This window comes from Streptomyces sp. NPDC001415, assembly GCF_053597395.1.
Genome location: NZ_JBSFIE010000012.1, coordinates 171,728 through 212,549 on the forward strand (window position 1 = coordinate 171,728; position 40,822 = coordinate 212,549).

A 40,822-nucleotide genomic window follows, 5' to 3' on the forward strand; every position below is an offset into this window, starting at 1 on the left:
AGTGTTCACTCCGAGACCGGCGGCGATCGACTTGATCGTCCCTCCCGGCCTCGACCGGCACAACGCGCCCCCGTCCGTCTTGAAGTCGGCGGGGCAATGCTTCATCCCCACTGGGACTCCGCGCTCCTGGACGATCAAGTTCCAAGTCTCTCTGGTGTCCGAACTCCAGGGTCAAGGCCCATCGGCCGACTGCACCGCAGCGCAGGACACGACCCGCTGCCCGGCCTCATCGAGCTCCCCTCCCCTGGCTGAAACACCTCGGCCTGTACGCCAACAGCCGACCTCTCACGTTCGGAACTTGACGAATACTGCACATCTATTGACGTGAATCGTTCAGGAAATTTATGGTCCCAGGACCCTCGCAGGCGAACCAGAGTGACGGAGAACAATGACGTCGTACTCCCTCGGTGTGCGGCCGCGCGCCGCCCGGCTGACCGCGGTGCTGCTGGCCGGAGCGCTTCTCGCCTCCGTGCCGCCGGCGGCTTCGCAGCCAGTGCCGAACACCGCCGCCACGACCGCAAACTGCCCCGACAGCAACGGCTGGACGCTTGACACCACCCGCATCGACGCGGCGAACACCCACCATGCCTTCGTCGGCAACGGCTACCTCGGACAGCGCGTGCCGCCGAACGGTGCCGGATACGCCGACAGCACGGCCAAGACCGGCTGGCCGCTGTTCACCCCGAGCTACGACGGCTCCTTCGTGTCCGGGCTCTACGCGCACAACAAACAGACCGCCGGGGACCGGCAAGCCGTCGCGGCGCTGCCCACCTGGACCGCGCTCACCGTCAGTACCGGTGGGGCACAAGGCGATACCTTCAACTCTTCGACGCCGTCTGGCCGGATCTCCCACTACCGTCAGTCGCTCCTCCTTCACTGCGGCGTGGTGCGCACGTCACTGACCTGGACGGGCACCGACGGCCGCCGAACCGACCTCGTGTACGAGGTGCTCGCCGACCGCGTCAACCCGCACGTGGGCGCCGTACGCGTGAGCATGACGCCGCACTGGAGCGGCGAGGCGACCGTGACCGACACGCTGGACGGGCGCGGCGCGCGGCGCATGAGTCAGACCGGCGGCGGTGACCGGACCGGCGGGCAGCGCGGCGACGGGACCGCACCGACCATGGATGTGGATTTCCGTACGGACGGCACGAACGTGGATGGAGCGGTCGCCTCCACCCTGCGTGCCGGACGTGGAGCGCACGACACCAAAGTCCAACAGGCCCTGCAGGCAAAGGGCATGACGGCTCATCAGGCTCTTACTCTTCCGGTCCGGAGTGGGCAGTCGTACGACTTCACCAAGTACGTCGGCGTCGACACCTCTCTGACCTCGCGCGCACCGCGCCGCGACGCCACCGTCGCCTCACAGCGTGCCGCCGAGGGTGGCTGGGATGCCCTGCTGCGCTCCCACAGCGCCGCCTGGTCGCGGCTGTGGCGCAGCGACATCGAGGTGCCCGGACAACCCGAGATGCAGTCGTGGGTGCGGTCCGCGCAGTACGGGTTGCTCTCCAACACCCGCGAGGGCGCGGCCAACAGCATCGCTCCGGCGGGCCTGACGAGCGACAACTATGCGGGCCTCGTCTTTTGGGACGCCGAGACGTGGATGTACCCCGGCCTGCTCGCCACCCGGCCCGAACTCGCGAAGACCGTGGTCGACTATCGCTACCGGACCCTCGCGGGGGCTCGCGACAATGCGCGCAAGCTCGGCTACCCAGGGCTCTTCTACCCCTGGAACAGCGGGAGTTCGGGCAACCTGGCCCAGGAGTGCCACAGCGTCGACCCGCCGCACTGCCGCACCCAGATCCACCTCCAGTCCGACATTTCCCTGGCCACCTGGCAGTACTACCTGGCCACCAAGGACGCGAAGTGGCTGCGCGAGCGCGGCTGGCCGGTACTGAAGGGCATCGCCGAATTCTGGGCGGGACGTGTCAGCCACAACACGGACGGCAGCTACTCGATCAAGAACACGGCCGGCCCCGACGAATACAGCAACGGCGTCGACGACGCGGTCTTCACCAACGCCGGCGCCGCCACCGCCCTGCGGCACGCCACCCGCGCCGCCGAACTGCTCGGCCAACAGGCCCCGACCGCGTGGAAGACGATCGCCGACCACATCCGGATCCCGTACGACGCACGCAGCAAGGTCTTCCAGCAGTACGGCGGTTACAACGGCAGCACCATCAAACAGGCCGACACGGTCCTGCTGATGTATCCGCTGGAGTGGCCGATGCCCCAGGGCGCCGACGCCGCCACCCTCGACTACTACGCGCAGCGCACCGACCCGGACGGCCCAGCCATGACGGACTCGGTGCACGCCATCGACGCCGCCGGACTCGGCGAGCCGGGCTGCTCCACGTACACCTATCTCGAACGTTCCATCAAGCCGTTCGTCCGCGGGCCCTTCGGCCAGTTCTCGGAGGCTCGCGGCGACAAGGCGGGCGCCCAGGACCCGCTGGCGGGCTCGCCCGCCCACGACTTCCTGACCGGCAAGGGCGGCTTCCTCCAGGTCTTCACCAACGGCCTGACGGGCATGCGGATGCGCGAGGACCGCCTCCACCTCGATCCGATGCTGCCCCCGCAGCTCGACCGCGGCGTCACCCTGCGCGGCCTGGCCTGGCAGGGGCGCACCTACGACATCGAACTCGGCGCCCACAGCACCACCGTGCGCCTCACCGACGGCGCCCCGATGACGCTGGACACCCCCCAGGGCGAGAAGATCGTCAGCAAGGGCTCCCCTGCCGTCCTCAAGACTCGCCGCCCCGACCTCATCCCCACCACCAACGCGGCCCGCTGCACGACCGCCACGGCCTCGTCCGAACAGCCCGGCATGTACGCGGGGGCCGCGCTCGATGGCAACGGGGCCACGGCCTGGGTTCCGGACGGTGCGAGTGGCCGGCTGACGGCGGACCTCGCCAGGCCCGTCCGCGTCACGAAGGTCACCCCCACCTGGAACGGCACCAAACCCACCGCCTACAGCATCGAACTCTCCCTCGACGGACGCCACTGGCAGCCTGAGGTGGCGGGTGATGCACAACTCGCCCGGTACGTACGGGTGACGGTGCGAGGCGACGCCGAGGCCAAGCAGCACCCGGGCATCGCGGAGCTGACCGTGAACTAGGAGTTTTCTGAAGGCCTTGTGTTGGGGGTCGTTGGGCGGTGGCCTGGCGACCCCCGTTGCTGGGTGGTGGCGGGTGCCGGGACGGCCCAGGTGCCGTTGTGGTGTTCGAGTCCGCCCGACCCTGCTGCGAGGGCGCGTGCGTGCACCCGCGTCCGACGCCCCTGGTGCCAGTGCCGCGAGCGGCACACGGAGTACCTGGCCAGGGCTCGGCGCCCAGGGGGCCGCATGCCCGTCGAGCCGAGGCCACCGCACCGGTGTGACGCCGACAGCGCGATGCAGGGGGCTGTGATACGCCGTTCATCGCCGCATCCCAGGCCAAGTACCGTGTGCGCTCAAACGGCGGTGGCGGGACGTGAGGGGGAGGCCGGGAGGTCTCGGTCCGTTTCGGACTCTTGGAATTCCACCACGGCCGCGCCGTGCTCGTGAGCCCACTCGGTCAGCACGGCGATCGGCTTCACCAGCGTACGGCCCAAGTCGGTCAGCACGTACCCGACCTTCCCGGCCTCGGCGTGGCGGTCGACCAGCCCGTACCCCTGCAACCGCCGCAGCGTCTGGGTCAGCACTTTCCGCGAGATTCCGCCGATCAGGTCGACCAACTCGCCGTGCCTGCACGGTTCGCGGCTCAACGCGAACAGCACGACCACCGCCCACTTGTCGGCGATGATCTCGATCGCCAGCCGAGCCGGGCAGTCGGCGAGGAAGACGCTGCCGGGGTACTCACGCATGCCCCGACGGTAGCCCACTGTCAGGAACCTGGAGGTACCTACCGCCTGACTAGCGTCCACGGCGGAAGCTGCCGAGCAGGGGAACCGAATGAGAGCAGAGACCGAATGGCCGGGCGGGCGGAAGGTCGTCGCGCTGGTCACCGTCGCGCTGGAACTGTGGTCACCAGGGCACTGGCCCGCCTACGCGCCGATGGCCGCGGCGTGGCCGCTGTCCGGCATCGACGACACACACAGCACCTCCTGGGCGGACTACGGCGTCACCACCGGCATCTGGCGGCTGCTCGATGTCCTCGGTGACCTGACCGCCACCGTCGGCGTCAGTGGACTGATGGCCGAGCGGCACCCCGAGACCGTCATGGCCGTGCACGCCACCGAACTCGCCGCCACCGCGCCCGACCGCGTGCGACTGGTCCGCTCCGACCCCGCGGCCTTCGAGGTCCTGATCGGGCAGGCCGACCGCGTGTTCGCCAACACCGACTTCTTCGCGACGGGCAGCGCCGTGGGCGAGTACCGGCAAGGGCTGCACTTGCTGGCCGCCGCGGAGCGGGCCGGCGTGGAGCGGGCCGGCGTGGAGCGTTTCATCTGGTCCTCGTTGGACAGCGCGGTGTCCCTGACCGGCCACCCCGTCCCGCACTTCGACAGCAAAGCTGCCGTCGCCGCCCACATCGACCTGATGCGGTCGGAGGAAATGCTCCGCAAGGAGACCGACGGCTGGTACACGGACCACGTCTCGGTACTGACCACGGCGCCGTACTTCGAGAACCTGCGGGACCGACTCACCCCCCGACCGGACGGCCGGGGCGGTCTGACCTTCAGGCTCCCCCTCAGCGTCGCCCACTACCCGCTCGTCGCCCTCGACGACATCGCCTGGTTCGCCTGCCACATGTTCGACAACTGGCAGTCCTGGGGCGCCCGCGACCTCGCGGTGATCGGCGACAGCCTCACCGGCGACGAGATCGCCGCCACCTTCGCTCGGGTCACGGGCACCCCCAGCACCTACATCCCGATGCCTCATGACGAACTGCGCGCCGCCGTCCCCGACTTCGGCCACGACTACGCCGCGATGTTCCAGTTCTTCGCCGACCGTGATCTCTACGCCCGAGACCGGGACATCCACCTCCTGCGCCGCCTGCACCCCGGCCTGATGACCCTCAAGGACTGGCTGCACCACACCGGCTGGACGGCATGACCACCCACCGCGTCAACTCCCAGCGCAGGGCCGCAGAACAGGGCCGTCGCTCCGGAGCGGGACCGACGCCGGCCTGAGACTGACAACCCGCCGTAACACCCACCAAGAGCCAGCCGAGGAAGATGCACTTCACGGCCGTGCTGTCGCTGGAGCACGCCGCGCGCACGTTGGTGTTCAGCCAGCACGGGTCCCGATCCAACAGTCGCTGGTTTCGCCTTGAGGCCAACGAATCCGGCCATCGAACCGCTGTTGTCCTGCCTGGACGGACGCGGCAGGCAAGGGCTCACTCGCCGCCCTCGTGACGATCGCCGGAGGACCCGCCCACGTGGTGACCATCACGGACTTCGACATCGACCGGCACGGAGTGCGGTTCTCCCGCGCCCAGCCCGGCGACTCCCCCTCGGAGCATTCAGCACACTGCGTTGGGACACGCTCCTGACGTACCTTCATGAACCTCTGGAAGCATGGCCTCGCCTCCACCTCCTCTGTCGGCCCGTCGAGTTGGCCTCGGGTGTGCCCGACGCGCTTGAGAGAGAGCTACGACGCATGGGACTGAGTAGAAGTACTCAGGTGGTTGGGGCGGTAGATGCGTAACGTGGCGTTCATGACAAAGTGCGGGGCGGGAGTAGGCGAGGACAAGACCTGCGTTGATCCGCAGCTCGCCAACCACGCTCCCTGCTCGCCCTGATACCGGGGCCGGCCCCCGTCCCCCCGACCGAGGAACGCATACCGTGACCACCCCGCCCCCGCAGGGCTTCCCGTCCTACCCTGTCCCCCACCCGATGGCGCCCCAGCCCACCCATCCGCACCCCGCGGCGCCGCCCACCGGCTCCTTCGGGCCGCCCGTGCCCGGCGCCACTCCCGTCCTGCCCACGCTGGTGGCGCCGCCTCTGACCTGCCGAATCTGCGGTGCACTTCCGGCTGCTTTCGCGACGTTCCGCCAGCACCAGGGCATATTGATGTGGATGCGGTTTTCGAGTGTCAACGGACCCTTCTGCCGGCCGTGCGGCACCGCGATCTACCGTGAGATGACCGGCAGGACGATGTGGCAGGGCTGGTGGTCGCCTTTTTCCCTCCTTGTATTCACCCCCGGCACTCTGATCATCAACCGCATTACACTCGCGCACATCAACAAGCTGCCTGCACCCATTCCCGGACAGCCCGGCCCACAGCTGACCCCCGGAACTCCGGTGCTACGACGCGCCAGTTCCCTGGCCGCTGCGCTCCCCATGATGTGGGGGATGTGGGTCGCCGCCCTCATCATCGGCGACATGATGCCCTGAACCCCTGTCGCCGAGAGCGACACCGGCCCCCTCAGGCCGGTGTCTTCCCGTGCGTTCGTGCGGCGGTGGAGTCGAGGGCAGCCGGCGAGCCAAGAAACGGTCCGCTCGACGACCCGCCGGTGGCGGCCGAGGCGATGCGATGGCTCCACGCCCGGTCGGATTCGGTCCGATCAATGGCCCAATGGCCCCCTTTTTACCGCTCGAAGGCTGACCGAATCGATCGCGCAGCGCGACCAATCGAGTCCCCCGAATCCGCCTAGTTCGTCCAGGACGACGCGGTGAAGTCGGGCTCCTACGCGTGCCCGGCTCCACTGGGCGAAACGTCGGTAGACCGTCTGCCTGCCTGGCCCGAAAACTGGCGGGAGCTGCCGCCGGGTGCAACCCGACGTCGCTACGAAGATGATCGCGCCCGGCACCTCGCAGTCGTCAGCCCGGCGTCGGCCCCACTCCGCGGACGCTTCACCTCTGTGGGAGGTACCACCCGCCGAAATAACACCCAAAGGTCTTCAGGCGCCTGCCGTCCCATCAGATCTGTCACGCCCTACCGAACGAACGACGCGACCATCAGAGACGACGTCCTATCGCGATCACGCGGCGCCAGCAGCCCCGTCAGAGCCCGCCACCGAGGCCTTCAACACCGCCACGACCATTGCCCTGGCTCGCGTCGAAGACGGCACGTGGCTCTTCGTCGCTGTCTGCCGAGGCCAGCCGCCCTCCGGTCGCACGTGGGCCCCGCACTCTCAGCTGACATCGAGCGGGCCGGCCCGGTCGGCCGTCCAGCACTGTGTTCTGTCGTCGTCGGTGCCACCGGACGGCCAGTTGCCTCACGGCCTCCGCCTGCGGTCCAGCCTGGGCAACGCTCACCGTCGTAGCGCGGCGGGCGACGCGGTGAAAGCCCTGCACACGTCTCGCCGCCGTCGGGCCGCGGATCAAGCCTCCGGGAACACGGTGTCGGTCTGCAGCGGGCCTGCAGTGATGCGCAGCGTCCGGATGCGGACCGGATCTTCCTGGTCGAGGTAGAAGATGTGCATGAACGGGGCCCGCACCACTTGCTCCGGTTCGCTCTTCCTGGCCATGGTTGCTTCGCCGCGCAGCAGACGGACCCCGTTGTCCGCGGTCCAGAACTCAAGAACCTCATGGGTGATGTTCAGCGGCGAGTCAATCTTCACGAAGAACGCCTTGATGGCTTCGATACCGTGCACATGCGCGGTGCCGAAGAACATGTCGGTGTCCTCGGTCAGTGGCGCGAAGCCCTCATCGAACTCCAGGGTGTCAATGGCGTCCATGAATTTCAGGACCCAACCGGCCACGGCCGTCGTTTGTGCGGTGTCTGTCATGGTGATGGTCTCCTGCTCATGCGGCGGACAGACAGGGCGGCGCGGAAAGCGCCGCTCTCGACACTGACGCCTCCGAGATGGGGCGCAGCACGGCATCGTCAGTCGCGGGGGCGCTCGAACATGGGGGTGTCTTCCGCGTCGTACGGCAGGGTGGAGACGGCGGTGGCGTAGCCCTGGTCCAGGGTCTGCCGTTGGCGAGCAGTGTGCGGGCCCTTGGGGAGCGCGGCCAGGCGCGCCAACCGTTCCTCGTACGCCCCAGCAACAAGCTCCGCGGTCGCCTGCCAGTCAGGTTCGTCCGGTACGCGGACCAGTTCCACACAGGCCGGCTGCGTCCCCTCGGCCAGTGCGGCCGCAGCCCGATCGTGGCCGTCGAGAATGAGCCAGCCATCCAGAAAGGACACCCACCACAACAGGACGGGGGCGAGGGTGCCCTCGCGGACGTGTTTGCGGTACGCCTTCACACGCGGGGCATCCGGGGCCGGAAATGGACGCAGCGGCAGGACACCCTGCCAGCCGCCCCCGCAGAGCATGTCGAGGGTGGCGTCCGGCCAGTCCTGGACGAGGTCGCAACTCCAGATGCCCGGAGCGAAAGTGGTGCGCGGGGTCAGGCGCCATCGCCCGTGGTGCAACGGACCGTGCCCCGTCTCCTCCAGCCACCGGGCATACCGGTGCGACCACTCGGCGCCGGCCCGCATCGCCGCGGCGGTCAGAGGTGGCAGTGGAGAGCGGTAGCCGGGAAGGCGGCGCAGGTGAAGGTCGCGGCAGCAGCCCTCGCCCTCAGACCGGGCCTCGATCAGCAGTTGATCGCCCTGCCAGAGGTACCACTGCCTGTCCATGCCCCGCTCAAAACGCAGCGGAGGCGGCCCCGGCCACCCGTCCTGCACGCCCAGAACGACCGCGCCCGCCGGTAGAAGCTCCCTCGCCGCCCTGATCATGCAAACAGTGTCAACACGAAGGCCCCCCTCCCTGCAAGGGATTTGAGCACCCGCGCGTCGGCTCCTCCACGACGTGGGCGCCGGCGACTCCGCGCGCGGCTTCGCCGGAGGCATGCGCAAGGACCTCGGCCATGACCGCGAGTGCCGCCGACTACGTGTGGATCAACGAGCGCTTTCCCGACCTCGCAGAAGCGCCCGTCGGCTACCTCGGCGTCACCAAGGAGCGAGCCCTGCCCGCATCTGCGGCAACGCGATGGGTCTCTCACTTCATCAATATGAACGGGCTCGCCTCGTTCCTCTGGGCCGAAGTCACCACCGAGCGAGTGACGTTCGAGCCCGCGGTGTCCGACCGCCGCTGGGGAACGGCACCTGACGAACTCCTGGAGGCCAGCATCACTGCGGCTTCCCATTCTGGGACGAGACCTCCCACACCGCAGAACACCTGGCCGCAGAGGCAGCATTCGTCCTCGCCGAGCACCTGACCGGTGTCCGCATCACACCAGGACTCATCCAGGACACCACCTTCATCTGCGGCAGCACAGACATCGGATGAGCCAGCGCTGGGGTGATGCATACGCCAAAGCGCAGATGCCCACACCCAATCGGGGCGGCTCGGAGAGCCCGTCCCACGCAACTCCAGGCACCGCACGTAAAGGCCTCGCCCTGCGCACACTTGCCTGGGACAGGACAGTTGGCCGGCCCCCTCGACCGGGCGGTCATGGCGTGTGAGCCGGGACACGAGAGGTGGAACCTGGCCCGGCATGCTGGAACTACTGGAGACGTGTCGCAGTGCGGACAAGGTCGGCGACGGCTCTGGACCGGCTGTGCGGGGGCCAGGCGATGACGGTGGTGACTGCCGGCGCGTCCAGCACGGGCACGGCAGCGAGGTCACCGGGCAGCTGGGCTCGGCACGACTCCGGTACGAGTGCGCACGCGCGGCCGAGCGCGACGAGCTGCAGCAGCTGCGCCTGGTCGCGGACTTGTGGGCCGAGGCCGGGCGGGTAGGTGCCGTCGGAGCCGGGCCAGCGTGGCAGGGGCAGGCCCGGCAGGGCGGTGATGTCGGCCATGTGCACATGGGCGCGGACGGTGAGCGGATGCCCGGCCGGCAGGACCACAACCTGGCCCTCCGTGCTGAGTTCTTCGGTGTGGAACCCGGCTGTCGAGTCGAACGGCCGGTGCAGCAGCGCCACATCGGCCCGGCCCTCGCGCAGGAGTCGTTGCTGCTCGGCTGGGCCGCACAGGATGACGTCGACGGGGACCGCGCCGGGTTCGGCAGCGTACGCGTCGAGCAGTTCGGCCAGCAGTTCTCTGGACGCGCTGGCTTTCGCGACCAGCGCCAGGCCAGGACGGCCGGTCGCGGAAAGGCCTGCGCGGCGGGCCCGGCGCTCGGCGGCGTCGACCGCGTCGAGGGCCGCCCGGCCTTCGTCCAACAGCACCGAGCCGGCCGCGGTCAGCGTGACCGTGCGGCTGGTCCGATCCAACAGCGCCGCCCCGAGCCGGCGTTCGAGCTGCTGGATCGCCCGCGACAGAGGCGGCTGCGCGATCCCGAGCCGCTGCGCGGCCCGCCCGAAGTGCAACTCCTCAGCGACAGCGACGAAATAGCGCAGTTCCCGAGTCTCCATACAGGCACGCTACCCGGATCAATACCTGGACGGTATCGCTGCCCACCCGATCGGTCTTGGACCCCCGCCGGGGTCCAAGAGCAGCATGGTCCCCATGAACGGACGAACGACTGCGCTGGTCACCGGCGCGAACAAGGGAATCGGCTACGAGATCGCCAGGGGCCTGGGCGCCCTCGGCTGGAGTATCGGCGTAGGCGCCCGCGACGATCAGCGCCGCGAAGCGGCGGTGGGGCAGTTGCGCGCGGCCGGCGTCGACGCGTTCGGTGTGCCACTGGACGTGACCGACGACGCGAGCACCACCGCCGCCGCGCAGCTGATCGGGGAACAGACCGGGCGCCTCGACGTGCTCGTCAACAACGCCGCCATCACCGGCGGCATGCCACAGGAGCCCACCCGGGTCGATCCCGCCACCATCCGGACGGTCGTGGAGACCAACGTGATCGGCGTCATCCGCGTCACCAACGCGATGATGCCGCTGCTGCGCCGCTCCGCCTCGCCGCGCATCGTGAACATGTCCAGCAGCGTCGGCTCCCTCACCCGCCAATCAGGACCCGCCGCAGACCAAACGGCAGGTCCGGTGGCCGTGGCGTACGCGCCGTCGAAGACGTTCCTGAACGCCGTCACCCTCCAGTACGCCCGCGAGCTGAGCGGCACGAACATCCTGATCAACGTCGGCTGCCCCGGCTACGTCGCGACCGACCTCAACGGCTTCCGCGGCGTGCGCACCCCCGAACAGGGCGCGGCGATCGCCATCAAACTCGCGACCCTGCCCGACGACGGCCCGACCGGCGCGTTCTTCAACGACGCGGGCGTCGTCCCCTGGTGACGTGTACCGCCGCCTTCACCCGCCGGGTGAAGCAGCTGCACCGCTGAGAGCCTGTGTCGGGTCCTGACATGACAAGTTGAGTGGGCCTTCTGTGCAGTTCAGGTGACGGTGTTTGGTCGGTTCGCGTGTCCTGCGACGCTCCGCCCTGAGCGCGTTCCACGGCGGTGGCTAGACTCCCCGCCATGGTCGACATGGGGGAACAGGTACGGGCACAGCCGGAGAATCGGGCTGCCGCGATCAGCTTGGGCGCCGCTTTGACGGCGGTCATTGTGGCGAGCGGCAGCATGTGGATGTCGGCGGCGAGTTTCTACATGCCGGCGACGGGCGGCTGGTTCGTGTTGGTGGAGTTGACCGCGCTGACCGCGGTCGTCTCGGGCCATGTGGCTCGCCGACGGGCCAAGCGCCAGGGGCTGCCGGGCCGGTGGTGGGCGCTCGCCTCGATCGTGACAGGGTGGGTGTGCGCGCTGTACGCGGGCCTTGTCATGGTGGTGGCTGTCGGGGTGTTCGCTGGATTCGCCGTGCTCTTCGGAGTTGTGCACTGAGGACTCCGCCAGTGTGGGATCGGGGAGGAAACCCGGAGTGTTCGGCAAGAAGAAGGTGGACCCGCCGGTCGTCCCGGTGCGCTGGGACACCGAGGGCGGTTTCGTGGTCAGCGAGGTGGTGCGCCCGTCCGCCTTCCGGAAGAAGGGGCTGGTCGGGCGGCACGCGGTGCGTATGCCGGTGACCCTGGACGGGGAGCGCTACTTCGCCGCCGCGGCGTTCGTTGAGCAGCGGGATCCGGAGGTTCGGTCGTACGAGCTGCACGACGCCACGGAGGCCGGAGGGCTGCTGTGCACGGTCGAGCCCACAAGCGGCGGCAGAGGCGGCGAGCGCTATCAGGTACGGGACCAGGCCGGGCAGGAACTGGGCGTGGTGTTCCGCACCCCGGCCGCCAAGCGTGCGGTGCAGCACGGCTGGTGGCTGCGGCAGCCGGGGCATCCCGACGTCGTGGCCCGCTACCACTGGGCCAAGGGCAGTGCGCGGGAGATCGCGGGCCGCGGTGCGGACGCCGCCGTGAGAGGTGCGGGCTCCCTTGTCGGCAGTGTCGTCGACTCCGTCCTCTACGGAGAGCAGGCCGCGAGCGACAACCACAGCTCCGCACGCCCGACGAAGCCCGTCACCTGGCGCGCGGACGACGAGGTCGCTTTGACAGCCGGGCACACGCAGGGCATCAAGTTGTACGTACCGCAGGCGAGTTGGCTGGAGCGCCGACTGGCGTTCGCCCTGGCAATCCTGCGGCAGGAATAGCACCAACTCGCCCTGCGGTGGGGTGGGCTGGCGCCAGCGTCATGCGTACGGTGCCGGTATGAGCAGGGGCCGGGGGTGCGGCTGCGGCTGGTCGTCGCCGTGGACGACGACGGTGGCCCGCGGCTGTGCCGTGGGTGCGGTGAGCCGTTGATGCCGAAGGCGAAGGCGACAGCGGTGTTCTGCTCATCGGCATGCCGCTCGCGGTGCTGGCGCCAGGGCCGGTGGACACGGGGGAGGACCGAGGCGGTGAAGGCCGGCCGGAGGGCCGTGTGCCCGCAGTGCTGACAGTCGTGGACGGTCGGCGTCGAACATCCGGCCTCGGCAAGGTACTGCTCTCCCCGCTGCCGCAAACGGTTCTGGCATCGGCGGCGCACGCAATCCGGCGGGGCGTGAGGCCGCGCGCTTCTTGGACGGCGGGCCGCTTCACGCGCCGCGGGTACGCGCCCTGGCAGTGGGTCCGAGGCAGCCGGATGGTGCCAAGTAGCAGATGTTCGGGGCGAGTTGACGGTGCGGAAGGGTGCCGCTCCCGGATCCGTGGGGGTGGGTGCGGATGGCTCCGATGGTGGGGAGTGTGACCCGGGACCGCTTCGACGAACTGGTGAAGCTGGGGCGGGACTGGGTGGCCACGATGAGCGCGGCTCAGTGGCGGATCGGGGACGCGGCGATCGAGATCGAGCCGATGCGCCCCCATGGGGGTGCGAAGGACCTTTTCACCGCCGGCGAGGCCCTGCGGGGTTCGCGGAGGAGCTCGGCCTGGCTTACACGACTGTCCGCGACTACCGGTGGGTGTCCTCACGCTGGCCCAGGGAGCGTCGGCGGGCGGATGTGTCGCACACGATCCACAAGATCCTGGCCGGCATCCCCGATGAGCGGGAGCGGTTCGAGGCGGTGCACAACCCCCCGTCCGGCGGTCGCGGAGGCGAGCCGCGCTGGACGATGCGGGCGAGGCGCAACGCGAGGGACTACGAACGCCTCATGTCCCACGCCGAAGCCCACATCCAATGGGCGTTCATCACCCTCATGTCCCGCCGACTGGCCCGGAAACAGCGGCGGACCGAGGCGGCCACCACCCTCGCGGCAGCCGCCTGAAGATCCGGAGGTTTCCGAGCCTCTCGTCCGAGCCGTCTCAGGCTGCCATTCAGATCAGCAGTTCCAGCAGACGGTCGGCCTGCCGGTCTGCGGCGCCGGGCGGGTTCCTGGGGTTGTCCGGATCGTCGAACGACAGCAGGAACAGCCAGACGAGGGCGAGGAGCCGCCGACACTCCTGAAGCCGGGAGGCTTCAGCTGCGGTCAGGTCGAAGTGGCTCAGGAACAAGGGGACATCAAGGGGGAGCTCCACCCAACCCGACACATGCTCGGTGATCTCCGCTAGCTCGAAGGCGCGATCACTGCGACCGGAGACTTCGAAGTCGACGACCTGGACCCTGGACCCGTCCCAGAGATAGTTGGCGAGATTGCCGTCTCCAGGACCGAATACCGCTGGGACCGCTGGTTTGCTCGACGGCCTCCAGACTCGACCGGGCCAGCCATTCCAGGCCTGCGTCCCTGCCTCGCGACACGTCGCTGCCGACGGGAGCGCAGGCGTTGGAGGACCAGGTGCGGATATGCGCGATGAGTTCGCCCTGACGCCCCGGCCGAGAGGGAAGCCCGGCAAGTACGGTCGGCTGGGGACATCATGGCCGGCGAACGAATCCCGGACCACCTCCCAGGCAGCCACCAGATCCTCCCGCCGGGCCGACGCCACGAGAACCCTGGCGCCGCCTTCCTATTGTCTACGGCAGATGGCGGACGGGGCTTGTGGAGGCCGGCCTCGGTCAGCACGCTTGGCTCCATGACCCCACCCGACCCCGCTCCGGTCCGGTCTCCCGGCGCAGCCCGGCCGCCCGGACCCCACCGGGCACTGCTGGCGGGATCCGTCGGCAACTTCATCGAGTGGTACGAGTTCGGCGTATACGGCTATCTCGCCACCGTCATCGCCGCACGGTTCTTCACGCCGGAGGGAGGCAGTGAGACCGAAGGGCTCGTCAGGACGTACGCGTCCTTCGCGCTCGCGTTCTTCTTCCGGCCCGTCGGGGCCGCCGTGTTCGGAAGGCTCGGCGACCGAGTCGGCCGCCGGCCCGTGCTCGTCCTGGTCGTCTGCCTGATGACCGGCGCCACGACCCTCATCGGCACGCTGCCGACGTACGCGTCCGTCGGCGCCGCCGCACCCTGGCTGCTCACGGTGCTGCGCATCGTCCAAGGGCTGTCGGCAGGTGGGGAGTTCGGGGGCGCCGTGGCGGTCATGACGGAGTTCGCGCCGCCGGGACACCGGGGACGCTACGGGGCGTGGCAGTCATTCACCGTATCGATCGGTCTGCTCGCGGGCGCCGGCACCACGGCGCTCCTGGCGACGGTGCTGACTACCGCGCAACTGGACGGATGGGGATGGCGACTGCCGTTCCTGCTCACGCTGCCACTGGGACTCGGCGCCCTGTGGCTGCGTCTCCACCTGGACGAAACGCCCGTCTTCGCCGCCTCGGCCGTGACGACGGAGAGCGAAACTCCGAAGCATCCACCCACCCATCCACCCACCGGAGAAACGGTCAAAGCGATCGCGCAGGGTGTCGGACGGCTGATGGGTTGGTCGGCCGCCGGATACACCTTCCTGGTGGTCCTGCCCTCCTACCTTCAGCACACCGCGAACGTCTCGTTCCAGCAGGCGCTGCTCGCCACCGTGCTGGCGAACGTCGGCTTCGCGGCCACGATCCTGCCCTCGGGCGAGCTGAGCGACCGGATCGGACGACGACCGGTGATGCTGGCGGGCGCGCTGCTGGTCGCCGTGTTCGCGCTGCCGCTGCTCAACCTGGTGCAGAACCCCGACACACCCTCGTACGTGAAGGGGGCCCTGCTCCTGGTCGCGGGGGCCGCGGTCGGCCTGATGGCCGGGCCCGGGCCGGCGATGCTGGCCGAGATGTTCCCAACCACCGTGCGCTACACGGGACTCGGGCTGGCCTACGCCCTCTCCAACGCCGTGTTCTCCGGATGCGCCGGCCTGATCATCACCGAGGCCATCGAGTGGACCGGGGACGCGGACATCCCCGCGTACTACGCCACGGCCGCCTGCACCGTCAGCCTCGCCGCGCTGCTCACACTGAGCGGAGACGCTCACCAAAGGAGCCTGAGGTGAACGCCCGGCGCGACAAAGGCCCCTCGCCCAAGGCCCCGCATACAGCCGACTCGCACCCGGACAGACCCCGAACGAACGCCCTGCGGGTGATCGGCTTGATGTCCGGAACCTCCTACGACGCCATCGACGCCGCCGCAGCCGACGTGGCGCTGGAAGGCAACACACTGGTTCTCACCCCGCTGGGCACGATCAGCACACCGTACGGGGACGAACTCCGCGCGGAAGTGGCCCGGTCACTCCCACCCGCCGGCACCGACCTGGCCACGGTGTGCAGGCTCGATACGCGCATCGGGCAGGAGTTCGCCGCGCTGGCCGTCCGGGCCGACGCCGAACTGTGCGACGGACGGGCCGACTTGGTCGCCTCGCACGGGCAGACCGTCTACCACTGGGCCGATGCCGGCCGGGTGCACGGAACCCTCCAGATCGGCGAACCGGCCTGGATCGCCGAGGCGACGGGCCGTCCTGTCGTAGCCGGCTTCCGGACCCGCGACGTGGCCGCCGGAGGTCAGGGCGCGCCTCTGGTGAGCATCGTCGACGCCCTGTGGCTGCGCGGCCGTCCGGGCGTGCCCGCGGCGCTCAACCTCGGTGGTATCGCAAACGTGACGGTGGTACCGCGGGGAGCGGCCGACTCGCCGATCGCCTTCGACACCGGCCCCGCCAACGCGCTCATCGACGCGGCCACAAGAGAGCTGGCGCGACCCGACGCCTCAGGCCCGGCCCCCTCCATGGACACCGACGGCGCGCTCGCCGCACGGGGCAGCGTCCACCAGCCACTGCTTCAACGGCTGCTGGACGAGCCGTACTACGCGCTGCCGGCCCCCAAGACGACGGGCAAGGAATTGTTCCACTGGCCCTATCTGCGCACCGCACTGGCTGCGTGCGAGCCGATGCCCGTCGAGGATGTCCTCGCCACGGTGACCCGGCTCACCGCACGGACCGTCGCCGACGCCCTCCGGCCCTTCGGCACCACGGAGGTGATCTCTTCGGGCGGCGGAACCCGCAACCCGGTGCTGATGCGGTGGCTGGCGGAGGAACTGTCCCGGCATCACAACGCCGGCCCCACCGTGCTGCGGACCTCGGACGAGCTCGGACTGCCGTCGGGCGCGAAGGAAGCCTACGCCTTCGCGGTGCTCGGCTGGCTCACCGCTCACAGCCTGCCGGGAACGATCCCCACCTGCACCGGCGCGCGCCACTCCAGCATCCTCGGCTCGATCACCCCCGGCAGGCCAGGTCGCGGACTACCTCGGCCGCCGACGTCACCACCCACCGAGCTGGTTGTCCGCCCCTAGACGCGGCCCGAGCCCGCTGGGGCCATGTGCGCCTCCTCTGGCCCCCAGCGCCATCACAACAACTCCCAGGAATGAGCGGGAGTTCGACAGGCCCGGGCCCTGCCCAGCCCACCCACAGTACGGGTCCGTCCGCCGAAGCGGACGCCTCTCTCCCTACGAATGCGGGCGCGTTCGCGTCGTTGAGCTGCGAGGACGTCGGGCTGGCGGGCGGTCGGATGCCAAGCGGGCCGAACTCGTCGAGGGCGAAGGTTCGGTGGGGGTCCGGGAAAGCATTTCCAACCAGCACCACGAACAACCCGGCGAACGCTCCCGGTCACGGCGCCAGGCAGAAGGTGGTGACGGGGCCGGGCTAGCAAGCCTCTACCGGGCCCTGTTTCCCCGGCGCCGGTTGGGCCGTAACCACCCCCGCGCAGACCGGGAGGTTCATACCGTTGAGTCTCCAGTGCTGGATGCTTCAAGGCCGACCCCGTCACCAGAAACCCTAACCGGCACCACTGACACCTCGCCCGCCCCTGTGACGTGGAGCGGGCGGGGTGCGGGGGTTAGGCCTTGGTGCGCTCGAAGGTGAGAGTCCAGCGCTGGCGCGGAGTAGCCGGGTTCTCATGACGCTCGGTCAGTTTCCATCCCTCGGACTCAATCGCCGTGATGTACCGCTGATGTATCTGGTCCGCGGAAGCCGCCAAGGTGTGCACATAGGTGGCATCGCCTCGCTCCCGTGCGGCGATCGCACCCTTCCGCACCTGATTGTGCCCCCAGTTCTTGAGCCATCCCATGGCTGAACCCCTCCCCTTGACAGGCCAGACCCTGACGGCCGGCACCGCTCAGGACAATAGCGGCACCGGTGAATGCTGAAGGTCTCGGAACGGGATCAAGAACATGCCAGAGGGACGTCCCGACTCACGCATGCGCCCACCGCATCATCGACCGTGTCTGTCCAGCCGCGCCAACAGGCGTCCGAGGGAGGAGGCGTTCGGGGTGGCCCGGGCGAGCCCCAGCTGCTCGTGCACCTCAGGCGCCGCGTCGGCCGCGAAACGGGCGATCTGAGTCAGCGACCGCGCGCCCCCGAGCACCGCGACCAGGCGCAGCCCCAGCAGTGAGCCGAGTCGATAGCGGCGTCCTCGTACTCGGCGTGGATCGGGGAGACGGTCGAACACCTCGGCCGGCGTGGACAGTTCAGCGGAGTCCATAGGTGGACATGACGCGACTGTGTCCTCGAAGTGGAGTGTGAGGGCGCTGATCAGGGAAGGTTGCACGCGGCCGCCGCTCCAGGTCGATCTTCGGTCTCAGCAACCTTGATCATCTGGCGTCGGGTCCGTCGTATCCACTCGGATATGCCACCCACTGGCCGAGGGGCCTGTGTTGCCATGTGACCCGTGGAGCAGTCCCGTGGGCGTGTGTCCGCACCGGAAGAGCGGGGGAGGTCAGCTCTGGGCGGTGGGCCGTACGACGATCTCGTTCACGTCTACCGCGGCAGGCTGATCGATCGCGAAAGCGATGGCCCGGGCGATTGCGTCGGGCGGGATTGCAATGTGGTCCCGCATCCTCATGATCTCTGCTCTGACTTGGCTGTTGGTTGACGCCTCGGCGAAATCGGTCACCGTCGCACCGGGTGAGACGGTGGTCACCCGTAGGGAGTCGCCGGCTTCCTGGCGCAGCCCTTCGCAGATGGCCCGGACCGCGAACTTGGTGCCGGCGTAGACCGCCATGGTCGGCACGATGCGAAACGCGGCCGTGGAGGCGGTGGTGATGAAATGCCCGGCGCCCTGTGCCCGGAAGACCGGCAACGCGGCGCCGATTCCGTGCAGCACACCCTTCACGTTGACGTCGACCATGTGGTCCCACTCTTCGACGCACAGATCGTCGAGAGGCGAGATCGTGCCGACTCCGGCGTTGCTGACGAGTACGTCGAGCCGGCCGAATCGCTCACCGGCCAGCGCGACCAGAGCGTGCAGGTCATCCCGCCGGGTCACGTCGGTGCGGATCTGTACGGCCGCACCACCCGCCTTCTCGATCCGGGCCACCAGTTCCGCCAGGCGCTCGGACCGGCGCGCGCCGAGCACGACTCTCGCACCGCGTTCGGCGAGCAGTAGCGCGGTCGCCTCGCCAATGCCGCTGCTGGCTCCCGTGATCGCCACCACTTTGCCCTTGATCCCGGACATGAAGTCATCCTCTCCAACCTTGGCACCGGGGCCGGGGGGTACTGAGCGGCAGCAGCTCCTGGTGGAGCGTCGGAAGCTGTTGCGCACTGGACGGCCGGGTACCGGTGAGACCGTCGGCTAGCGCCGTGGCCTTGTGCTCGCACACCAGTCTTCAGGAGCTTTAGCCTGGTATCCAGACCGTACTTATTCTGGAACTGAAGGTGCCCGTCATGCCTACGCAGCCGGACCAACGCGACCAACGCCGTCAGCTCAGTGCGTTTCTGCGCAGCCGGAGAGAGCGCCTGACCCCTGACGAGGTGGGCCTGCCCCAGACCGGCCGCCGCCGGACTCCGGGACTTCGCCGAGAGGAACTGGCACTGCTGGCCGGGATCAGCGCCACTTGGTACACGTACCTGGAACAGGGGCGGGAGATCCGCGCCTCCGAACAAGTGCTGAACGCCCTCGCCGCGGCGCTGCGGCTCGACCGTCACGAGCGCGATCATCTCCTCCAGCTTGCCGGTCACGCACCTGCGGCCGAAGCCGGGGAACGCGAGCCACTAACGGCCGAGGCGGGGGCCGTCCCCCTGTTGCTCCAGCCGCACCCGGCGTACATCATCGGCGGCAACTACGACGTCCTCAGGCACAACCAGGCAGCGGACGAACTGTTTCCGAAGCTCATCACCGAGACGGACCGGCCGGCCAACTTCGTCCGCTGGGTGTTCCTCGAACCGGTGGCCCGGGACGTTCTGCTCGACTGGGAAGCCGAGGCACGCGGCCTGCTCGCCCGACTTCGGGCGCTGGCCGCGCGCCATTCCGGCGACCCGCGGTACGCCCGACTGATCGAGGAGCTGAACGAGGGCAGCCCGGAGGTGCGGGACTGGTGGCCCCGGTACGAGGTGCAGGCCCGGCAGAGCGGCCGGAAACGGCTACAGCATCCGCAACGGGGAGCGATCGACTATGTGTACACCGCTTTTCACTTGGCCGAACAGCCGGAGCAGACGTTGGTGGTCTATTTCGACAGCAGTGAACTGCCCGACGGGGCGTAGCTGTGCCCCGCCCCATTTCGTCCCGACCGGGGTGCTCAGCTTGACCCCCGTCCCACCGAACCTGGCGAAACCCTTCATCTCGCCACCTGAGAACGCATCAGCCCTGCTGCTTTCGCGGGTGTCCAAGGGGCATTCCCCAGCGTCCAGTTCGCCGGCCTACGGTTGACAATCCGCGTCACGAGCAGCGGCCGCACCAAGTCAGAGGCAGACGTGGCGCTTTCGGGCCGGGGCGGCTCCACCGGCTTCTTGGGCGAAGGCAGGTCTTCGGCGGGTGGTCGGGGCGATGGCAGTCCTCGCCATCGGCATCCAGCGACACTGCCACAACTGCCTCCCCACAAGCGGGAGTTCAAGGCCTCGGGACCAGGTTGCCCATCGCAGAACCCTGCCTCGGGCCGGATGAACAAGACAACCGCATGGGTGCGGGGCACGCACATCCGGGCCTCGGGGCCTCCCCCTGTTTGGTGGACACGCTGATACTGGATCTTGATGGATCCGGAGGAAGCGAGTAGACCGCCGATGGCGCTGAAGGATTACTCGGACGAGTTCAGGGCCGATGCCGTGGCCCTGTACGAGTCCACGCCCGGTGCGACGTACAAGAGCATCGCCGCCGACCTGGGCGTCAACCGGGCCACCTTGCGCGAGTGGGTGCTACGGGACCGCGAACGGCGTGGTGCTGGCGCGCTGCCCGCAAGGACTCCGGTCCGGGCGGCCGATGCGGCGCCGGTGGCCGATTCTGACGAGCGGATCCGGCAGTTGGAGGCCCGGGTGGCCGAGCTGGAGGCGAGCGAACGGAAACTGGCCACCGAGCGGGACATCCTCCGCAAGGCGGCCAAGTATTTCGCCGGCGAGACGAACTGGTGAACCGCTTCCAGTTCGTTGATGACCACCGGGACACCTTCGAGGTGAAGCGGCTGTGCCGGGTGCTGGAGCTGAACCGGTCCAGTTACTACAAGTGGCGGGCAGGCGCCCCGGCCCGGGCCGGACGTGAGGCGGCCGACGCCGCCCTGGCCGCCGAGATCCGCGCCGCCCACACCGACTCCGACGCCACCTACGGCTCGCCCCGGATCACCGCCGAGCTCCGCGAGAACGGTCGGCACATCAACAGGAAGCGAGTCGCCCGCGTCATGCGCAAGTACGACATCGTCGGCATCCGCCTGCGCAGACGCGTGCGGACCACGATCCCCGACCCCGCCCTCAGTGCGGTGCCCGACCTGTTCCGGCGGGATTTCACCGCTCCCGAACCGGGACTGAAGTACATGGGTGACATCACCTATCTCCCTTACGGCGATGGCGAGTTCCTCTATCTCGCGACGGTCCTGGACTGCTTCAGCCGCCGGGTGGTCGGCTGGTCCATCGCCGATCACATGCGCACCGAACTGGTCGCCGACGCGATACGGATGGCCGCTGCCACCCGTGGCTCCCTGTCCGGGGCGATCTTCCACTCCGATCACGGAGCCCAGTACGGATCGAAGGAATTCGCCGATCTGTGCCGGGAGTTGGGCGTCACCCGCTCCATGGGAGCGGTCGGCACCAGCGCCGACAACGCAGCCTGCGAGAGCTTTCACGCAAGCCTGAAACGCGAGACGCTCCAGGGCGCCCACCGCTACGACGACGCCACCACCTGCCGACGCACGGTCTTCCGGTGGCTGACCCGCTACAACACCCGAAGGCTCCACTCCGCGAACGGACAGCGCAGCCCGGTCGCGCACGAACACCGGCATCAGCAAAGATCCACTACGCTGTCGCTGGCTGCATAAGACCCCGAACGCGTGTCCACTCCGGCGGGGGAAGGCCCCTTCACCCGGATAACTCCCCTGCTCACCAGCTGACATGCTGAGACACTGCACGCATGAGCAGATTCGCCGAGGTCATCGTGCTGGCAAGGAACGCAGAGGAGATAATGGAGCCACTGACTCAGCCCGACGACAACCGGGAATGGCATCAGTGCTTCACACGCGTCGACGACGGGATGTTCTACGGGAGTCGGATGCCCTCGCAGGAGTGCTATGCATGGGTCATCCAATTCATCCGCCTCAACTGGCGCGGCCTGCTGGCCCACCTTGAGTCGCTCCCCTGGCCCGACCCCCACTCGGTCCAGATCCTCGTGCGCGACGAAGAAGACTCCTGCTTCGGACTATGGATGATCTACAACGGGAAGCTCGTCGAAGTACCCCTGCCGCACACCAAACGCGAGCCCTACGAAGGAAACAGCGTCACCGGCGTCCTCACCCGCACCGACCAACCATGAACATCCGCAACAGAGGGCCACGGGACATGCCACATGAGACAGACACCTCCGCCGGTGCGCGGGTCCTCGCGCCATCGACGGACTGGATGTCGATATGGGTCGCCTACCCGCTGGGCACCTGCGGTTCAACGCTCCAGGCACCAGCCCCTGTCCAGCGTGACGACAAGCCGAAGCCAGCGAACTGACCGCTGAACGCATCACGGCGATGAGCCCTTCCATGGCGACTACGTTGTTGGCGTCGACCAGCAGCGCGGCCAACATCGTGGCCTGCCGCGGCTCGTCGAGCCGGACCTCGCGCCCGGTAATCTGCGCGGGTAACGGCCCCGGCACGCCGAACCTCATGTTGGCCCCCGGCACTTCACGATCAGCGCCGCCCTCCCCCCGGCTGACCTCGCACTAGGACGAAGCTAGGACGACCGAAGGACCCGTGTCCGTAGCGTCACCGTGCGGTATCCAGCCGTTCCCGCGCAACGAAAGGAAACGGGGATCAGATGACGAACAAGTTCATGACGAAGAGCCGGGCGTTGACCGCGCTGAAGGCGACGGCGGTCGCCATGGCCCTGGTGGGGACGGTCGGTGCGACCGGAGCCGCGGCCGCCGACGCGGCGAGCGTCAGCAGCCCGACGCCGACCCACTCCGTGGCTGCTCCCGCGGGTTCGGTGCTGGTCAAGGAAGTCAAGACGGCGCAAGGTACGGTCGACATCTACCGCGACTCCGCTGCGGGGGTCCGGCCCTTCTCCGCCTCCGGCTGCGCGGGTGGCAGCTTCGAGGTCTGCATCAACATCAACGGTAGCGGGACTTACGTCTACTACATCGAGAACTTGACGCACTTCCCCAGCGCCGGCACGGTGAACATGCAGATCAACGGCCCCTCGGGTGTGATCGCTCAGACGGGTAACTTCTACGAGAACGGCGGCTGGTACCACGCTGTCTGGAACTTCGACTACAACGTGACGCCCGGCTACTACTGCGCCACGTCCTTCACCTACACCTCCCGCCAGGGCGCCTGCGAGACCGTAAGCTGACGCATCGGCACTTCGGCGACGGGCAGCCGTGCTCTCCGGCGGCTGCCCTCTCCGGGGCGAGGGCCATGTGGGCTCGAACTCGTGGAGTCGACACGGTTGTTCCCGCCTCCTGAGCAATGCGGCGGCGGCCTCATGTCCGCCCCGCTGACCTCATGTCCGCCCCGCTGTCACGCGTCGGCACAAACTCCGCCCGGCTGCTGACACGAGAGCGGCACACGGCCGCACAGTGGTCACGCCGCCGAAGTCGACCTCCGTCTCGTGACCGAGGAGCTGGGTCTGCGGCATGAGCACTTCCACCGGCGCTTTGCCCGAGGCTGAGAGGATCTTCGGCTTCCGGTCCGCGACGTAGCGCCGAACCATCGGGGACGACACCTCGGCGCCGTTCCCCTCGATGAGCCGGTGGAAGATGAGGGCGGATGCCCCCATTCGTATCGAAGCGCGGCACGGCGTGCTGCCGACCGGGCAGAGTCCCTGCCGTGTGCGCCCCGGCATGGCGCCCTCACCCTCACCTCCCCGATGTGCGCATGGGGCGACAGCAAACCGTGGCAAGCATCGGGGTCGTCACCCCCGCGTCAGCCACGCAGAAGCCCGCCGACGTCGATGTTGCCGAGGCCGCCGAACTGGCCGCCGATGTACGCGCCGAGATCCGCAAGCCGATCGGCTGAGTCCGGGAACGTACCTTCCCTGAAGGCGGCTGACGAGGCCGTCCAGCCAGGGTGCTCGCGTACACCGGACGAGCATCGACGACGGCTGGCAGGCATCACGGCGCATACCCCTATGAGTGGCTCAGGTCCCTGCCTGGCCCGCCAGTTCCTTGGCCAGACGTTCCAGTTGAGGGTCGGCCTTGGCGTTTTCGCCGAGGCTGACGATCAGGGCCACGTCACCCTGTCCGGCCACGGGCAACCGCACATACATGATGGTGCGGCCGGGCGTTGGCACCGGCAGGCCGCGCTCCGCCTTGATCGCCTTGTCGAGCCAGGTCACCGGGGCTCAGCATTTTGGGGTGGTTCGGGCTGGTCAGGTCCCACAGTTGGATGGTGTGGCCGGCGCCGACTGTGGCCGCATCGCATTGCGGGGGTGGAAACCTGCCCAGAGGATGCCGCCGATGTCACCGGTGACGAGAGGGGAACGGGCCGTGGGTCGGGCGGGGTCGCGCAGATCCCAGATCCGTACGTTGTCATCGGCGCCGGAGGCAGCCAGGAGGCGGCCGTCCCCGCTGAAGCCGACCCAGTGACTTGGGCTGATCTGCCCCGTCAGGGCCGGTGCCGCAGGGTGGGGATGGGCAGGGTCAGTGGTGTCCCACAGCTGGAGGGTGTAGCCGGGCCCTTCGGTGGCCAGGAGATGGCCGGTGGGGTTGAAGGCCAGTGCGTGGCCCGGGATGTTGGTGCCGGTGGTGGTTGTTGACAGTGGTGCGATGCGTCTGGTGTCGGTGGTGTTCCACAGGCGGATCGTGCGGTCATGCCCGGCGCTGGCCACGGTCCAACCGTCCGGGCTGCAGGCAGCTGAGGCCACGGAGTCGGTGTGCCCGGTCAGCGGCGTCGCGAGCGGGGCCGGCCGGGCAGGATCGGTCACGTCCCACAAGCGGATCGTGCGGTCACGGCTGGCGGTGACGAGGGTGTGGCCGTCGGGGCTGACCGAGAAGACGTAGTCAGTGTGGCCGGTCAGGGCGCCGAGAGCAGTCGGCCGGGCAGGATCGGTCACGTCCCACGAGCGGATCGTGTCGTCGCGGCTGGCGCTGGCCAGGGTGCGTCCGTCGGGACTGAACCGCAGCCAGTACACCCAGTTCGTGTGGCTGATCAAGGTTGCGGCCGGTCGCCAACGTGCGGGAGGCGACCGGCCGCTCAAGCACCCTTGGGAGCACTCCGCTTCACCGTAGGGCCGAGCCCCTCCCTCCCCTGCGCCCGTTGGGAACGTCCGCGAACCGAGACCGTGTCCGAGCGTTCCGGATTCCTTGGAGCGGCAGAGGATCTTGCGTTCGGTAGAGTTCCGCGTGCGCCGGGCGGGTGCCGCCGCGCGGGCCGAAAACGACTGTGGGGGAATAGAGTTGGACACCGTCTTTCAACCGTTGGAGGGCGACGACCCGCGGTCCGTGGCCGGATACCGCATCGCGGCCAGGCTCGGCGCCGGCGGCATGGGCAAGGTGTACCTCTCCTACACGCCGGGCGGACGGCCCGTCGCGATCAAAGTGATCCGCCCGGAGTTCGGCGAGGACGCCGAGTTCCGCCGCCGCTTCCAGCAGGAGGTGCGGGCCGCCGAGCGCGTGCAGGGCCTCTACACCGCGCCGGTGATCGACTCCGACACCGAGGGCCGCCACCCCTGGCTCGCCACGGCCTACGTCCCCGGGCCCTCCCTGGCCGACGCCGTGCAGCGGCACGGCGGGCTGCCAGTGCCCACCGTGCTGCTCCTGGTCGCGGGCATCGCCGAGGCCCTGCAGGTCATCCACGGGGCCGGCATCGTCCATCGCGACCTCAAGCCGTCCAACGTCCTACTCGCGGGCGACGGGCCCCGCGTCATCGACTTCGGCATCGCGCGGGCCGCCGACGCGACCGCCCTCACCGGCAGCGGCGTCACCATCGGCACCCCGACCTTCATGGCACCCGAACAGGCCGCGGGCGGTGTAGTCACCCCGGCCACCGACATCTTCGCGCTCGGCCAGGTCGCGGCGTACGCGGCGACCGGCCTGCCCGCGTTCGGCGAGGGCACCTCGCACGGGGTGCTCTACCGCATCGTCCACGAGCAGCCCGACCTCACCCGACTCCCGCCCCAGCTCCAGGAGTTGGTGGCCCGCTGCCTCGCCAAGGACCCGGCGGCCAGGCCCTCGGTCGACGAGGTCCTCGCACTGTGCCGGGCCGCCAACGGCAACGCGCCGCTGCGCCGCCCCGAGGCCTGGCTGCCCGGCGCGGTCGCCGCCGACATCACGCTGCGCGCGGCGGCGCCCGCACCGCCCGAGGTGACCCGGGTCCCGGCGGCCCCGGCACCGTCGCCGCCCGGCCACGCGCCGACGGTGACCGCCGCGCCCGCCGCACCGCCCGCCGTCCAGGGAGCGTACGGACCGCCGACGCCGCCCGCGCCGGGCCCCTATGCCCAGCCGTCGATGCCACCGGGCTACCCGCCCCCGCCGTCCGCGCCGGGCCGCCCGAACCGGCGGCCGGGCGTGGCCGTGGCGGTCGGGCTCGCCCTGGCGCTGCTCGCCGGCGGCGGCCTGTACCTCGTGAGCCGCAACTCCGGCACGGAAGACCAGGCCGCCGGGAACGGGAAGGGGACCTCGTCCACCCCCAAGGCCTCGAAGTCGCCGGCCGACGTGGCCAAGGCGCCGGAGCCGGTCACCCGCACGGGCATCAACCTGACGGAAAATTACACCCTGAGGTTCGGCGACGGTGAGCTGCGGCCGCAGGAGTCGGGCGGCTCCGCCGGTGACCTGGAGTTCGCCGGGCACTCGCTCCCGTACCGCGTGCGCACCCAGGCAGGCAACCACCTTGTGCTGCTCGACCCGGGGCAGGCCGGATCGCTGGAGACCTGCCGCGACGAGACGCGCTTCGCCGACTACATCCCCCTGGACAAGCTGTCCCCGGGCGCCCAGTTCTGCGTCCTCACCCAGGCGGGTCACATCGGCCTGATCACCTTCCGGGGGCAGACGGCCAACACCGACCCCGCCTTCCACGTCACCCTCGACGCCACCGTCTGGCGCCGGGCGGTCGCGCCCTCGTCGGCCAACTGAGCTTGTTTTTATGGTTTGCGCGCTTCGATTTGATTACGTTCGGCGATGCCTTCAGGGCGTCCGGTCGATTTAGCCACGTCGTATCGGGTGGCGGATCGCTGGTTCTTCGAGCCAAGTGGGCGTCTTGGGCCGGGAGTTGATGGTTTGGGTGCACGGGCTGAGCTGTGCGTCAGGAGGTAGGCCATGCGCGGGGCGTCGTAACCGGCATCGAAGGCGACCAGAATGTCCGGGTCGCCGTCCTCCCACCGGCCTTGGCCGATCAGGTCGGTGACGACGCGGCGGACCTGGGGCCATTCGCCCCTCCGCCGTCGTGACGACCGTGCGGCCCCCTGCCGGGCAGCGCATGGTTGCTCAGGCTTCGATGGCACGCGCTCAAGGTGGCACGTGTCCCGTAGCCGGTGATCTGGTTCCTTCCTCAGGCAATCAGGTCCGAAGTGCTCGCTGTCTCAGTCGAGTTGGCCCGTGTGAGGCTTTCGGCTGACCCGAGCACACCGTGTGTGTCAGCCAACGTTCAGACGGCTGCTCCACACGGTGCTACAGCCACCCCGCCAGACCGCCAGACCGGTGTAGGTGACGACGCAGCCGACACCGACGCCCCAGTCGTCGCCTTGATACCGGACAGCGGGGTCGGCAAGGGCAGAGCGGAGGCCTTCGAGGGGGATCACGGTGAAGGCGTCGCTGCTCGTATCCGGGATGTGCCGGACCTCGATCCAGCCGTTGCGGACGAGAGGAAGGGAAGCAACGGGGCGAGTTGCCGGTCGACCCCGTCGAGGCACTCCATGGAGCCCAGGTCGGGCGGTGGGCTCACCGAGGCCGGCTGTCCGATACGGGCCTAAGGCCTGTGCGAGGCATTCGCTCTGCCGATCCTCCCGAAGAACAGCGAAGGCATGCACCAGGCCTTGGTTCAGCAGTCGGCGCAGATTGCGCATTCCGGACCGGAACGTGAGTGACAACCTCAGCTGTCATAGAACCCTCGCAGCAGCAGCTGTCATGGAACGGTCATAGACCCGTCATAGGACGCTCATGAAAGGCGGCCAACCGTTCGGTGCGCCCCGTTCATCTTCCCGGCGACACCGAAATCCAGGGATTGGCCGGACCGTGGGCAAGAGGCAGCAGCAGGAGAGTCGGGAGAAGCCGGCGAGGCGACATCCGCGGGGCAGGAGCTTCGTCGACTATCCGCGCCGGGGGAAAAGAGGCCTGCGCCGCTGGCTGCCGTCGTGGCGGCTGGTACTGGGCACGGTCGTACTCGGCGTGAGCGCTCTGGTAGGCCTGTTCGCCTGGGCATATACAAGTGTGGACATCCCGGACGAGAACGCCGTCGCCGTCCAGGAGGCAAACACGTACTACTGGGCGGACGGTACCCAGATGGTGAGCCTGGGCAAGGTGAACCGCAATATTGTCCACCTCGCGGACGTGCCGGAATCTGTACAGAACGCCGTGATTGCCGCCGAGAATGAGAGTTTCTACAGCGACCCCGGAGTATCGCTAAAAGGAATTTTACGAGCCGCCGCCAGTACGGTGGAGGGGCAGGAGACGCAGGGCGGTTCCACCATCACTCAGCAATATGTGAAGAACACGTACCTCTCGCAGGAACAAACTCTCACCCGAAAGGCCAAGGAATTTATTATTTCGCTTAAGCTCGACCGGACAAAGAGCAAGCAGGACATCCTCCAGGGCTATCTCAACACGAGCTGGTTCGGCCGCGGGGCGTACGGGATCGAGGCCGCCGCACACGCGTATTACGGCATTCCGGCGAGGCAGCTCGATCCGGGCCAAGGGGCTGCGCTGGCGGCGCTGCTGAAGGGCGCCGAACTCTACGACCCGGCGACGAGCCGCGCCAACCACGAGCGTGCGGAGGACCGCTGGAAGTGGATCCTCGATCGCGAGGTCGAGGCCGGGCTGATGTCGCAGCAGGAGCGCGACAAGCACCGGACCTTCCCGGAGCCGGACAAGCAGTCCATGGCCACGAACCTCGCGGGCCAGACCGGCTATCTCGTCGACGTCGCCAATAAATACATCAAGGCGCACTCCATGATCACCGACCAGGACCTGGCGCACGGCGGCTACCGGATCCACACCACGTTCGACAAGAAGCAGGTGGAGCGGCTCACCGCGTCCGTCGAATCCGTCCTGGCGAAAAACATCGACCCGAGGAACCGGGAGGCCGACCGGAACATCCAAGTCGGCGCCGCCTCCGTACGCCACTCCGACGGCGCCGTCCTCGCCCTCTACGGCGGGCCCGATGCGACGAAACAGTTCACCAACAACGCCGACACCCTCGGCGTGCCGGTCGGCTCGGCCTTTAAACCGTTCGTCCTCGCGGCTGCTCTTCAGTACGGCACGGAAAAAAGGGACGGCGACCGGACGTCCGTGCACTCCGGGGACTTCTACGGCAACACCGGCAAGCTCCAGAGCCCGTCCGCGACGGCGGCTCCGGACGGCTCCCACCCGAGCCTGCGCCAAGCCCTGGCGACGGGCGGAAACGCCACCTATGTCCGCCTGGGCAAGGAGGTGGGACTGGAGGCCGTGAAGGACATCGCGGTCCGGTCGGGCCTGCTCGAAAACAGCATGGCTCCGCTGGAGGACACCTTCTCCGTCGGCACGTCCACGCCCAGTGCGATCCGCATGGCGGACGCGTACGGCACCTTCGCCAACCACGGCCTCCAGAACGACCCCTACTCGGTGACCAAGCTCATCAAGGACGACGAGTCGGTGGGCGGTTTCGAGAGCCGCACGAAGGCCCGGCGCGCCCTACCCCGAGACGTTGCCGACGAGGTGGGCGACGCCCTGCGCGAGGCGGGGAGCAAGGTGTTCGCCGGCGGCACGGAGTGTGCGGTCGGCGCTCCCGTCTCGGCGGGCCGCACCGGCGACCAGGACCGCCTGAAGTCGGCCTGGTTCGTGGGCTGGGCGAAGTACGCCTCCACCGCCGTGACGATGTTCCGTATGCAGCCCACGGACGGCAAGCTGCTGCCGATGTCGGACGTGGGCGGTGACACGGGACAGCGGGGGAACGCCTTTCCCGCGAAGATCTGGGGCGACTACATGGACGCGAACCCACGCGGCTGCACTCCCGCCAAGGCCGGGTAGGTTCAATGTCGGGTTTGTGTGGGCTCTGATCCCCATACGTGGGATCAGAGCCCACCGCCCAGTTGACGCAGCCAGGCCCGGCGGAATGGGACGACGTGTGTGGCAGTTGCAGTTGATGCATGCGCACATATATATGAGCCCGTTATTTCTGAGGAGCCCCACGTGACAGTCGCCGACGCCGCCACGCCCACCGACACCCGCACCGCCCGCGCCCTCGCCCGCCCGGTCCAGCTCAATGGCCTCACCGTGCCGAACCGGATTGTGATGGCGCCCATGACCCGTCAGTTCTCCCCCGGCGGTATCCCGAGCACGGACGTGGTGTCGTACTACGCCCGCCGAGCCGCCGCCGGCGTCGGTCTGATCGTCACCGAGGGCACCTACGTCGGCCACGACTCGGCGGGCCAGAGCGACGACATCCCGCGCTTCCACGGCGAAAAGCAGCTGGCGGGCTGGAAGAACGTCGTGGACGCCGTACACGCGGCGGGCGGCACGATCGCTCCGCAGCTGTGGCACATCGGCATGGTCCGCGAAGCCGGCCAGCCTCCGTACCCGGACGCCCCGGCCGTCGGTCCCTCCGGCATCAGCTCCGCAGGCGCCGAGATCACCGGCAAGGAGATGACCCAGCAGGACCTGGACGACGTCATCGCCGCGTTCGCCCAAGCCGCCGCCGATGCCGAGCGAATCGGCTTCGACGGCATCGAGCTGCACGGTGCGCACGGTTACCTGATCGACCAGTTCCTGTGGGAAGGCACCAACCGGCGCACGGATGCTTACGGCGGCTCGGCAGTGGCCCGCACGAAGTTCGCGGCCGAGATCGTCGCCGCGGTCCGCGCGGTGGTCTCCCCGGACTTCCCCATCATCTTCCGCTACTCGCAGTGGAAGCAGCAGGCCTACGACGCCCGCCTCGCCGAGACCCCCGAGGAGCTGGGCGCGATCCTGACCCCGCTCGCCGAGGCCGGTGTGGACGTTTTCCACGCCTCGACACGCCGCTACTGGGTCCCGGAGTTCGAGGGCTCGGACCTGAACCTGGCGGGCTGGACGAAGAAGCTCACGGGCAAGCCCACCATCTCGGTCGGCTCGGTCGGTCTCGACAGCGACTTCATCCGCGCGTTCGCCGGCGAAGGCTCCTCGGCCCGCGGCATCGACGACCTGCTCGACCGCCTGGAGAGCGACGAGTTCGACCTGGTCGCGATCGGCCGCGCACTGCTCCAGGACCCGGAGTGGGCTGCGAAGGTCCTGGCCGGACGCTTCACGGAACTCAAGGCGTACGACCCCTCCGCCCTGAAGTCCTTGAGCTGACCGACTACGTGGCTCTGACGGTGCTGCGGCAGCGTGGCCCTCGATCTGGCCAGAGCTCCAGGGCATGGACAGGCCGACGGTGGCCACGCCCACAGTCGAAGCCCCCTACCCCGCGGGGATCGGGGTCGAACTCGCCCCTCACGTCACGTCACTTGGTCATCGCTTGGAGTCCTCCTTGAGCATGTCGGCGCACTTCTCGCCGATCATCATCGTCGTGATGCATGGATTGACGGTGACGAGATCCGGCATGACGGAGCCATCGGCGACCCGTAGATTCTCGATGCCTTTGACCCGCAGCCGGGCGTCGAGCGGGGCACTCGGGTCGTCGTCCGCGCCCATCTTCACGGTGCAGGAGGGGTGGTAGACGGTGTTGTGGGTCGCGGCAATGTAGTCGAGCAACTCGTCGTCGGTGTGGACATCCGGCCCCGGCGCGAGCTCGGCCCCTGCCCACGACGCCAGCGCGGGCTGCGCGGCGATCTCGCGGGCCAGCCGCAGCCCGTACGTCATCACCCGTACGTCGTGCTCGTCCGTGAAGTAGCGCGGGTCGACGCACGGCTTGTCACGGAAGTCGCGCGTCCGCAGCCGCACGGTGCCGCGCGAGCGGGCGCGGGTGACGTTCGGCGTGAGGCAGAACGCGTTCTCGCTCGTCGGGTAGCCGCGCCGGTAGGTGTTCATGTCGAACGGCATCGAGCCGTAGTGGAACATCAAGTCCGGGCGGTCCAGGCCCGGTTGGGTGTCGACGAAGATGCCGATCTCCCACCACTGCTGCGACGTGGTCACCATGGGCTGCCGGGCCTCCCACATGATCACTCCCTCCGGGTGGTCCTGGAGGTTTTCGCCCACACCCGGTGCGTCCAGGAACACGTCCACGCCCACGTCGCGCAGGTGGTCGGCCGGTCCGATGCCCGAGAGCATCAGGAGCTTCGGCGTGTCGATGGCGCCGCAGCTCACGATGGTTTCGCGGCGCGCGGTGACCGTGTGGGAGTGGACCAGGTCCGGGGCGAGGTAGGCGGCACCCGTGCAGCGCCGGTTGCCGTCGATCAGGAGCCGCTGGGCCCGGATCCCGGTGCGTACTTCCAGATTCGGGCGCTTGCCGAGCGCGGGGTGCAGATAGGCGACGGACGAGGACTGGCGCATGTTGTTCTCGTCGGAGTTGATCTGGAACCAGCCCGCGCCCCGCACGATGGTTGTGCCGGTATTGAAGGTGGCAAGGGGAATGGTGGCCTGCGCGCACGCCTTCAGCACGGCGCTGCCGCACGGGTCGTCGGGCTTGACGGTGCGGATCTTGACCGGGCCGGTGCGGCCGTGGTGATCGCCGGGCCCGTCGTTGTTCTCCAGGCGCCGGTAGAGCGGAAACGTGTCGGCCGCGCCCCAGCCCGTGCAGCCGGCGGCGGCCCAGTCGTCGAGGTCCTCGGCGGGGGCCCAGAAGGCGATGCAGGAATTGTGCGAGGAACAGCCGCCGAGGACCCGCGCGCGGGCGTGCCGCATGAAGCTGTTGCCGTGCTCCTGCGGTTCGACGGGGTAGTCCCAGTCGTATCCGGACTCCAGCAGGCCCATCCAGCGTTCCAGGCGCAGGATGTTGTCGTCCCCGACGTCGCTGGGCCCTGCCTCCAGGAGGCAGACCCTGACCGACGGGTCCTCGCTCAGCCGGGCGGCGACGACGCACCCGGCGGTGCCGCCGCCGACCACCACATAGTCGAACTCGTCCACGTCAGCTCCTTCTCGTACGGATGTGTGCGCTCCTACGGTCCGCCGTGGGCCATCGGTTCGGGCAGCTCGTCGACGGCGTGCTCGGCGAGAACGCCGGTCTGCCGGCGCTGGACGAACCAGTAGTAGAAGAAGCCTCCGACACCGACGACGCCGACGAACAGGACGCCGCCCCAGCGCAGATACCAGTGCTGCGGCCCGGTGGCGTTGTAGACCGCGGCGCGCGGCCACAGCAGGTTGACGGTCATCGCGGCGCCCCAGAGCACAGCCAGGATGTTGATCGGAATCCCGAACCGGCCCAGCGAGAAGCTGCCGGGGGCCGTCGTCCAGCGGCCGCGCAGCCGCTGGACCAGCAGGGGTAGCGTCACCAGCAGATAGGCGATGTAGATCATCACGATGGCGATGCTGGTGACGACCGAGAAGATCTGCGGCTGGTTGATGTTGACCACCAGGATGGCGACGGCCACGATCCCGATCAGACACGTGGCCAGCACCGGCGTCTGGAATCTCGGGCTGAGCCGGGCCAGTTTCGAGCCGCCCGGCAGGTTGTTGTCCCGGGCCATCGCGAACGCCAGCCGCAGCCCCGCCGTCTGCACGGACAGTGCGCACACGGTGATGGCGATGACGACGCACCACAGCACGACCACGCCGATCGTATGGCCGAGCGCGGCCTTCACCACATACTGCAGACCGTCCATCGACAGCTCTTTCGCGTGCAGGTCGGGGGCGGCCAGCAATGCGAAGAGCAGGATCAGGCCGCCGAGGAGGAACGAGGCGACGAGCGCGCGCAGGATGGCGCGGGGTGCGTTGCGGGCGGGGTCGATGGACTCCTCACCGAGCGAGGAGGCGGTGTCGAAGCCGTACATCACGTACGCCGAGGCCAGCGAGGCGGTCAGGAACGCGCCGAGATAGCCGAGCGACTGCCCCTGCCCGTACCCGCTGGTGTCCACGATGGCGCTCGGGCCGCGGGTGATGTGCGCGCCGAGCAGCACGATCAGGACGACGGCCGCGATCAGCTCGATGAAGACTCCCCCGGAGTTGATGGTGGCCATCAGCTTGACGCCGAACGCGTTGACCAGGGTGGTGAACAGGATCAGGATCGTGCCGAGCAGGACCGCGTTGGCGGCAGCGTCGTACTTGCCCGTGCCGTCGCCGACGACCTGGAAGAAGCTGGAGATCTGAGGGAGCGTCAGCTGATAGGCGAGGGCGACGGCGGCCAGCGACACCATCGTGGCGACCGTCATCATCCAGCCCGCGAGCCAGCCGACGTGCGGGCCGCCGCAGTGTTTGGACCAGTTGTAGACCGAGCCCGCGACGGGGAAACGGGCGGCGAGTTCGCAGAAGCACAAGGCCACCATCAGCTGGCCGAGGAAGACCATCGGCCAGGACCACCAGTAGGAGGGGCCGCCGAAACTGACGCCGAAGTAGAACAGCTGGAAGGTGCCGGTCAGGATGGAGATGTAGCTGATGCCGGCGGCGAAGGTGTGGAAGTTGCCGAGCGTTCGCTTGAGGCCGGGCTTGTAGCCCAGCTCAGTGAGCGCCGCGTCGTGGTCGGAGGACGCGCTCTTGACCGGTCCGTCCGGACCGGCCGGGGTGTCCGCCATGACAAGTCTCCTCGTTCCGTACGGGCAGGGGTACAGGCCGACGGTCAGTCGAACCAGCGCTGCGGTTCGGCGGCGGTGTTGCGCCAGATGTGCTTGGCCTCGGTGTACTCGGCAAGTCCAGAAGGGCCCAGTTCGCGGCCCACACCGGACTGCTTCATGCCGCCCCACTCGGCCTGCGGGACGTAGGGGTGGAAGTCGTTGATCCAGACCGTGCCGACCCGCAGGCCGGCGGCCACCCGGTGCGCCCGGCCCTCGTCCGTCGTCCACACAGCGCCCGCCAGGCCGTAGATGGTGTCGTTCGCGAGCGCCACCGCCTCGGCCTCGCCACGGAACCGCTCCACCGTCACGACCGGCCCGAACGACTCGTCCTGGACGACGGACATCTGCGGGGTGCACTCGTCCAGGATGGTGGGCGGGTAGTAGAAGCCGTTCGCGAGCGCCGGATCGTCGGGCCGGGCGCCGCCGAGTCGCAGCACGGCGCCTTCCGCGACACCGGCGGCGACGTACGCTTCGACCTTGTCGCGGTGCGCGGCCGAGATGAGGGGGCCGGTGCGGGCGTGCTCGTCGAAGGGGCCGCCCATGCGGATCCGCCGGGCGCGTGCGGCGAGTTCGTCGACGAAGCGGTCGTGCAGCTCGTCCTCGACAAGGAGCCGGGCACCGGCCGAGCAGACCTGCCCCGAGTGCAGGAAGACTGCCATGAGCGCGTAGTCGACGGCGGTATCGAAGTGCGCGTCGGCGAAGACGATGTTGGGGTTCTTGCCGCCGAGTTCGAGGGCGACCTTCTTCACGGTGGGGGCGGCAGCCGCCATGATGCCCCGGCCGGTGGCCAGGCCGCCGGTGAAAGAAACCAGATCGATCCGCTCGTCGACGGTCAGCGGCGCACCGACCACGGATCCGGAGCCGAGCACGAGGTTGGCGGCCCCGTCCGGCAGTCCGGCCTCTTGGAGGAGCCTCATCAGCATGATCGCGGTGTGGGGTGTCAGCTCGCTCGGCTTGAGGACGAAGGTGTTGCCCGCGCCGAGCGCGGGCGCGACCTTCCACGCGGTCTGGAGCAGCGGGTAGTTCCAGGGCGTGATCAGGGCACAGACACCGACCGGCTCATGGACGACGCGGCTGTCGACAGAGGGGGTACCGGTGTCGACGATCCGGTCCGCGCCACCGGCGGCGACGAGATTGCCGAAGTAGCGGAAGCAGCCCGCGATGTCGTCCATGTCGTACTCCGACTCGACCAGGCGCTTGCCCGTGTCGAGTGACTCCGCTCGGGCGAAGTCGGCCTTGTCGCGTACGAGGAGGTCGGCGACGCGGAGCAGTAGCGCGGCCCGGTCCGTGGCGGAGGTACGCGGCCACGGACCGTGGTCGAACGCCTCCCGGGCGGCGGCCATCGCGGCGGCTGCATCCTTGGGACCAGCCTCGTCCACCTGGGCGACCAGGGTGCCGTCCGCGGGGCACCTGATCTCCCGCGTGCGCCCTTCCGCGGCCGCCACCCACCGGCCGGCGATGAACAGCTCGGGCATGGCAATCCTCCAGGTCAGGCCATACGGGCCGGTGGGCATTGGCGCGCCGGTCGTTGTGGCACGGGCTATCTTCGCGACGAACATGTGACCTGCCACACCTAACACGGCTCGGTCCGCCCCGCTGGGTCCTACGCCGGCCGCCCGAGGAGGAGGTGAGCTCCCCTGCGGATGGGCAGTGACATGCGCGGGTGTTCTGCGGTGTGGGTGCGGGAGGTGCGGGTCATGTCGGTGGGGGTGCCGGTGAAGTCGACCTGGCCGCCGCGTTTGCCCGCGTCGGGGCCGATGTCGATGATCCGGTCGGTGTGCTCGATGACGTCGAGGTCGTTCCACCGCGATGACGGTGTTGCCGTCGTCGACGAGCCGGTCCAGGGGGGCGAGGAGGTGGTCGGGGTCGGCCGTGTGCAGTCCGGTGGGGGGCGCGTCGAAGACGTAGACGCGGCTTTTCTCGTGGAGCCGGTTTTCTCGTGGAGCCGGTTGCCGTGCTTGATGCGCTGGCGTTCACCACCGGAGAACTCGGACAGGGGGCGGCCAAGGGGCAGCCAGCCCAGGCCGACCTCTTCGAGGGGCGCGAGGCGGCTGAGGATGGCGGGGGTTTGGCCGTGCCCTGCGCCCCCTCCACCGACGGTGCCGGCTCGCGTGCTTCCGTCTCGGTTTCCTTCACCGGATTGTCCCGCCCCGACAGGCCGTTCATCGTGAACCATCCAGGCCGGCGCGCTCATGCAGGACAACGAGACACAGCACCACCGAGGTACCGCTCGTACTCGACGGCGGGCTGGAACTCAGCGTGGAGGGAGCCGAGGTGACGGCGGGATCGGGCGAAATTTACGTGGTGGCGGCAGGCGTTCGGCACGCCGTTCGCACCGGGAGCCGGGGGCACCCTGGTCATCGTGGAAACACCCGAAGGGTGAGAGCAGCTCAGACAGCCGACCCCGGGGGGCCCGTCCGACGGATCATGCCTGGGAGGGGCACGCTCGTGTAGGTGGGCGACCATCACCCGAGCTGTGCGAGGCGGACTTGCAAGCCCTCGGGAATGAATCTCAGGATCTCGTGGCTGTCGATCAAGCCGGGGTGATCACAGCTTCCCGGCTCCGAGTGTGCAGTTCTGAGGGAGTGTCAGCAATATGTCCGTCACACAGCCTGCCGCCGAGCGCGTGCGCGTTTCCGCGGAACCCGACTGGTACGAGTCGGCCGGTATATCGCTCGGCGTCCGGGTCGGGAACTTGGTCTTCACATCAGGGCAGGCACCGATCGATGCCCAGGGAGCCACGGTCGGCACCGGGGACTTCGAGGCGCAAGCCCGGCAGGCGCTCGCGAACCTGTCGACGGTCCTCACCAACGCGGGCTCCAGCCTCGCCGAGGTAGTCAAGGCGACCGTGTTCGTCACCGACATCGCACAGCAGGACATCTTTGCCAAGTTGCGCGCGGAACACTTCCCGGACAAGCCTCACCTCGCGGAGTCCTTCGTAGAGGTCTCCTCACTCGCCAACCCTGAGTGGATGATCGAGATTGAGGCCATCGGACTCGTCCGGTGATGCCAGGTACTCGCAGGCTCTTCGGCGGGTTCAAGAGCCAAGCCACAGGTGAATCGCTGCGACGGTCACAGGGCCATGAAAGATACAGGCCCTTTTGTCGAACCTCGGAGCCACCGCCCGGAAGTTCTTTAACGCGTTGATCGTCCGCTCAACTTCGTTCCTGCGCTTGCAGATCGTCTTATCGGAGCCAGCGGGCCGACCGCCCCTGCTGCCCCGGCGTTGCCGGTTGGCCCGCTGGCTCTTTGGCTTCTTGGTTCGGTGATGGTGCGCTTGATCTGGCGTCGTCGCAGGCAGCGACGGTTGCGGGTTGCGGCGGGACGAGTACGCCTTATCGCCGCCGAGGTGGTCGGGCCGGGTGCGCGGGCGCCCGCCGCCCGGGCGACTGACACGGATACGTTCCATGACAGGGATGAGCTGCCCGGGCGCCGCCCCACTGGCCCAGAGTGATCAGCAGCGCCAGAGGGCGGCGCCCGCCCTCACCGGCGAGATGAATCTTGCAGGTCAGGCCACCCCGGGAACATCCGATTCCCTCGTCAGGGCGAAGCTGCCGGAGGCGTGCGCGTGCGTCTTTTCCTCGCACTCGCGGCGCTCAAGACCCCATTGATGATCCTGCGGTGGCTGACCCAACGGCCCCCGCGCCTCCCGGACTTCGGCAGGTGCGGCTTCAACCGGAACCACCGTGCGTTCGACAGATCTCCCCGCTCCATGACCATGACAACGACCCGAGAACACGACGGTCACGAGATCCGTGCCCGGTGAAGATGGTCTGCCGCTGCCGTTCGACCGCAGCAAGACGTTCGCCTACGCGTTCCGGTCGTCCTTCGCCCAGCGGCACGCGGACGCCGGGACACCCATCGACGTGCACTACCGGCCCGTCACGTGCACGCCCAGGCAGACCGATGAGGGCCGACGACTGCGATGGCCACAAGGGGCCCGCTGTCGGACCGAGCCACCGCCGGATACAGGCCGCCCCGCGATTGACAATCTTGGTCACGGTCGGGGATGCGGAGAGGGGCACGCGAGTTGCCCGTGCGTGATGGCCCATCAGGCCCTGCCAGACGGGCCGCAATTCCGTGGCGCAACGCTTGTCAATCTGCCTGAATTATCTCGGCGAATATACGAAGTCGGCAGCCATTGCGGAGCTATAGGCCGTGAAACAGCCAGGCTATGATGCGGTCGAATGGATCTTCGTACTGCCGCGAGTAGGCCGCACGAGGAGCCGCCGCGGATGGTGGGTACGGCCGTGCCGCAGCGTTTGTCGTGGACCTCGTCCGCACGGGTATCCGTACCGGATGGCCGGCGGCCCGCCGCTTTTGATTGCGTTCGGCGTCGTATGCGGACCGTAGCAGTGGATCGTGCAGGACCTGATAGGCGGCGATGACCTCGGCGAGTTCCGCATCGGCATCCAGGCCGCTTGGGCGGGCGTCAGGGTGCAAGGCGCGGATCAGCGTGCGGTAGGCGCTGGTGATCTGCTCCGGCGATGCCTCCGCCCGGAGTCCGAGCACGGTGTAATGGTCGCGCGAGGCGCGCGATTCGCTCATTTCTCTCACCTCCCGGAATTTCCGGAGCGTCCCTCTCTTCACCTCTCATAAAACCTGTGGGACGCATTGTCAAGGTAGCCCCATACAGGAATCGATGAGGAAACAGCGGTCTGCCGAAGAGAGGCGATAGGCAGGGTCGGTGGAGAGGGCATAGGAGAGGGGAATCCACGTGCTGTCGGCGTTGGACCGCCTGGATTATCGGCTGCGACGCGCCGGCCGGAGCAGCTCACATTGAACGCCTGTTCGCGAGCGAGCCTCTGCGATGCGATGTGGTCGGCCGACCTGGAGCAAGGCACCAGCGAGAGCGGCGCCGGCCAGACACACCCCGTCGGTCATCACCGGATATGTTCACCAGCAGCGGGAGGCGTGGGGAACCTCCTCGCAGTCGTCCCGCGTTGCTACTGGTGTGGGTGCCCGAGGCAACGAAGGCACCCCTGGGCGCAGTGTTCAGCCCGAGTCTGTCTTGTCGGGCGGTTCGGTGACCGTGACCTGGGCCGGGCGCAGGAGGTGTTGTCCGACGCGGTAGCCGGGGCGGAGCACGGAGGTGCAGGTTGGCTGGTCGACCTCGTTGGACCGCTGGTAGGAGACGGCTTCGTGACGGGCGGGATCGAACGGTTCTCCCGGAGTCCCGATCGACTGAAGTCCGAGGGCGGCGAGCTGGTTTTCCAGGGCGTCGGCGACCGCTCGCAGGCCGGGATCGATGTCGCCGTGCTCGCGGGCCTGGTCGATGGCGTCCAAAACGTGCAGCAGGCTGCCCAGGACGTTGGCAACCGCGATTTCCCGTATCGCGAGGCGGTCACGCTGCACGCGCTTGCGGTAGTTGTCGAATTCCGCCTTCAGACGCTGGAGGTCGGCGGTGCTTTCGGCGAGTTCGCTCCGCACGGCAGTGCTTCCGGCGGCGGCACGGCCGCCGGGCGCTGTGGCTTCGCTGCGGGCGGTCTTGGTGTGTTCGGGAGTGCCGCTGTCGGCTGCCTTGAGCTTGAGGGTGGCGGGGTCGATGCGTCGTTTGTCCCTGATGACGACGGGGAGTGTCTGCCGTCGTGATCCGTTGGAAGACTTCGGTGCGCTCATCGCACGTCTCCCTTCGGGCTTTCGTCGTCGACGATCTCCGCGTCGACGACTTCTTCGTCCGCGCTGGAGGACCCGGCGTGCGATTCTGGCTCGCCGCCTGAGGTGGCCCCGGTAGCCCCCTGGGTGTCGTAGAGGGCGGTGCCAATCTTCTGAGCGACGGTGCTGGCGCGCTCCGTCGCCGTGCGGATGGCCGACGCGTCCTGGCCCTTGAGCTTCTCCTGCAGGTCCGCGATCGCGGTTTCGGCCTCAGACTTGAGGTCGGCCGGGATCTTGGCCTCGTTGTCCCGCACGAGCCGTTCGGTCTGGTAGACGAGCTGTTCGGCGCTGTTGCGGGTCTCGGCCTCCTCCTTACGGCGGCGGTCCTCCTCGGCGTGCTGCTCGGCCTCGCGGATCATGCGGTCGATGTCCTGGCGTGGCAGGGAGGAGCCGCCGGTGACGGTCATCTTCTGCTCCTTGCCCGTGCCGAGGTCCTTCGCGGTCACGTGCATGATGCCGTTGGCGTCGATGTCGAAGGC

At 68.6% G+C, this 40,822-nt stretch carries 38 protein-coding genes and 4 pseudogenes; 22 read left to right on the top strand and 20 right to left on the bottom strand.

Annotated features, from left to right (window positions below; all coding sequences use genetic code 11):
• Nucleotides 1–388: 388 nt before the first annotated feature.
• A complete protein-coding gene (locus ACWC2B_RS18880) occupies nt 389–3,118 on the top strand; it encodes a discoidin domain-containing protein (protein WP_450717875.1) in 2,730 nt (909 codons plus the stop codon).
• A gap of 332 nt (nt 3,119–3,450) precedes the next feature.
• Here the strand turns inward: ACWC2B_RS18880 and ACWC2B_RS18885 are convergent, their stop codons facing one another.
• Nucleotides 3,451–3,843, bottom strand: a complete 393-nt coding sequence (locus ACWC2B_RS18885; protein ID WP_450717877.1) for a winged helix-turn-helix transcriptional regulator — start codon at nt 3,841–3,843, stop codon at nt 3,451–3,453.
• Nucleotides 3,844–3,931: 88 nt separating this feature from the next.
• Between ACWC2B_RS18885 and ACWC2B_RS18890 the strand changes: the two genes are divergently transcribed.
• The 3 genes and pseudogenes from ACWC2B_RS18890 (at nt 3,932) to ACWC2B_RS18900 (ending at nt 6,315) form a co-directional block, all read left to right on the top strand.
• Entirely contained in the window at nt 3,932–5,032 is a 1,101-nt protein-coding gene (locus ACWC2B_RS18890; RefSeq protein ID WP_450717879.1) for an NmrA family NAD(P)-binding protein, read from the top strand.
• A 265-nt stretch (nt 5,033–5,297) separates the two neighbouring features.
• A pseudogene (locus ACWC2B_RS18895) lies at nt 5,298–5,432 on the top strand (NADP-dependent oxidoreductase); the annotation flags it as partial.
• A 331-nt stretch (nt 5,433–5,763) separates the two neighbouring features.
• Entirely contained in the window at nt 5,764–6,315 is a 552-nt protein-coding gene (locus ACWC2B_RS18900; protein ID WP_450717881.1) for a hypothetical protein, read from the top strand.
• A 59-nt stretch (nt 6,316–6,374) separates the two neighbouring features.
• Here the strand turns inward: ACWC2B_RS18900 and ACWC2B_RS18905 are convergent.
• The 3 genes and pseudogenes from ACWC2B_RS18905 to ACWC2B_RS18915 all read right to left on the bottom strand — a co-directional run.
• Nucleotides 6,375–6,841: pseudogene (locus ACWC2B_RS18905) on the bottom strand (transposase); the annotation flags it as partial.
• A 403-nt stretch (nt 6,842–7,244) separates the two neighbouring features.
• Complete coding sequence (locus ACWC2B_RS18910; RefSeq protein ID WP_450717883.1) at nt 7,245–7,652, bottom strand: nuclear transport factor 2 family protein; 408 nt, start codon at nt 7,650–7,652, stop codon at nt 7,245–7,247.
• Nucleotides 7,653–7,750: 98 nt separating this feature from the next.
• On the bottom strand, nt 7,751–8,488 hold the full coding sequence (locus tag ACWC2B_RS18915; protein WP_450717885.1) for a hypothetical protein: 738 nt from the start codon (nt 8,486–8,488) through the stop codon (nt 7,751–7,753).
• Between the two features lie 230 nt (nt 8,489–8,718).
• Here ACWC2B_RS18915 and ACWC2B_RS18920 point away from each other — a divergent pair, with 230 nt between their 5' ends.
• Together ACWC2B_RS18920 and ACWC2B_RS18925 are read left to right on the top strand one after the other, a co-directional pair.
• The gene (locus ACWC2B_RS18920) at nt 8,719–9,069 is read left to right on the top strand and encodes a DUF6461 domain-containing protein (RefSeq protein ID WP_450717887.1); all 351 of its coding nucleotides are present in this window, start codon (nt 8,719–8,721) and stop codon (nt 9,067–9,069) included.
• Nucleotides 9,030–9,140 (top strand): DUF6461 domain-containing protein, encoded by a 111-nt coding sequence (locus tag ACWC2B_RS18925; protein ID WP_450717961.1) that lies wholly within the window; start codon nt 9,030–9,032, stop codon nt 9,138–9,140. The genes ACWC2B_RS18920 and ACWC2B_RS18925 overlap by 40 nt, the downstream gene beginning before the upstream one ends.
• 217 nt (nt 9,141–9,357) lie before the next feature.
• Here the strand turns inward: ACWC2B_RS18925 and ACWC2B_RS18930 are convergent, their stop codons facing one another.
• A complete protein-coding gene (locus ACWC2B_RS18930) occupies nt 9,358–10,209 on the bottom strand; it encodes a LysR family transcriptional regulator (RefSeq protein ID WP_450717889.1) in 852 nt (283 codons plus the stop codon).
• Between the two features lie 94 nt (nt 10,210–10,303).
• Here ACWC2B_RS18930 and ACWC2B_RS18935 point away from each other — a divergent pair, with 94 nt between their 5' ends.
• The 4 genes from ACWC2B_RS18935 to ACWC2B_RS18950 all read left to right on the top strand — a co-directional run bounded on the left by ACWC2B_RS18935 (nt 10,304) and on the right by ACWC2B_RS18950 (nt 13,411).
• A complete protein-coding gene (locus tag ACWC2B_RS18935) occupies nt 10,304–11,035 on the top strand; it encodes an SDR family oxidoreductase (RefSeq protein ID WP_450717891.1) in 732 nt (243 codons plus the stop codon).
• A gap of 182 nt (nt 11,036–11,217) precedes the next feature.
• Nucleotides 11,218–11,577, top strand: coding sequence for a DUF4190 domain-containing protein (locus tag ACWC2B_RS18940; protein ID WP_450717893.1), 360 nt, complete (start codon nt 11,218–11,220; stop codon nt 11,575–11,577).
• Between the two features lie 37 nt (nt 11,578–11,614).
• Complete coding sequence (locus ACWC2B_RS18945; RefSeq protein WP_450717895.1) at nt 11,615–12,322, top strand: hypothetical protein; 708 nt, start codon at nt 11,615–11,617, stop codon at nt 12,320–12,322.
• Nucleotides 12,323–13,147: 825 nt separating this feature from the next.
• Complete coding sequence (locus ACWC2B_RS18950; protein WP_450717897.1) at nt 13,148–13,411, top strand: DUF6192 family protein; 264 nt, start codon at nt 13,148–13,150, stop codon at nt 13,409–13,411.
• Nucleotides 13,412–13,460: 49 nt separating this feature from the next.
• Here ACWC2B_RS18950 and ACWC2B_RS18955 read toward each other — a convergent pair whose 3' ends face one another.
• Together ACWC2B_RS18955 and ACWC2B_RS18960 are read right to left on the bottom strand one after the other, a co-directional pair.
• A complete protein-coding gene (locus tag ACWC2B_RS18955) occupies nt 13,461–13,637 on the bottom strand; it encodes a hypothetical protein (protein WP_450717899.1) in 177 nt (58 codons plus the stop codon).
• 348 nt (nt 13,638–13,985) lie between these two features.
• Nucleotides 13,986–14,075 (bottom strand): annotated as a pseudogene (locus tag ACWC2B_RS18960) (RidA family protein); the annotation flags it as partial.
• Between the two features lie 78 nt (nt 14,076–14,153).
• Between ACWC2B_RS18960 and ACWC2B_RS18965 the strand changes: the two are divergent.
• Nucleotides 14,154–15,488 (top strand): MFS transporter, encoded by a 1,335-nt coding sequence (locus ACWC2B_RS18965; protein ID WP_450717901.1) that lies wholly within the window; start codon nt 14,154–14,156, stop codon nt 15,486–15,488.
• An 80-nt stretch (nt 15,489–15,568) separates the two neighbouring features.
• Complete coding sequence (locus ACWC2B_RS18970) at nt 15,569–16,777, top strand: anhydro-N-acetylmuramic acid kinase (RefSeq protein ID WP_450717963.1); 1,209 nt, start codon at nt 15,569–15,571, stop codon at nt 16,775–16,777.
• 542 nt (nt 16,778–17,319) lie between these two features.
• On the opposite strand, the gene ACWC2B_RS18975 is transcribed toward ACWC2B_RS18970, so the two are convergent.
• The 3 genes from ACWC2B_RS18975 to ACWC2B_RS18985 form a co-directional block, all read right to left on the bottom strand.
• Nucleotides 17,320–17,550, bottom strand: coding sequence for a hypothetical protein (locus ACWC2B_RS18975; RefSeq protein WP_450717903.1), 231 nt, complete (start codon nt 17,548–17,550; stop codon nt 17,320–17,322).
• 144 nt (nt 17,551–17,694) lie between these two features.
• Nucleotides 17,695–17,964, bottom strand: coding sequence for a transposase family protein (locus tag ACWC2B_RS18980; RefSeq protein ID WP_450717905.1), 270 nt, complete (start codon nt 17,962–17,964; stop codon nt 17,695–17,697).
• Nucleotides 17,965–18,198: 234 nt separating this feature from the next.
• Nucleotides 18,199–18,936 carry an SDR family oxidoreductase gene (locus ACWC2B_RS18985; protein WP_450717907.1) on the bottom strand — a complete coding sequence of 246 codons (738 nt, stop codon included), beginning with the start codon at nt 18,934–18,936 and terminating at the stop codon, nt 18,199–18,201.
• A 209-nt stretch (nt 18,937–19,145) separates the two neighbouring features.
• Here ACWC2B_RS18985 and ACWC2B_RS18990 point away from each other — a divergent pair, with 209 nt between their 5' ends.
• The 5 genes from ACWC2B_RS18990 (at nt 19,146) to ACWC2B_RS19010 (ending at nt 23,899) form a co-directional block, all read left to right on the top strand.
• The gene (locus ACWC2B_RS18990; protein ID WP_450717909.1) at nt 19,146–19,961 is read left to right on the top strand and encodes a helix-turn-helix transcriptional regulator; all 816 of its coding nucleotides are present in this window, start codon (nt 19,146–19,148) and stop codon (nt 19,959–19,961) included.
• A 516-nt stretch (nt 19,962–20,477) separates the two neighbouring features.
• Nucleotides 20,478–21,718 (top strand): IS3 family transposase gene (locus ACWC2B_RS18995; protein ID WP_450717911.1). Its coding sequence is split into 2 segments (ribosomal slippage): nt 20,478–20,808 and nt 20,808–21,718, totalling 1,242 coding nucleotides; the frame shifts between segments, so codons are not numbered across the junction.
• 92 nt (nt 21,719–21,810) lie between these two features.
• A complete protein-coding gene (locus ACWC2B_RS19000) occupies nt 21,811–22,209 on the top strand; it encodes a hypothetical protein (RefSeq protein ID WP_450717913.1) in 399 nt (132 codons plus the stop codon).
• A 491-nt stretch (nt 22,210–22,700) separates the two neighbouring features.
• Nucleotides 22,701–23,234 carry a hypothetical protein gene (locus ACWC2B_RS19005; RefSeq protein WP_450717915.1) on the top strand — a complete coding sequence of 178 codons (534 nt, stop codon included), beginning with the start codon at nt 22,701–22,703 and terminating at the stop codon, nt 23,232–23,234.
• 542 nt (nt 23,235–23,776) lie between these two features.
• Nucleotides 23,777–23,899: a hypothetical protein gene (locus ACWC2B_RS19010; RefSeq protein WP_450717917.1), complete on the top strand. Its 123-nt coding sequence runs from the start codon at nt 23,777–23,779 to the stop codon at nt 23,897–23,899.
• Between the two features lie 121 nt (nt 23,900–24,020).
• Here the strand turns inward: ACWC2B_RS19010 and ACWC2B_RS19015 are convergent, their stop codons facing one another.
• The gene (locus ACWC2B_RS19015) at nt 24,021–24,218 is read right to left on the bottom strand and encodes a hypothetical protein (protein WP_450717919.1); all 198 of its coding nucleotides are present in this window, start codon (nt 24,216–24,218) and stop codon (nt 24,021–24,023) included.
• 33 nt (nt 24,219–24,251) lie between these two features.
• Nucleotides 24,252–25,286 (bottom strand): WD40 repeat domain-containing protein, encoded by a 1,035-nt coding sequence (locus tag ACWC2B_RS19020; RefSeq protein ID WP_450717921.1) that lies wholly within the window; start codon nt 25,284–25,286, stop codon nt 24,252–24,254.
• Between ACWC2B_RS19020 and ACWC2B_RS19025 the strand changes: the two genes are divergently transcribed.
• From ACWC2B_RS19025 to ACWC2B_RS19035, 3 genes are all read left to right on the top strand, one after another.
• Nucleotides 25,279–26,952 (top strand): serine/threonine-protein kinase, encoded by a 1,674-nt coding sequence (locus ACWC2B_RS19025; protein ID WP_450717923.1) that lies wholly within the window; start codon nt 25,279–25,281, stop codon nt 26,950–26,952. The genes ACWC2B_RS19020 and ACWC2B_RS19025 overlap by 8 nt on opposite strands.
• Before the next feature lie 1,251 nt (nt 26,953–28,203).
• A complete protein-coding gene (locus ACWC2B_RS19030) occupies nt 28,204–30,039 on the top strand; it encodes a transglycosylase domain-containing protein (RefSeq protein ID WP_450717925.1) in 1,836 nt (611 codons plus the stop codon).
• Between the two features lie 162 nt (nt 30,040–30,201).
• Complete coding sequence (locus tag ACWC2B_RS19035) at nt 30,202–31,338, top strand: NADH:flavin oxidoreductase (RefSeq protein ID WP_450717927.1); 1,137 nt, start codon at nt 30,202–30,204, stop codon at nt 31,336–31,338.
• Between the two features lie 156 nt (nt 31,339–31,494).
• Here ACWC2B_RS19035 and ACWC2B_RS19040 read toward each other — a convergent pair whose 3' ends face one another.
• The 4 genes from ACWC2B_RS19040 to ACWC2B_RS19055 form a co-directional block, all read right to left on the bottom strand.
• Nucleotides 31,495–33,048, bottom strand: coding sequence for a GMC family oxidoreductase (locus tag ACWC2B_RS19040; RefSeq protein ID WP_450717929.1), 1,554 nt, complete (start codon nt 33,046–33,048; stop codon nt 31,495–31,497).
• 32 nt (nt 33,049–33,080) lie between these two features.
• Complete coding sequence (locus ACWC2B_RS19045; RefSeq protein WP_450717931.1) at nt 33,081–34,649, bottom strand: APC family permease; 1,569 nt, start codon at nt 34,647–34,649, stop codon at nt 33,081–33,083.
• Nucleotides 34,650–34,693: 44 nt separating this feature from the next.
• Nucleotides 34,694–36,163, bottom strand: a complete 1,470-nt coding sequence (locus ACWC2B_RS19050; RefSeq protein ID WP_450717933.1) for an aldehyde dehydrogenase family protein — start codon at nt 36,161–36,163, stop codon at nt 34,694–34,696.
• Between the two features lie 128 nt (nt 36,164–36,291).
• Nucleotides 36,292–36,882 carry a hypothetical protein gene (locus ACWC2B_RS19055; RefSeq protein WP_450717935.1) on the bottom strand — a complete coding sequence of 197 codons (591 nt, stop codon included), beginning with the start codon at nt 36,880–36,882 and terminating at the stop codon, nt 36,292–36,294.
• Nucleotides 36,883–36,935: 53 nt separating this feature from the next.
• On the opposite strand from ACWC2B_RS19055, the gene ACWC2B_RS19060 reads away from it, so the two are divergent.
• Nucleotides 36,936–37,142, top strand: coding sequence for a hypothetical protein (locus ACWC2B_RS19060; protein WP_450717965.1), 207 nt, complete (start codon nt 36,936–36,938; stop codon nt 37,140–37,142).
• 142 nt (nt 37,143–37,284) lie between these two features.
• Nucleotides 37,285–37,695, top strand: coding sequence for a RidA family protein (locus ACWC2B_RS19065; RefSeq protein WP_450717937.1), 411 nt, complete (start codon nt 37,285–37,287; stop codon nt 37,693–37,695).
• Nucleotides 37,696–37,725: 30 nt separating this feature from the next.
• Here ACWC2B_RS19065 and ACWC2B_RS19070 read toward each other — a convergent pair.
• From ACWC2B_RS19070 to ACWC2B_RS19085, 4 genes and pseudogenes are all read right to left on the bottom strand, one after another.
• Nucleotides 37,726–38,402: pseudogene (locus ACWC2B_RS19070) on the bottom strand (IS5/IS1182 family transposase).
• A 435-nt stretch (nt 38,403–38,837) separates the two neighbouring features.
• Complete coding sequence (locus tag ACWC2B_RS19075) at nt 38,838–39,236, bottom strand: J domain-containing protein (protein ID WP_450717939.1); 399 nt, start codon at nt 39,234–39,236, stop codon at nt 38,838–38,840.
• Nucleotides 39,237–39,683: 447 nt separating this feature from the next.
• On the bottom strand, nt 39,684–40,307 hold the full coding sequence (gene grpE / locus ACWC2B_RS19080) for a nucleotide exchange factor GrpE (RefSeq protein WP_450717941.1): 624 nt from the start codon (nt 40,305–40,307) through the stop codon (nt 39,684–39,686).
• Nucleotides 40,304–40,822 (bottom strand): Hsp70 family protein (locus ACWC2B_RS19085; RefSeq protein WP_450717943.1); only part of this gene is annotated, 519 nt, incomplete at its 5' end. The genes ACWC2B_RS19085 and grpE, both read right to left, overlap by 4 nt.

Bases quoted from the DNA above. Each gene is read 5' to 3' on its own strand.
- ACWC2B_RS18880 (WP_450717875.1), top strand. From the start codon at position 389: ATGACGTCGTACTCCCTCGGTGTGCGGCCGCGCGCCGCCCGGCTGACC.
- ACWC2B_RS18885 (WP_450717877.1), bottom strand. From the start codon at position 3,843: ATGCGTGAGTACCCCGGCAGCGTCTTCCTCGCCGACTGCCCGGCTCGG.
- ACWC2B_RS18890 (WP_450717879.1), top strand. From the start codon at position 3,932: ATGAGAGCAGAGACCGAATGGCCGGGCGGGCGGAAGGTCGTCGCGCTG.
- ACWC2B_RS18910 (WP_450717883.1), bottom strand. From the start codon at position 7,652: ATGACAGACACCGCACAAACGACGGCCGTGGCCGGTTGGGTCCTGAAA.
- ACWC2B_RS18915 (WP_450717885.1), bottom strand. From the start codon at position 8,488: ATGGACAGGCAGTGGTACCTCTGGCAGGGCGATCAACTGCTGATCGAG.
- ACWC2B_RS18920 (WP_450717887.1), top strand. From the start codon at position 8,719: ATGACCGCGAGTGCCGCCGACTACGTGTGGATCAACGAGCGCTTTCCC.
- ACWC2B_RS18930 (WP_450717889.1), bottom strand. From the start codon at position 10,209: ATGGAGACTCGGGAACTGCGCTATTTCGTCGCTGTCGCTGAGGAGTTG.
- ACWC2B_RS18935 (WP_450717891.1), top strand. From the start codon at position 10,304: ATGAACGGACGAACGACTGCGCTGGTCACCGGCGCGAACAAGGGAATC.
- ACWC2B_RS18940 (WP_450717893.1), top strand. From the start codon at position 11,218: ATGGTCGACATGGGGGAACAGGTACGGGCACAGCCGGAGAATCGGGCT.
- ACWC2B_RS18965 (WP_450717901.1), top strand. From the start codon at position 14,154: ATGACCCCACCCGACCCCGCTCCGGTCCGGTCTCCCGGCGCAGCCCGG.
- ACWC2B_RS18975 (WP_450717903.1), bottom strand. From the start codon at position 17,550: ATGGGATGGCTCAAGAACTGGGGGCACAATCAGGTGCGGAAGGGTGCG.
- ACWC2B_RS18980 (WP_450717905.1), bottom strand. From the start codon at position 17,964: ATGGACTCCGCTGAACTGTCCACGCCGGCCGAGGTGTTCGACCGTCTC.
- ACWC2B_RS18985 (WP_450717907.1), bottom strand. From the start codon at position 18,936: ATGTCCGGGATCAAGGGCAAAGTGGTGGCGATCACGGGAGCCAGCAGC.
- ACWC2B_RS18990 (WP_450717909.1), top strand. From the start codon at position 19,146: ATGCCTACGCAGCCGGACCAACGCGACCAACGCCGTCAGCTCAGTGCG.
- ACWC2B_RS19000 (WP_450717913.1), top strand. From the start codon at position 21,811: ATGAGCAGATTCGCCGAGGTCATCGTGCTGGCAAGGAACGCAGAGGAG.
- ACWC2B_RS19005 (WP_450717915.1), top strand. From the start codon at position 22,701: ATGACGAACAAGTTCATGACGAAGAGCCGGGCGTTGACCGCGCTGAAG.
- ACWC2B_RS19045 (WP_450717931.1), bottom strand. From the start codon at position 34,649: ATGGCGGACACCCCGGCCGGTCCGGACGGACCGGTCAAGAGCGCGTCC.
- ACWC2B_RS19050 (WP_450717933.1), bottom strand. From the start codon at position 36,163: ATGCCCGAGCTGTTCATCGCCGGCCGGTGGGTGGCGGCCGCGGAAGGG.
- ACWC2B_RS19055 (WP_450717935.1), bottom strand. From the start codon at position 36,882: ATGAGCGCGCCGGCCTGGATGGTTCACGATGAACGGCCTGTCGGGGCG.
- ACWC2B_RS19065 (WP_450717937.1), top strand. From the start codon at position 37,285: ATGTCCGTCACACAGCCTGCCGCCGAGCGCGTGCGCGTTTCCGCGGAA.
- ACWC2B_RS19075 (WP_450717939.1), bottom strand. From the start codon at position 39,236: ATGAGCGAATCGCGCGCCTCGCGCGACCATTACACCGTGCTCGGACTC.
- grpE (WP_450717941.1), bottom strand. From the start codon at position 40,307: ATGAGCGCACCGAAGTCTTCCAACGGATCACGACGGCAGACACTCCCC.